This window comes from Mesobacillus sp. AQ2 (genome assembly GCF_030122805.1).
Taxonomy (GTDB): Bacteria; Bacillota; Bacilli; order Bacillales; family Cytobacillaceae; genus Mesobacillus; species Mesobacillus oceanisediminis_A.
Genome location: NZ_CP126080.1, coordinates 1406911 through 1464581, shown reverse-complemented (window position 1 = coordinate 1464581; position 57671 = coordinate 1406911). Strand labels below are relative to the sequence as shown.

The following is a 57671-nucleotide window of genomic DNA, read 5'->3' as shown; positions in this document are numbered from 1 at the left end:
TGCAGCGAGTTCCATCATTTTTCCTAGATACATGACACCAACCCTGTCACTAATATGTCTGACAACACTTAGGTCATGGGAGATAAAAATATAAGTAAGCCCAAATTCCTCCTGAAGGTCTTCCATCAGATTAATGATTTGTGCTTGAATGGAAACATCCAGGGCAGAAACAGCTTCATCGGCTATAATCAATTCCGGGTTCAATGCCAGTGTTCGGGCTATTCCAATTCTCTGGCGCTGCCCCCCGGAAAATTCATGGGGATAACGATTGATAAACGAAGCATTTAGTCCTACCTTTTCCAATAAGCTCTCAACATGAATGTCCCTCTCTTTGCTCTTATACAATTGATGGGTATCAAGAGGCTCCCTGATGATTGATCTCAATGTTTTTCTCGGATTAAGCGAAGCGAATGGATCCTGGAAGATCATTTGTATATTTTTGCGTACATCCCTTCTCAGGTCACTCTCCGAAAGATGGGAGATATCCTTGCCGTTGAAAATGATTTTTCCATTGGTAGGTTCATAGAGCCGTATAATCGTCCTGCCGACAGTAGATTTGCCACAGCCTGATTCTCCTACAATTCCAAGAGTCTCTCCTTTATTCACCTTCAAATTTATTCCGTCAACCGCTTTTATATGACCAACTGTCTTTTGCAATAGTCCTGCTTTAATAGGAAAGTGCTTTTTCAAATCTTGTAATTCAAGCAAGGTTTCGGAGCTATCTTGTTTTGATTTGTTTTCCAGTGATTCCTTGGCTGCAATCATTTCTCCACCTCCTTGCTTTCATGTAAAAAGCACCTTACAGACCGTGTGCTATATTTCCTCACAAGACTTGGCATTTCACTGAAACAGCGGTCAAAGGCACGTGGGCATCGAGGAGCAAAACGGCAGCCTTTTGGCAGATTCTCGGGTGAAGGTACATTTCCTTCTATTGACACAAGCCGGGCGTGGTCCTCGTCTACCGACGGGATGGAACCCATCAGGCCCTCAGTGTATGGATGCAGTGGATTTTCAAACAGGTCCTCCACGATTGCTTGCTCCACAACCTGGCCCGCGTACATGACGACAACCCGGTCTGCGACTTCGGAAACCACTCCAAGATCATGGGTAATGATCAGGATCGAGGTATCGAATTTTGTGCTCAAATCCTTCATCAGATCCAGGATCTGCGCCTGGATTGTCACGTCCAAAGCTGTAGTTGGCTCATCCGCAATCAAAAGCTTTGGGTTGCAGCTCATGGCCATCGCAATCATCACCCGCTGGCGCATTCCTCCCGAAAGCCGGTGGGGATAATCATTGATAATTTCCTTCGCCCGTGAAAATCCAACGAGTTCCAGCATCTCGATGGCTTTTTGCTTCGCCATTGCCTGATTCAATCCCTGATGGTATGTCAGGACTTCTGTTATTTGTTCACCGATGGTAAGCACAGGATTCAGTGAAGTCATCGGTTCCTGAAAAATCATCGAAATGTCATTGCCTCGGATTTTGCACATTTCGTCCTCTGTGGCCATCACAAGGTCCCGCCCATCAAAATGGATCTGCCCGTCCACAATTTCCCCGGGCGGGCTAGGAATCAATCGCATGATTGATAGAGATGTAATGCTTTTGCCGGATCCCGATTCTCCCACCAAAGCGACAGTTTCCCCTTTATTGATGACAAGGTCCACTCCGTCCACAGCAGGAATCACTGTCTTTTTTCTTTTAAAATAGGTTTTTAGGTTCTTTAGCTCCAATAAGGCTGTCACGTTTCTTGCACACCGCCCATCCCAAGAAATTAATAGTAAAAGAAGACACTATCGGCCTGAATAAAACATTCTGATAATTATTAATTATTAGGAACATGGTACTTTTATTACACTTTCATTACTTTTTTTGAAAGGATCTTTTGATAGCAATGCTGCTTTCTTCATGAAACTAAAGAGTATTGAGGCAAATTCTAGTATGAGGGGAAGAAGTTTTATAAGAGTGTAATTAGCCCCTAAATGGAATTCTCATGGGCATAGGAGGTACGGAAAGGATTTATCGACAAAAAAAGCAGAAACCCTGCCGAAAGGGTTCCTGCTTCTATTACGAAGGACTTTTACCGATATCATTAAGCTTCGTATTTTCTGAAAGCAATTGTCGCATTATGGCCGCCAAAACCGAGCGAATTGCTGATTGCTGCGTTTACTTGCTGGCTGCGTGCTTCGTTTGGAACATAATCAAGATCACATTCAGGATCTGGATTTTCAAGATTGATTGTTGGAGGCAAAATTCCTTCTTTCAATGCAAGTACGGTGAAGATTGCCTCAATTCCTCCTGCTGCTCCAAGCAAGTGGCCTGTCATCGATTTTGTTGAACTGACTGCCAGCTTGTATGCCTGTTCGCCAAAGACTGTCTTGATCGCCATTGTTTCATATTTATCGTTATACTCGGTGCTTGTTCCATGTGCATTGATATAACCAACTTCTTCTGGTGCAAGCCCTGCATCATCAAGGGCCATTTTCATCGCTCTTGCCCCGCCTTCACCTTCTGGAGCGGGTGCGGTGATATGGTGTGCGTCTCCAGTTGCGCCATAGCCGACGATTTCGGCATAGATTTTTGCTCCGCGGGCCAATGCGTGTTCTAATTCCTCAAGAACGACAATTCCAGCGCCTTCACCCATCACGAAGCCATCACGGTTTTTATCGAATGGTCTGCTTGCTTTCTCTGGGTCATGATTGGTCGATAAGGCAGTATTTGCACAGAATCCTGCAAAAGACATTTTTGTTATTGGTGCTTCTGCCCCGCCTGTTACCATAACATCAGCATCACCGCGCTGGATGACCTTAAAAGCATCACCGATTGAGTTTGTCCCCGTCGCACACGCTGTCACTGTACATGAGTTAAAGCCTCTTGCACCAAGAGTGATCGATACCTGTCCTGTTGCCATGTCAGGAATCATCATTGGCACGAAGAAGGGGCTGACCCTGCGGTACCCTCTATTCATGAATGTTTCATGTTGCTGCTCGAATGTCTCCATCCCGCCGATTCCCGATCCGATCCATACACCAACTCGCGGCGCATTCTCATCGGTAATTTCCAGCTCGGCATCTTTTACAGCCATCAGGGATGCGGCAACAGCATAATGTGTGAAGCGATCCATTTTCCTGGCATCTTTCCGGTCTATAAAGTTTTCAACATTGAATTCTTTTACTTCTGCTGCGACCTTTGCCGGAAAATCATCGGCATTTAGCCTTGTGACCGGGCCGATTCCCGATACACCTTCCACAATATTTTTCCAGGTAGTTTCTGCATCATTGCCGAGGGGCGTGACAGCCCCGATTCCAGTAACTACGACTCTGCGTTTCTCCATCATTTATTGCATCTCCTTTATCTGATCTCTTATTTTGATTGAAGTTATTTTAATTATCTACCCCATCGCATGGCAATCGCGCCCCAGGTCAATCCCCCGCCAAAGCCTACCATTACGACTACATCGCCATCCTTGATTTTTCCAGCTTCTAGTTCTTCAAAAAGCGAAATCGGGATTGAAGCGGCAGATGTATTTCCGTACTTATGGACTGTTTTTGACATTTTTTCAATAGGAAGCTCAAGACGCTGGCGTGCAGACTCCATGATCCTGATATTTGCCTGGTGGGGAATCAGGAAATCTACATCTTCTTTTGAAAGGCCGGCTTTTTCAAGTACATTGATGCTGCTCTCACCCATTTGCCTTACCGCAAACTTGAAAACTTCCCGGCCGTTCATCACAATATAGTCGTCCTGATACAGATACTTTCCGCCGGTTCCGTCAGAACCCAATTCAAACGAAAGTACTCCTTTACCGTCTGACACTGGCCCCATCACTACAGCACCGGCACCATCACCAAAAAGTACAGCTGTATTCCGATCATTCCAGTCAGTGATCTTGGATAGTTTCTCCACACCAACTATTAACACGTACTTATACGTACCTGCTTCGATAAACTGCTTTCCGGTTACCATCCCATACATGAATCCGGCGCATGCGGCACTCAAGTCCATTGCTGCAGCCTTTTTCGCACCAAGCTGTTCCTGGAGCATGCATGACACCGTTGGGAAAGGCTGATCCGGCGTAACTGTAGCTACCAGGATCAAGTCTAGTTCTTCAGCAGAAATACCAGCATTTTTGATGGCTTCTGCTGCAGCACGATAGGCTAAATGTGATGTATCCATATCATCATTTGCAATTCTTCTTTCTTCAATCCCCGTCCTTGTGCGGATCCACTCATCCGAAGTGTCCATTTTCTTTTCCAGATCAAGGTTCGTTACTATATTTTCAGGCAAGTACCGCCCAACCCCAATTATCCCTGCATTCATGGGATCCATCTCCTTTATCTTTTGGATTCTGTCTATTTAGCACAATTTATTGTTATCAATTATTATGACTTGGTACTAATTTTAGCAGATAATCCTCCCCTGCTGCAACTGAAAAATAAGAATTCCACTATTGACCCAGTCCATATGACCAGATTCTTCATAGACTGACAGTGAGGACATTACGTCTGAAAACTGCAAGTGCCAGCCGCCAGTTTGCACTATATTGATGTAAAAAGAGATAGAGAAAGGTGGGAATGAAAATGGAGGATGAAAGAGCTAGAGACCTGTTTGGTTTCAAGCTCAGGAGAAGTGAAGAAGAAGTCGGCGATGAGAAAGGACAGGAATTCGATCATTTCGACCACATCATGTTTGGAGGTCAGAGGAACATAGCCGAAAGCAATGACCAACCAGCAGAGCCTTCTTCCCCTTTAAGCAAGTACCTTGATCAAATTGATTTAGATGAAGTGATGTACCATGTTGATACATTGATCACATCAGCCAGGGAACTAAAGCCCCTTTTGGGCAAAGTAAAGCCTTTTTTTAACCAGATCATTGATAAAAATAAAAGCTGAGGCATGCCTCAGCTTTTATTTTTATCTATTCCTGTGCAGCGTCTGCTTTCCCCAGTTCATATGCTTCGTTCATTACTTTTGTGAACAGGGTGAAAAATGGCTGCAGATTGTCCATTGTCAGCTCGATGCCTGCTTCTTGCAGTTTTTGCTGGGCTTCTGGCAGGTACTTCATGGCGATTTGCATGAATTCCATTGTTTTGTCATTATTTTGCATGTTCTTTGCCTCCTATAGTGTCAAATCATTGATTAGGTAATTTGCCAGTGTTTTTATAAGTATTGATATAAGTATTTAACTTTTTGCGGTACTCTGAATCGACATCAGGGCTGAATTTGCCAAGGGTAATCACACCGTCTTGAAAGTCGAATGATAAATTGCCAGATTCAAGATTGCCGTTATTGTACTTCTCAGCCGTTAATTCATACAAGTCGTCAACATGCTGGACAGTACTCGTCAGAACCGTCGACTCGCCGAAATCGGACTGGTCAGAAATATAGCCAATCACATAAAAGCCGCTGTCCTTCACTTTTTCGATAACGGGAACATTATACCCATCTCCGGCAGGATAAATAACATCCGCTCCCTCGTCCAAAACTTCGTCAAGAACTTCCAGCGCTTTCTTTTGGTCATCCCAGTGGCCAACATAACGGATGTTGACCTTCATATTCTTATTTTCAAAAATGGCCCCATCATAAAATCCTTCGACTTCAGGCTGCCATTCATAAGCTGCAATGATACCGACCTTGCCAGTTTCAGACATATGGCTCGCGACCATACCTCCAAAGAATCCCATAGCATATCCCTCAAAGTTCAGACTTGTCGTGTTCTTCTTTCGGGCATCTCCATTAAAACTGATGAAATGGATATCTGGATATTCTTCAGATATCTTATTGAAAAAGGCAGCGTACTCATTGCCATGGCCATAGATCAGGTTCACACCTTTACGGTCGAACTCCTTGACAGCTTCCTCTACAGCTTCTTGGGAATCCATACCTTCCTTGAAAAAAACATCAACACCCAGACGGGTCTGGATTTGCAGAAGACCGCGATATCCCTTTGTCCCCCACACCTGATCATCAATAGTTTCAGGCACCAGCAGGCCGACTTTCTCTACCTTCCCGGATGCAATAGGTTGTCCGCATCCTCCAAGCAAAAGAAGGCTTAACAATATCAGCCCGAAACGTTTCAGCATCCGATGCATCTCCTTTATGCGCCACTGTTCTTATACTATATGATCCAGCAGTGTTCGCTTTATTAAAATGGAACCGAGTAAAAGAATCTTTTACCATTTTACTCTGTGGAGTATCGTTTGAAAAGTGATTTATGGAAAATCCCTTCAGACTCTGCTGTCGTGTATCCGGTAATATTGCTCCCTTTGTTTCCTCAACCCTTTGCTGACTTCTTCGTTTTTTTTCACTTTTTTGACCTTGACGGCCCCTTTTACCTTTGATTTTGCAAACCGGCTATCAGGAACTGCTGGGTCCTGTCCAAGCAGTTCCCTGGCACACTCTTCCCATCTGTCAGGTTGTCCGCTTGACAGTATAAACTGCCCTTGTTCGCCGGATTCAGCCATTTTCCTAATCAAGTTAACAGCATCATCAATATACAAACAATCCTCTGTCCACTCCCAAGGATCGATTTCGAGGATTTCTCCTCTTTGATTTGAGGCATGATTCATCGCTTTCTGGAAAAAACACTTCTCAGGCTGCCATGGCCCAAAAATAGTCGGCAGATAGATTATCAGGACTGAAGACTTTACACTGTTGATAAACAGGTCCAATCCTAAATCAGTCTTATTCAGCTTCACATTTTCATGCGCCAAATATGCAGGAAGGAGCAAAACTGTCCGCTGGTTATTATATTGCCGTGACTCAAGTTTAGGTAAAATTGTCTCCAGATAATCTGCTGTGCGCTCCTGTTGGAGGAATACTTCAAACAGAGTAACAAATAAGTAATCAAAAGCTTCATCCGTCTGCCACTCTAATGAACTGATTTCTGAGAAGTTTGCATTCCTGCCAATTTCCAAACATTTCTCTTCTGTATAATCGTTCTCTTTTTCACCGATAGGATGGATTCCCGCCACTTCAATGCCCATATCGAGCAAATGCCGACAAAGACTATAGCCTATAAAATCGTATACCCCAACAATAGTTGCCCTTTCCATGTAAATTCCTCCTTGCAATTACTCTCTTGTATCCTATGAATCTAATATTGAAAATATTTGCAAGGAGTTATAGGACCTGCTCATGTTTGGACAGAAATTGGACGATTTGGAATCCTATCTGCAGTTTTTTTTCGGGCAGCACGTAACTTATGGTAATCGGCAAACTGTCTTTTTCCCATTCAACTGATAAATGCTTAATGACATTCGATTGTTTATATGCTCTGTTCCCAGACAAAACATGAATGATTTTTACCGGTGTTTCTTTATTGAAGCTTTCGGAACCTGCATCCTCATCATGAAGTCGCTGATGAAGATTCTTGATACCGGTTTCGTACGCCGTTTCCAGTTCTCCTATAAGCTTTTTATAAAAAAACTTGTTCTCTTTTTCCTGTTCCAGATGGGCAGTTAATGAGAGGATTGGATTGATCAGAACCAGTGATCTGATTTTATTATCGCTGTCGGCTAATAGTTTCAATGCGACGAGTGCCCCCATCCCTTCAGCAACGATATGGAAGTATGGGTTCAAAATTTCATTACGGACAATATGAGTGCACAATCTTTTCGCCAGGTCGACAGCCTTCTCACTTCCCCAATGCCTGCCGTATAAATTTGAATAAAAAACAGTATATCCTTCATTTTTCCAAATGTTCAGCATTGAACGTTTACCTTCATTCTGTGTCCAAAAACTGCTTTTTCCATTTACAAAATGTCTTTCGTCTCCAATTGCCAGGATACCGAAACCATTTGGTCTTTCAGGATAATGTATCACGTTCCATTCGGTATCCAGTTTAAAGTTCCGGCTCTCCACCATACCAACCCCTTCCCTATAGATTATTCATATTACTGTATGTTATTTATCAGGAAATGAACGGGAGTTTGCCCATTTTTCTCATTAAACCTTAGAATCTTCATAAATGACTTTTTGATTTGCCAAACATATCAAATGGCCTGAAATTTTATCTACATCTCTATAATAATTCCTACAGACGGGAAAATCGATTGATTACATGAAAACGCTTTTCATTTTATTTAAATATTATTTATAATTTAGATGGCTTGTGGTAAGATGATAAAAGATTTAATAATGTAAGAGGTGAAAATCGTGAAATATTTCTGGACTTTATTCTGGACATTCCTTCTTGTTCTAATGCTGAATTATGTAGCCGGCGCAATGATTGGCGTTGGATTGGACCTGGCTCAAAGCACGATCCTGGCTGTTTTGGCAACCATAATCATCCTCGTGATTCCTGCAGTCCTTCCTGGCGGTTCCGAAGAGAAGCACGGTCATTAATTAAAGTACATAAAAAAGTCATCCAGCTGGATGACTTTTTTCTTTGTTATTCAACTCGCAACTCAATATCCCCATTTTCAATTCCAATTTCCACCTTACTTTTCTCTTTTATCCTGCCAGCGATAATTTCTTTTGCAAGTTTGGTTTCCACGCTTCTCTGGATGAATCGCTTCAACGGTCTGGCACCATAGACAGGATCGAAACCATGTTCTGCTAAAAACTCTTTGGCTTCATCCGTGATATCAAGCTGGATTTGCTGATCTGCCAGTCTTCCCTGCAGAGTTGAAACCAACTTTCCGACGATCATTTTGATTTCTTTCAATGCAAGCGGCTTGAACAAAATGATTTCATCGACACGATTCAGGAATTCAGGACGAAAATGGCTGCGCAGCTGGGACATGACCAGATCCCTTGTTTTAGAAGAGATTTCTTCGGCACCGTCCTGCCGCTCAAGCAGATGGTGTGAACCGATATTGGATGTCATGATGATTACCGTGTTCTTAAAGTCGACTGTTCTTCCCTGCGAATCGGTTACCCTGCCATCATCCAGCATTTGCAGGAGGATATTGAATACTTCTGGATGCGCCTTCTCCACTTCATCGAGAAGGATGACAGAATATGGATTCCTTCTGACAGCCTCTGTCAACTGCCCTCCCTCTTCATACCCGACATATCCTGGTGGAGCTCCGATCAACCTTGAAACAGCATGTTTTTCCATATACTCGGACATATCGATTCGGATGATATGCTCTTCACTGTCGAACAAGGATTGTGCCAGCGTCTTCGCCAACTCCGTTTTACCAACCCCTGTAGGGCCAAGGAAAATAAATGAACCAATCGGCCTGTTTGGATCCTTGATTCCTGCTCTTGCCCGCAGGACTGCATCGGCAACGAGAGATACCGCTTCATCCTGACCTACAACTCGTTCATGCAGGATGCTTTCAAGCTTGAGAAGCTTCTCCCGTTCCCCCTCAACCAGTTTCATGACAGGGATGCCCGTCCAGCGTGAAACGATACCGGCAATTTCTTCTTCGGTTACTTCCTCACGAAGAAGCCTGTCATCTTCATTTTTGCTAACTTCTAATTCAAACTTTTTCAGTTCTTTTTCGAGAGAAGGAATACGGCCATGCCTTAATTCAGCCGCCTTGTTCAAATCATAATCATTTTCTGCTTTTTCCAGTTCACGGCGCAGTTTTTCCAACATTTCACGTTTTTCCTGAACCTTTTGGATTCCCTCTTTTTCCTGCTGCCATCTTGCCTTCATTCCATTCGCTTTTTCCCGCAAATTCGCGAGTTCCTTACGAAGAATTTCAAGGCGTTCCCGGCTGGCATCATCTTTTTCCTTTGTCAATGCAGCTTCTTCGATTTCCAGCTGCATGACCCTTCTGGTTACCTCATCAAGTTCGGAGGGCATTGAATCAATTTCAGTACGGATCAGTGCACACGCCTCATCAACAAGGTCAATCGCCTTATCAGGCAGGAATCTGTCCGTGATATACCGATCGGATAAGGTGGCAGCGGCAACGAGGGCACGGTCATGGATATTCACTCCATGGTGGATTTCGAACCTTTCTTTCAATCCCCGTAAAATTGAAACTGTATCCTCGACGTCCGGTTCTTGTACCAGTACCTGCTGGAATCTGCGTTCCAATGCGGGGTCTTTTTCAATGTATTTACGATGCTCATCGAGAGTTGTCGCGCCGATGCAGTGTAGTTCCCCGCGGGCAAGCATAGGCTTCAGCATATTGCCTGCATCCATTGCACCTTCTGTCTTCCCAGCCCCTACGATGGTATGGAGTTCATCGATGAACAGCAGGATTTTCCCTTCACTTTTTTTCACTTCATTCAAAACGGCTTTCAATCTCTCTTCGAATTCGCCGCGGAACTTCGCACCAGCAATCAGCGCACTCATATCAAGTGCGAATACCGTCTTATCCTTCAAGCCCTCTGGAACATCTTTACGCACGATCCTTTGTGCTAAACCTTCCACTATAGCTGTCTTGCCGACCCCAGGTTCCCCTATCAGGACTGGATTGTTTTTCGTTTTTCTGGATAAGATCCGGATTACATTGCGTATTTCACCATCCCGGCCGATTACCGGGTCAACCTTACCTGAGCGGACTTCCTCAACTAGGTCACGTCCATATTTTTTTAAAACTTCGTAAGTCGCCTCTGGGTTTTGTGAAGTCACTCTCTGATTCCCCCTAACCTCTTTGATTCTTGCCAGCAGTTTTGCCCTCGTTATGCCTGAATTCCTCAAGGCAGATCCAGCCTCGGAACCTGCAGTTTCGAGTGCTGCCAGGATAACATGTTCTACCGACAGATATTCGTCCTCAAACTGTTTCATTTCCTTTTCGCCTTGTGCCAAAACCTTTTGCAGTGTCGAGGTAATATATAATTTCCCCTGTTCGACGCCGCTTCCTGAAACTTGTGGTTTTTTTGCAAGGGAATTATTTAAGACTTCTTTATAATTTTCCAGATTCATTCCTAAGCCCGTCAATAGGGTAGCGGCCAGGTTACCGTCTTGTCCAAGTATGGAGAGCAACAGATGGGTATCGTCCACTTCCTGGTGATTATGTTGAACAGCCAGGGTCTGGGCTGATACAAATGCCTGCTGTAAGCTTTCCGTCATTCTATTTAAATCCAACCCAATCACTCCTTTGACCTTTTTTGACCTTTATTTCATTATAATAAAATTTTCCATAAAGTAAAGCCATCCGCACTGGATGGCTTTACTGCTTTTATTTAAATTTTGGCATGTATGTCCAGTGGCGATTATGGTTGGAGTTTTCAGGAAAGCGATCCCCAGCTTTTAGCTTGATTTTTTGCGGGTTGTTGACATTGCTGCCTGTTTCGCCGATTTCAATGTAAATACCATTATTAGGTGCCTTTTGTCCGGCACGGAACTGATGACTCTGACCCATTTGCCTTCCTCCTTCATAAGTATTCCGGCTGTAATATTATTTACTTTCTCAACCAAAGTATTAATGCTTATTTTATCCTTTTAAAAAAAAGGGATATGCTGTACATTAGTTTGTATGGGTTAAAAAAACATGGAGGATTAGAAATCATTATGGAGAATTTCTTTGATTTGATCAAATACATACTTTTAGGTTTATTCCAGGGAATTACAGAGCCAATACCCGTGTCTTCAAGCGGCCACCTTGAAATTGCCGAGCATTTTTTCGGGCTTGAAATCAGGGGCATGAGCTTTGCCCTTTTGGTGAACACAGCTTCATTATTTGCGGTATTATTCATTTATCGGGAAGATATCTGGCGATTAATTGTCAATGGACTTGCATATCTTAAGGATAAAGATCCTGAAGCGAAGTCTGACTTTATGTTCATTATCTACCTGATTGTCGGAACGATTCCTGCAGGAGTCATCGGCATCCTTTTTGGCGACTTTATCGAGGGAAATTTAGCTTCAATAAAAACTGTCGGCATTACATTATTGGTGACTGGCTTTGCACTTTGGATGATTCGGAATTTGCGGGGGCGCAAAAGTGACGGTGATTTAAGTTTTAGGGATGCGATTATTGTTGGTCTTGCCCAGGCTGTAGCCCTCATACCAGGAATCAGCCGTTCGGGTGCTACGATTGTTGCCGCAATGGCGCTTGGCATGAAACAGGAAACAGCCTTAAGATATTCCTTCCTGTTATATATTCCTGTCAGTGTCGGCGGCATGATCCTTGGATTTTCGGACATTTTACAAGACCCATTTCTTAAGGATCTGGCATTACCGTATGTATTTGCATTTATTGCTTCACTAATCGCCTCTTACTTTTCATTAAAATGGTTCATGAATATCATGGCCCAGGGAAATCTGAAGTATTTTGCGATTTATTGCTTCATTGCTGGCACAGCAGTGATCCTTTTCTCTTAATTAAGGTAAAAAACCGGCTAACATTTAGCCGGTTTTATTTGTATCTAGTCCTTCAAAATCTTCACCAGCAAAGCTTTTTGGGCGTGAAGTCGATTTCCTGCCTGCTCAAAAATGACTGAGTGCTGACCATCAATGATATCTGCGGCTACTTCTTCTCCTCGATGTGCGGGAAGGCAGTGCATGAAAAGGTAATCATCATTTGCTGCCGTCAGCAATTCAGCATTAACCTGAAAATCTTGAAAGTCCTTCATTCTTTTTTCGTTTTCGCCTTCCTGTCCCATGCTCGTCCAGACATCTGTATAGATGACATCTGCTTCAGCAACAGCTTCTGATGGCGATTCAGTAATGACGAGTTTTGCACCACTCTTTGCTGCAAAGCTCTCACAAAGGGATATAATTTGCGAATCAGGGTAATATCCATTTGGACATGCAAGCGATATGTCGAGACCCACTTTTGTGCAGGCGATCATCAGGGAATGTGCGACATTGTTGCCATCCCCGATATATGCCAGCTTGAGTCCTTCCAGCTTACCCTTCTTTTCGTATATCGTCATCAGATCGGCCAGCGCCTGGCATGGGTGATATAAATCGGTCAATCCGTTAATGACCGGTATATCGGCATGCTGTGCCAGCTCCTCCACCGATTTATGTGAAAACGTCCTGATCATGATGCCATCCAGGTATTGTGAAAGAACCTGGGCTGTATCGCTTAGCGATTCGCCTCTCCCCAGCTGAAGATCATTGCCATTTAAATATAGAGTGCTGCCTCCAAGCTGAATCATGCCTACTTCGAATGAAACCCGGGTCCGAGTCGAGGATTTATCAAAAATCATTCCAAGGATTTTCCCTTTTAAAGGCTGGTCAAATTGTTTTTTGAGCGTTTTTTCTTTGAGGATCATTGCCTTTTCCAGCAATGCCAGAATCTCATGTTTTTCTATATGGGCAAGAGTTAATAAATCTTTGCCTTTTAGATTGGTATCAAGCTGTTGCAGTGCTGTCATCTTACAATCACTTCCTCATTTTTTTCTGTCAGCCATTCTCCTAGGGATTTTACATTCCAGGATTGCATGGATTGGCTTTCTAAAAAAGCATATAATGTTTCCTTTTGGGTCAAGACGATTTTTCTGTTCTTTACTGCCCACTCCCTTAGAGCGATATCCTCTTTCAAAGTCCCGGGGCAATACAAGGCAGCGATTAAGTTATCTTCAGTTACATGGTCAATATCCACAAGCTGTAAAGAAGGGAATTTGTTTTCCACTTCCGATAAAACCTTCTTATCAGCAATGGCAATGGTACCGTTGACACTCTTTCCATTTAAGGAATGAAAACTTTTATTTATGGCTTCTTGAAAAGAGGCTCCTACACTGATTCCTTCTCCTGTCGATATCATTTGAGGACCTGTTTTGCTGTCAAGCCCTTTTAGTGCAAAGTTCGAAAATACAGGGTGTTTGACACAGATGAAAGGTGCATCAGAATCGAGTTTGATTTCGTCTTTCGACAAAAAGTATTTCCCAAGCAATATTTTTGTCGCTTTTTTCACTAAATCCACTCCGGCTACCTTGCTAACGATCGGCATGGTCCTGCTTGAACGTGGATTGACTTCCAGTAAATACACGTCCTCACCTTTCACAATGAACTGAACATTCATTAACCCCTTATATTTCAAACTGCTCACAATCCTCTTGGCATAATCAGCCATTTTCCGTTTCATTTTTGGCGGGAAGCTCTGGGCAGGGATCATACAAAAACTGTCCCCTGAATGGACTCCTGTCTTCTCGATATGCTCGATGATCGCCGGAATCAGGATATGCTCACCATCCGCCGCAAGGTCAAGCTCTGCCTCACTTGCTTCAAGATACTGATCAACAAGAATCGGGTAATGTATATTTCCTTCTTCCAATACATTATTCAACTCCTGTTGGTTATGAATTATGACCATATTCAACCCGCCAATGACATAAGATGGCCTGATCAGTACTGGGTATCCGAGACGCTCGGCTGCATTCCGCAATTCTTCTTCGTCAGCAGCTGTCTCTCCTTTTACACGCGGAATCTCCAATTTATCAAGCAGTTTGTAAAATTCATCTCTGTCTTCAAATACATCAATTGTCCCGGAGGATGTTCCCAGGAGCTGTACTCCTTCTTCTTCAAGCCCTTTGGCAAGATTTAAAGCCGTCTGTCCGCCGAGCTGAACAATGACTTCATCAATTCCTTCAAGCTCAATCACATTCAAGATATCTTCCAATGCCAATGGCTCAAAATACAGCCTGTCGGAAATCGCAAAATCTGTGCTGACTGTTTCGGGATTGTTATTGATCATGATCGTTTCGATTTCTTCTTCCTTAAGGGCAAAGACGCCGTGAACTGAGCAATAATCAAACTCAATTCCCTGACCGATGCTGATTGGGCCGCTTCCGATGACGAGGACCTTCCGCTTTCCGCTTTTAGCCATCGCCTCATTTTCTCCAAAATAGCTCGAATAAAAATAATTGGATGCTGATTCAAATTCAGCAGCACATGTATCGACCATCTTATATGCAGGCACTATACCTTGCTCTCTTCGCAGTTCCCTGACAGCTTTCTCCGCAACCTTCCAAACTGTTGCCAGATAGGCATCGCTAAAACCTTTTTCTTTTAAAATTCTTAGTTCAGATGGTGTAATGATTTCGATATTGTATCCTTCAATTTCCTTCTCCATTTCAATCAATGATTTGAATTTAGATAGGAAGAACAGATCTATTTTGGTTCTTTCATGGAGAGCCATCATCCTCTCGCCTTTGCGCAGCAGTTCCAGCAAAGCAAATATCCGCTGGTCTGTCTGATTGTCTGCAAGGGTGTATAACTCTTCAACGGAAAGATCCGCAATAGCAGGCAGCTTCAAGTCCAAGGTTTTGATGTTAAGGGACCTGACGGCTTTGATGAATGCACGCTCAAAGTTTCTGTCAATCGCCATCGCTTCCCCGGTTGCCTTCATTTGCGTCCCCAGTGTCCGGTCAATGTGAGGGAATTGTTCGAACGGCCATTTCGGGATTTTCACTACTACATAATCGAGCGCCGGCTCATAGCTGGCGAATGTATTTCCCGTTACCGGGTTCTTGATCTCTGCCAGGTTATATCCAACGGCCAGCTTTGCTGCCATACGGGCAATCGGGTAACCTGTCGCTTTGGATGCGAGCGCTGAAGACCGGCTTACACGCGGATTCACTTCAATCAAGTAGTATTTCTTGCTTTCAGGATCGAGGGCAAACTGGATATTGCAGCCTCCGACAATTCCTAAAGCCGAAATAATTTTAACCGCCGAGATCCTGAGCATTTGATACTCACGGTCAGTCAGCGTTTGGGAAGGTGCAACGACGATCGAGTCACCTGTATGGATTCCCACTGGATCGATATTTTCCATATTACAAATGGCGATACAAGTTCCAGCTGAATCACGCATCATTTCATATTCAATTTCTTTGAAGCCGGCAATGCTTCTTTCCACCAGGCATTGGTTGATTGGGCTCTCATTCAATCCCCCGGAAACAAGCGCCAGTAATTCATCCATATCATCGGCAATTCCGCCTCCTGTGCCGCCAAGTGTATAGGCTGGACGGACAATCAGCGGAAAACCGATTCTTTCTGCAAAAGCAGCCGCTTCTTCCACCATTTGTACGATTTCGCTTTCCGGCACAGGCTCATTCAGCTTATGCATCAGGCTTCGGAATGCTTCCCTGTCCTCCCCCTGCTTGATGCTCGACACTGAAGTACCAAGTACTTTCACACGGTATTTTTCGAGGATTCCTTGTTCACTCAGCTTAAAAACCAGATTTAGTCCTGCCTGGCCGCCCAGTGTGCCGAGAATGCCATCTGGCCTTTCTTTTTTGATGATATTTTCTACACTTTCCACTGTCATCGGCTCAAAATAGACTGCGTCGGCAAACACATGATCCGTCATGACGGTGGCAGGGTTATTGTTGACAAGTATGACACGGTAGCCTTCCTCTTTCAGAGCGATGCAGGCCTGTGTTCCTGCATAATCAAATTCTGCTGCCTGGCCGATGATAATGGGGCCAGATCCAATGACCAATATTGATTTAATACTTGTATCCTTAGGCATAGCTGACTTCTCTCCGCTTTCTGTATTTGACTGTATTGATGAATTCTTCGAATATGAAGATGCTATCTTCAGGTCCCGGACTTGCTTCTGGATGAAATTGAACGGTAATCAGCGGCAGTTTTTCATGGTAAAGCCCCTCGATGGACTGGTCATTTTTATTAAGGAACCGTATTTTCAAACCTGTATGCTCGATACTATCTTGATCAACCGCATAGCTATGATTTTGTGATGACATGAATACACGGTTTCCCGTCACATCGAATACAGGCTGGTTTGCTCCCCGGTGTCCAAACAGCATTTTTCTCGTATCCCCTCCGAAAGCAAGGGCCGCCAGCTGATGGCCGAGACAGATTCCCAATACCGGATAATATTCAGCCACTTTCCTGATTTCCGGCAGCTGATCAATCAACTCTTTTGGATCTCCTGGTCCATTTGATAAAAGCACCCCATCAGGCTTCAGTGCCGAAATTTGTTCCGCACTATAATCATAGGGAACGATTGTAACAAGGCAGCTTTGTTTAACGAGATAGTCGGCAATCGATTTTTTGAATCCGTAATCGACCAATACGATGTGGGTATTGCCCCTTCCAATCGTCACCGGTGACTGGACTGAAACCTCTTTTACCTTCAGGCTGTCGCTGGTGTCGCAGCATACAGTACTTTCACGGCCAGCTGCCAGAACTGCCGGCATCGTGCCATTTTGCCGGATGCTTTTTACAAGCTCACGGGTATCAATATGTTCAAGGACCGGAATATTCCATTTTTCAAGATACTCGGTAAAAGAATGCTGTGCTTCATAATGGTAGGCCTCTTTGGCAGCTTCACAGACAATTACCGCTGCAACATGCGGCTTCTTGCTTTCAAAATCCTCATTATTTATACCGTAATTGCCAATCAGCGGATAAGTGAACACAATGATTTGATTCTTATAGGAAGGATCGGTCAGTACCTCCTGATATCCTGTCATTCCTGTGAAAAACACAATTTCACCGGCGATTCCCTCTTCAGGAAGCGAACCAAGCAGGGATCCCTGATATGTCTTTCCGTCAGCCAGATGCAAATATCCTTTCATTTGTCACCTCTCCAGTTGAATATTTATTTATATTAATAAATTTTTATTCATTTATTTTTAAAAAATATACAGCTCTTAAGCTGTTACGGTTTGCTTTATTAATATTTCTCTTAATACAGATACTGCCTTTTGCAGCTCTTCAACAGTTACAATCAGCGGCGGAAGAAGCCTTATCACCTTTTCTCCTGCCGGCAAAGTGATCAATCCCGCCTTCCTCAGCTGGGAGAGATAAGGCTGGGCTGCAACAGTCAATTCTATACCGGCCATCAAGCCAATGCCCCTGATTTCATTTACCACTTCCAAATCGCCAAGTTCCTGGTCAAGCAACTGAAACAAAGTCTCCCCTTTGGCAGATACTTCTTTAAGGAATTCATGCTCGAAGATAATATCCATTACAGCGGAAGCAGCAGCGGTACTGATTGGATTCCCTCCGAATGTTGATCCATGGCTACCCGGGCCAAAATGTTCTGCAAGTATCGCTTTACCGACGGCTGCACCAATTGGCAATCCATTACCAAGCCCTTTTGCAACCGTTATGATATCGGGTGAGATCCCAAAGTGCTGAAAGGCGAAGGGCTTTCCTGTACGCCCGATTCCCGTTTGGATTTCATCGACAATAAGCAGCACCCCGTTTTCTGTGCAGAGTTTGTCTGCCTCTTTAATAAACTCTTCATTAACGACATGAATTCCGCCTTCACCCTGAACAATTTCAATCATGACGGCTGCTGTATCGGAATCAATTTCATTTTTTAGAGCTTCCAGGTCATTGAATGGCAAGTGAACAAAGGTTTCGAGCATACTCCCGAATCCATGCTTGATTTTTTCCTGCCCTGTCGCTGCCATGCCAGCAAACGTACGCCCATGGAAGGATTGCAGGAACGTAATGATCTTCTTCCTGCCGGTTGCTTTTCTCGCCAGTTTTATTGCTGCTTCATTCGCCTCTGCACCACTGTTGGCAAAAAACACACAATCCAAACCAGACGCTTTCGCAAGTTTTCCGGCCGCTTCCTCCTGGATGCTTTGCGGAAAAAGATTTGATACATGCCAGAATAATTCCAGCTGATCTTTGACAGCCTGTTCTACCCCTTCAGGACGATGGCCCAGATTACATACACCTATACCTGAAGTAAAATCAAGATATTCACGTCCATCTTTCCCATGGATGACCGATCCGCTTGCTTTCTCAGGCTCAATCTCCCATCTCTGGTAAGTAGGGAATAAATGACTCATTTTAGCACTCCTTCCTTTGCGGCAATCGCGGTTCCATGCCAGCAGTCATTTTTATAGAATGGCTTTTTGCCAGAAATGATCATCGCTTTCTCTACACCGGCGGCTGTTGCAGATAATGCTGAATTTACCTTGGGTACCATTCCGCCATAAATGCTTCCATCAGAAATATAGTTTTCTATCTCATGATCCGTTATTTCGGCGATTAACTCACCGTTGATCAGGATGCCATCGACATTGGTCACAAAAGCACAGCGCTCGGCATTCAAAGCTTTCGCGATCGATGCAGCAGCGTAATCTCCATTGATATTCAGCTTGCAGCCATCCTCCGAAATTCCGATAGGAGTAATGACCGGAATATAACCCGACTCAACTGCCATCATAATAAGGTCAGTATTTACGTTGTTGACCTTCCCTACATACCCTAGCCCTTGTTTATCGATATAGTCTGCCTGCAAGCAGGATCCGTCGCTCCCATTAATACCAAGAACCTTGAATCCTTGTTTCATCAATATCCCGCACAGCTGCCTGTTCGTCTGGCCTGACAGGACCATTTCAACGATTTCCATCGTTTTATCGCACGTTACCCTAAGCCCTTCCTTGAAGTCCGCAGGGATGTTATATAAATCAAGCATTGAATTGATTGCTGGCCCGCCACCATGGACGATGACAGGATAATATCCGTTTTTCATCAATTCTCTAAGACTCATAAAGAATGGGTCATCAAGTTCCCCCAGCACACTTCCGCCGCATTTAATGACTACAGTTTCCAAAGAATCCGCCCCTTTAAGTCCGATAGCTTGCGTTAATTTTCACATAATCATATGAAAGGTCACAGCCCCATGCCATTCCTTTGCCTTCACTTAGATGGAGATCCACGAAAATTTCCACCTTGTCATTCATCAAATAGTTTCTTGCGATTTCTTCGTCGAAAGCTATCGGTGTACTATCCTTCAGCATGATGATGTCACCAAGCGAAATGTCCACGGTATTCGAATTTACGGTTGCCTGGCTCTGGCCGATCGCCCCAATAATCCTTCCCCAGTTGGCATCTGCACCGTATACCGCGGTCTTGACAAGGTTTGAACCGGCTATTTGCTTGCCAATTATCCGTGCCTCTTCATCAGACAATGCACCGGATACGGATATTTCAATCAGTTTTGTCGCTCCTTCCCCATCCCTGGCAATTTGTTTTGCAAGGCTGGCACAGCTTTCTTTTAACAGTTCAATAAAAACCGGCCATTCAGGATGCTCAGGATTCAGCAGTTTATTTCCGGCAGCTCCGTTTGCCATTACAAGGACCATGTCATTTGTCGAGGTATCGCCATCGACAGTGATCTGATTAAATGTTGTATTGGTTACTTCTTTTAGTGCGTATGTCAGGTCTGCACTTGATATATTCGCATCAGTCGTTAAAAACCCGAGCATCGTGGCCATATTCGGATGAATCATGCCTGAACCTTTTGCTGCTCCTCCCACCGAAACGGTTTTTCCATCGATCAAAGCACAATGACAAGAGTGCTTCTGTACAAGATCGGTTGTCAGAATCGCCGTCTGGAAGTCCTTAATATCTTCGGAAGCATTCCCGACTGCGAGCTTTGCGATTCCCGCTTCAATTTTTTCCATTTGCAAGAATTCACCTATGACTCCCGTGGAGGCTACAGCTACATGATGTTCAGGAATCCCTAATTTTTCCGCTGTCAGCGCCCTCATCTTCAGTGCATCCTTATATCCCTGTTCGCCTGTACAAGCATTCGCGCATGCACTGTTGACGACGACGGCCTGAAGAACTCCATCACTGGCAATGCTCTCCTGTGTAACAACCAGCGGAGCAGCCTGAAAATGGCTTGTTGTATAAACCGCAGCACAGCTTGCTGGTGCCTCACTAACAATCATTCCTAAATCAAGCTTGTTATAGCGCAATCCAGCATGAACTCCGCCGCACTTGAATCCCTTTGGAGTCAAGATCCCGCCCTCCGGGATTTCTTTGATCAACTTCTGGTCTGTCAAAGCCTGGTACATATAATCCTCCTTTATGGATACAGGGGCATCATTTCAAGACCCGCTGTTTCATCTAATCCAAACATTATATTGGCGTTCTGGACAGCCTGCCCTGCAGCGCCTTTCATTAAATTATCAATGACCGAAACAATCGTCAGCCTTCCAGTCCGGCTGTCCGCATGCAATCCGATATCGCAGTAATTAGAACCTTTAACTTCTTTCACGGCCGGAAAGATTCCTTCCTTCCTGACTCTTACAAAAGGGTGCCGAGAATAAGTTTCCTCATACAAATCCAGCAATCTCGAAGTATCCCAATCTTCCTTAAGGTTCACATACATGGTCGTCATGATCCCTCTCGTTACCGGAATGAGGTGGGTGCTGAAGGTTATTTTCACCCCATCACCATTCCAAAAACTTACCTGTTGTTCAATTTCCGGAATATGCTGATGCTCGTTCACTTTATAAATTTTGAAATTTTCATTCAACTCAGCATACAAGGTGCCCAGGGAAGGCGACCTTCCTGCCCCCGATACGCCAGACTTTGCATCAATGATTATACTATTTGGATCAATTACTTTTTCCTTCAAGACCGGCGCGAGGCCGAGAAGCGCTGCTGTTGGATAGCAGCCTGGATTGGCAAGAATGCTTGCATGCACAATTTCCTCTCTGTTCCATTCGCTTAGGCCATACACTGCTTCGGCCAGAATCGAATTGTCTACTGGTTTATGCTTATACCAGTTTCTATAAGTATTGGATTCTTTTAATCTCAGGTCTCCGGACAGGTCGATGACTTTGATGTTTTTATTAAAAAAGTTTTCGACAAGTTCTCCGGAAACTTTCGATGGTGTTGCCAGGAAGACAATGTCTGATTCATCAACGATTTTTTCTGGATCAATGCTGGTGAGGACTTTATCAAAGATGCCTGTCAAATGGGGATACTCTGCAGAAACAGGCTTTTCATCCCGTGTTGTATGTACTGAATGAATAGTGAAAGATGGATGATTGTTGAGTATACGGATCAGCTCCCCGCCCCCATAACCTGTCGTTCCGATAATAGCTGCCTTCACGTTTTTCCTCCTTTCACGATATGCATAAATAAACATATTTTTTTATAATTATTAGTAAAGTTCTTTTTATTATAAAAACTAAACTATAAAAAGGCAACTAAATTATTAAAAATATGTGAACATTTCACAATTAGATTGATGATTTTGTATGCTTTACAATATAATTATATTAATATCAGATACGGACGGGTGTATAAACTCCCTTAATAAGGTGGTAATCACATGTTGACGGCTGCAACCTTGTCACCAAATATGAATAAGCTGTTTGAAAAAGTTCATAGAATCAAAAATATCGATAAAGGAAGCTTCCTTTTTGAAGAGGGAAATACTGCGAATGAGTTATACATTATCCAGAGCGGGAAATTCCAGGTCAGCAAAATGATCCCAGATGGGCGCGAGCTTACGATCAGAATGTGCTCTGCCGGTGAGTTGGTTGGAGAATTGACATTGTTCAGTCCGGAATCGCAGCATATATTGAACGCCAGGGCTTCTGAAAGCGGGAGTGTTGCGGTTATTCAAAAGGACCGGCTCGAGGACGAAATCTCAAAAGATAGCGGATTGGCACTGGAACTCGTTAAATGGCTTTCCCTGCAGCACCGCAAATCGCAAACCAGGTTCAGGGATTTGGTCCTTCACGGAAAGAAAGGTGCATTGTACTCTACCCTGATCCGTTTGGTGAACAGTTTCGGTGTAAAAACCGAAGACGGCATGAAAATTGATGTATCCTTGACAAATCAGGAACTCGCAAACTTCTGCGGCACATCGCGTGAAGTTGTAAACCGGTTATTGAGCGAGCTCAGGAAACAGGATATCATCTCTATCGACAAAGGATATATAACCATACATGCACTTCATCGCCTGAAACGGGAAATCGACTGCGAGAATTGCCCGATTGAAATATGCAATATTGAATAAGAAAAGCGCAAGCGCCTATCCTATCAGGACCGACAAGCGCTGGAAGGCCTGACAGGCTAGGCGATAGATCTGGACATTTAGCGAGTTTTCGATTTATATAGAGAAATTTTCAATTTAAATAGTGAGTGTTTTCAATTTTTATAGCGACTTTCAATTTTATATAGCGAGTTTTCAATTTATATAGCGACTTTCAATTTTATATAGCGACTTTCAATTTTATATAGCGACTTTCAATTTTATATAGCGACTTTTCGATTTATATAGCGACTTTCAATTTTATATAGCGACTTTTCGATTTATATAGCGACTTTCCAATTTTATAGCTTGAAATGAAATTTATATATTCTCTTATCTCTTAAAGAAAAGCCGCCAGATTTCTGGCGGCTTTCTTTATTTTTTATTGAATTGCGAAAAGCATGATGATGAAAAACAATGCTGCGTTTATGATTTCATATATTCCAACCTTCATGACGCTAAGTGGCTTGCCGTAAAATGCGACGGCTCTGATCAGGCTTGGTACTGCAGCAACGGCGACAATGACTTCTCCGGCTGCCAGCCACAAAACCGGGACCAGCAAATGATAAGTCCAGGATATCCACTTGAATTGACTGTTTTTCTTTTCCCGGATCATCGTTTTCACATAGAAAGTACTTCCTGTGAAAAATAGTATACTTGAAGCAAAAACGAGAACACCGTGCTGATTGATTTCTGCAGCAGGCAGATAACTGCTTGCAAGGCCAGCGATGGAAAAAACAATGATCGCGCTTAGATCATTCATCAGTGCCCTGTCTTTATTTTTGGCCGAGAAATAGGCATTAAGGACGAAAAATGGAATCATCGCAAACCCAAAGAACACAATGGATGGTGTCGTGAATAACGGGACCATTAAGAATACTAAGGATGGGATGATATAGATTAGCGCCCATTTGCGATAAAACGGGATTTTCTTTTTTTTGAACATCAACAGAAGCGGATATGTTCCCAAATATAGTAATAGCCACCCAATAAAAAACGGGATATGCTGCCAGACGATTTCACTTGCCGCTGCTCCAAGCCAGAAAGGGATGATCAACATCGCCCAGGCTCCATGCTGTTTTGGCATAAATAATTTCATGAATGAACACTCCCTTTTGGTTCCTGCTTTAACTATAAAACAGCCGGAGGATTACATAAGTGAAACTCATCACATTTTGCCACCCCTGTTTGCAACTGACACCGAACTGTCAAAAAAGAGCCACTAAAATAAAATAAGCTGCACACAATTGGTTGTATTCGATAACCAATTGTGTGCAGTCAAGAGTTCATCCTCTTTTCTCAACCTGAAGCTTGAGATAGATTTTCTTCAAATATTGATGCGGCTTCAAAAGATAATAAATTTCCTTTGTGAATGCCAGACTTAACAGGAACAAGAACACAACGACAAAATGGATCTTTGAGAGAATGGAAATCTCCAGGATTAAGCTTATGTCTGGCTGCAGCTGTGCGAGACTGATCAGCCATCGGAACAATAGGAGCGGTTCATCAGCCATGCTGCTCGAAAGCACTATGGCAATCCCGGTCGCTGTACTCGCAGCCATCATTACTTTTACCACCATCAGCAGAAGCTTCCCTGCAGTTGAGCGTGCCTCCTCATCCCTTGATGAATCATATCGCCAGACCAGGCCCATCCCAACTATGGCAACTACCGTATAAGGGTAGACAATCCATAAAAACATCTGCAGCATTTCCACTGCTTTCACCTCACAAAAATTACACAATCATCGGACTCCATTTAACATTCTAACCGTGCAAGTGTGAAGTGACAGTGATAAAAGTCGCCCATCCAGCTAAATTCGACATAAAAATAGGTGGAAAGACGAACTTTCCACCTAAACTTGCTCGAGAATATAATCAAGAACCCAATTCACTCCCCTGTCATCTTCCATTTGAAAGACAGGGCAGGCACAATCTTTCAATAGATTGGCCAGATTCGGGTCACGATAAAAAACCACCTTGATATTTGCAAGAACTTTCAATAATTCTAAATCTGCTTCGTTCCTTAGAATGACCGCTTTTGGATAGGCCTCGCGTTTATAGCCTTCTATCAGGATGACATCTGTCTCGAAGCAGGATAAAACCTCTATTTCTTCAGCCAGGGACCATTGCCGATTCTCCGCGTGAAGGACGAGCCTGCCTCCACCTTCGACAAGGGAGACAACTGCTCCTGCGCCCATATGGCGGCCTGAATCCTTTTCCTCCGCGATATCCGGCTTTCCACCGTGGCCATGGTGTTTGATCGTAGCAACCTCCAGGCCAGCTGCAGAAAGCTGCTGAATCAGGTTAAGGCTCAGTGTCGTCTTCCCGCTGTTCTGATATCCTGCCACCTGGAACAGTACCGGTTTTACCAAGGCCAGTCACTGCCAACATGGTCCTCTAGCATCAGGACCTCGACCTCAGTTCCTTCTTCGAAACCTCTTGTTCCTCCCGGAAGAATCATAAGTGAATTAGCACCCGCTAAGCTCATGATAATATTCGACTTATCAAGACCGCTCGGTGTAACTGCCAGCTTTCCGTTTTCGATTGTCAGGGCACTCCTGACAAATCTTGTGAATGGATTTGCCTTAGGGAAATTGGCATTCAAAATCGCCTTTTCCTTCCTTAGATGCGGCTTATCGGTAAACAGCATTGTTCTGATGATCGGCCGGGCGAATAGCTCAAATCCTACATAGCAGGCAGATGGGTTTCCAGACAGGCCAAACAGCAGCTTGCCATCCAGCTGGGCAACCGTCGTCACGCTTCCCGGACGCATCGCTACTTTATTGAACAGGACTTCCGCTCCAAGCTTTGCATAAATTTCCGGCAGGTAGTCATAGTCCCCTACGGAAACTCCCCCGGTTGTAATGAATAAATCCACTTCCTCAATCGCTTTGCTTACTGCATCAAAGCAGGTGTCAAAGTCATCAGGCAGCTGACCGAAATATTTAACTTCAGCTCCCGCCCGGAGAATCTGAGCGGAAATCATATATGAATTGCTGTTGCGGATTTTTCCCGGTTCAAGCGGCTCATGGACATCAAGCAGTTCAGTGCCGGTTGCATAAAGGCCTATCACCGGTTTTTTCGCAACAGGGACCTGAGCATAGCCAAAAGTCGCCAGCATCGCCTGGATACCAGGATTGATGAACGTGCCTTTTTTGACAAGCACTTCCCCTTCCTTTGCATCCTCGCCGCGATAGGAAACATTGTCTCCTTTATTATGCTTGCGTTTCGTTTCCATATATTTCTTTCCATCACGCTCGATTTCCTTTACTAATTCAAGCATGACCACAGCATCGGCGCCAACTGGCATTTGGGCCCCAGTCATGATCCTTACAGCCTGGAAAGGTCCCAGTTCCTTATCCGTAAGCATTCCTGCCCCAATATGGTCCACCACTTCAAATTCGACTGACTGGTTTTGGGAAGCTTCCGCTGAATCGACTGACCTTATTGCATAGCCATCGTAGGGTGCTCTGTCAAAATGCGGAACATCACTTGTGGCTTTCAGATCCTCTGATAAATAGCGCCCATAACTCTCATTGATTGAAACATATTCGATAGAGCCACTCTTTTTGTGCTCCATTACTCTCTTAACTGCCTCTCCGATTGGGATAGGATTCCTTCGCTCTAACATATAATCAGCTCCTATTGCAGGCTTCTCTTGATTGATTACACTTTTCATTATAAGAGTAATGTAAAAATGAATACATAACAAACCTCACAGTATTCTCTCATAAAAACTTTTAAAAATATGTAGATTTTTTGTGAAGTGTGATACACATCACCAAGTAGTAATTACATTTGCTTTATGCTGAGTATGTAAACAGTATACATTTTTTATTGGAGGTTTTTTTAATGAAAATGCCTTTTGAACAACATTCACTAGTTAAAGATATTGTCAATATATTCCCTCAATCCAGTGATTTATTCAAGAGAAACAGACTCGACTTTTGCTGTGGCGGCAACCGTCCGCTATCAGAAGCCGCGTTGGAGCAGAACCTTGACGTTCCTGAATTGATGAATCAGCTGGAAGAACTTTACAAAAAACATAATGGCACAGCCGAAAACATGGAGGTATGGACCGATACAGATTCTGAAGAATTGATCGAGCATATCAAGAATAAATACCACCGTGAGCTTGAGGAAGAACTGAAAATGCTAAGCCCATATGTAACCAAAGTAGCGAAAGTCCATGGTGAACGCCACGATGAACTGTTAAAAGTAAATGAACTTTTTTATGAATTAAAAAAGGAGCTCTTAGAGCATACAGCCAAAGAGGAAGCCACAGTGTTCCCGCTGCTTCTGGAACTTGAAAGTGCTGATGTTGAAAAGCGGGCTGGAATCATTGCCGAAATCGAAGAATTAGAGAAAGAACATGATCATGCAGGCTCAATATTGAAACAATTACGCGAGATTACTGAAGATTTCAATCCGCCAATCGATGCATGCGGAACATACCGTTTAGTTTACAAGCGGCTTGAAGCCCTGGAGTCACACACATTCATGCATGTACATCTTGAGAATAATATTCTATTCCCGAGATTTATTGCATAAAAGGAAAATCGCAGGCCTCAGTAAAAAAATGACCCCTTTTTCTCAAGATGGGGTCATTTTTTGGTTGGTCTATAATGCACCTGAAAACAGTCTGGCGAAGGATTCCTTCGTTCTTTCCCAGAGTCCTCGTTTATGATATTGGACAGCACTGATTTTCTCTGAATCTTCGAGGTCCGCTTCATAATGTGCTACAAGATCTCTGATTGAACTCGTTCCAAGCAGGAAGACGTTCACTTCAAAATTAAGATGGAAACTCCTCATGTCCATATTGGCCGTCCCAATCGAAGCGATATTCCCATCGACAATGATGACCTTTTGGTGCAGGAACCCCTTTTTATAGGAGTAAATCTCTGCCCCATTCCGCAGCAGTTCAGAAAAGTATGATCGGCTGGCATATTGTGTCAGATAGCTGTCATTGATTTCCGGAACCATGATCCTTACTTCTATTCCTTTGGCTGCAGCCACTCTCAATGCTGTCCTTATCGCTTCATCAGGAACAAAATAAGGAGTGGCAATCCAAATCGACTTAGTTGCGCAGGACATCATCGTGTAGTAAAAATCACTCATGATTCCTTGCTGTGTGTCCGGCCCGCTTGGCACTACCTGAATCGCACCATCCAGCTCATCGCTCTCATGCGGCTTTTTTTCGGCTATATAGTTCCCAAGTGCCCTTTCACCGCTCACATATTCCCAATCAAGCAGGAAGACATTGTGGAGGGTATAGACAGCCTCTCCTGTCAGCACCATATGGGTATCGCGCCAAAAACCGATTTTCTCATCTTCACCGAGGTATTCTACGCCTACATTCAATCCGCCGACAAATCCGATTTCCCCGTCAATGATGACAATCTTCCTGTGATTCCGAAAATTGAATTTCTGATTGAAGAACCCGTATTTGAGCGGAGAGAACGGCGCAGCTTTAACGCCTGCCTCCTGCATGTCCTTAAGGTCCGTGGCGGCAATCTTCATGCTGCCGGCAGCATCGAACATGAATAAAACCTCAACACCCTGCCTGGCTTTTTCTATCAGGATGTCAATTATTTCCCTGCCAAGCCGGTCAGACCTGAAAATATAGTATTCCATATGGATGAACTTTTCTGCTTCCTTCAATTTCTTTTTTAATTCAGAAAAAGTCTCTTCCCCATTTTTAAGGATTTTTGCCCTTGAGTCGGTCGTAATCGGAGTCAACGCTGAATTCTTTGCATATTTTGCGAAGCAAAACTGATTTTCAATCAAGAAAGAAAGATCCCTCGACTCTTCATTCCTCATCAGCTTTTCCCATTGGTCACGATCCCTGGTACGCTTGCTTTTATACAGATACCCTTTTAAATACAGCTGTCCTGAAAATAGGTAAAAGAAATACCCGGCGACAGGAAATAACAGCATTACATACATCCACATCAGCGTATGCTGTGCGGAACGGTTCTCGAGCATCAACGAAAAGATGCTGACAAACAGGATAAGGGAGTAAACGGTGATCGCTGCAATCTTAATTGCCTGGCTGTACCCAGTAAAAAAGACAATATAAAAACACACCATTAAAATAAATACAAATAAAAATTCAATTCTTCTTTTTAGCATTCGGCAGTCTCCAACAAATTTTATCGTAGATTCATGTATACCCATAAACCTTTTGGTTGGAAACATAGTATGCCCAAAATCCAGAAGCCTCTGTTTTCCTTTGGATAAAAAACTCCAGAGGAACAGAAAAAGACCCCCGAAGGAGTCTTTAGCCGCCAATATAGGACATTTCGATTTTCTTTCTGTTCGCGACGGTTTCAGCTGTACGTTCATCTGAATAACGGTCCGTTCTGTGATTCCAGATATTTGTGATTCGTTCACGAAGCTCGTCATCGGTTGCACCGGCACGCATGAAGTCACGGATATCATGACCATTGCCATTGAAAAGGCAGGTGAACACCTGGCCATTCGCTGATAAACGTGATCTTGTACAGCTGGAGCAGAAGGACTCAGAAACTGAGGAAATAAAGCCGACGTTGATATCCGTACCTTTGTATCGGTATTTTTTAGCGACCTCGCCAAAGTAATCAGGATCTACGGGTTCCAATTCATAGTGCTGACTCAGCATGTCATGGATTTGCTTTTTCGTGATGACGTCGTCCATCTTCCAGCCATTAGTGCTGCCCACATCCATGAATTCAATATATCGGAGCTCCAGTCCTTCCTTTTTACAGAATTCTGCCATCGGAAGAATTTCGGAATCATTCAGGCCTTTCTTGACGACCATGTTGATTTTAACGCCCAACCCGGCCTTTTTTGCCGATTCGATTCCCTTGAGTACTGGCCCTACCCCTACATTGCGGCCATTGATTTCGCCGAACAGCTCATCCTTTAAGCTATCCAGACTGATATTCACGCGCTTCAACCCTGCTGCATACAGCTCTTCGGCATATTTAGGGAGCATCACGCCATTGGTAGTCAATGCGATATCCTTAAGCCCTTCAATCTGGTTGAGCTTCTTGACAAGGATCGGCAAGTCTTTCCGCATCAATGGCTCGCCGCCTGTGAGCCTGATTTTTTCAACACCCAGATCTATGAACAATTTGGCCACACGTTCGATTTCTTCATATGACAAAAGCTCACTTTTAGGCAAGAATGCAAAGTCTGGTCCAAAAATCTCGGCAGGCATGCAATACTGACACCGGAAATTACAGCGATCTATAACAGAAATACGCAAATCGCGGAGCGGTCTATTTAATTGGTCTTTAATTATGCTTTTTACCATCTGTGTCAACTCCAATTATAGAAGTTTTGATTATTGACATTGTAACAGCTATAGTAATGGTTCACTGTTAATATTCTCACAGTAACATCAATAGTCCTCTATTTAAAATAGTAGCTTTTACCCTTATGTCTATATTACAACATAAAAACTGGCAGGATAGTGTTTTTATCAGAAAATGTCATTATGTTGTCATATTATCTAAAATAGAAGGCTGCATCAAGGATTTGATGCAGCCTTCTTAAGGTTATTTCTTTTTTATAGGTAGCTCACTGAATATGCCGACATAGTTCTTGATTTCTCCGGCTTCATTTTTTAAAGGACTTATTGTAAGCCATTCAGGATAGATGTTTCCGTTCTTCTTTTTGTTCCAGATTTCTCCCTGCCAGAATCCATTCTCCTCAATGGATTTCCACATCTCCTTGTAAAAAGCCTCCCCATGCTTTCCTGACCTCAGGACTCTTGGGTTTCTCCCAATGACTTCCTCAGCTTTATATCCCGTTACATTCGTGAAAGATTGGTTAACCTTTTCAATCATGCCTTTCACATCCGTGATCATGATTCCCTCTGCAGTATGGTCGATGATATTTTTAGCAAGGCTCAATTTATCCTGATAGTACATCCAGATGACGATGATCAGGCTCGCAAGTGCAACCTGCGACAAAGCCATGAAACCAATGGCATAATGCCCTGTCAGGTTGAACAGGAAGGCCAGCATAAGCGGCGGGAAGAAGCCTCCCAATCCACCCATCGCTGATACTATACCATTCACGATCCCCGCCTGTTTTGAAAAATAAAGCGGCACTAGTTTGAAGACGGTACCATTGCCAATCCCCGCACTGATTGCTACCGTAAGACAGCCAATCGTATAAAGGGTCAGGGAAGGTGTGAAAGACAGCAGTATTCCTGAAATGGTCATGCCTGCAAAGACAATCATCAAGATGATGAATGAGTTGAATTTATCACCAAGCCAGCCGCCAATCGGCCTGAAGAATGTAGCAAGGGCAATGAATCCTGCTGTCCTGATTCCGGCATCTACCTTATCGAGCTCAAAATGTGACACAAGGAAATTCGGCAGGTAGATCGTAAAAGCTACAAATGATCCAAATGTTAAGAAGTAAAACAGACTCAATGCCCAGAGTTTCTGGTTCTTGTATACACTTTTAATTTGATCCCCCAGTGGTGTAGGAACTTTGGGTTCATTTTTGTCACCAAGGAAAAAGTTAAGCAATGCAAATGCCAGTAAAAGCACCAGGTAAAGCTGGACTGTTGACTGCCAGCCAATCTGCGATGCAATGACCGGTGCCGAAAAAGTCGTGACCGCAGTTCCGAGATTGCCTACCCCATAAATTCCGTTCACAAATCCATGGCGTTCTTTTGGATAGTATTTCGGGAGGGATGTCACACCGACAGAAAAAATTGCACCACCTATACCGACCAGCAAGCCGCCGATCAGCAGGTCAATAAAAGAATCTGCCAGACTGATGAAATACACCGGAAACAACAGGAATGCGAAGCTGACAAAGAACAGTTTTCGTGCTCCATATTTGTTTGTCCAGTATCCAATCGGTATCCTCATAACGGAACCCAGGACAACAGGAATGGCAGTCGCCATCGCGATTTGATTTGCTGTAAGCTTTATATCCTCTTTAATGAACGGCATTAATGCGGATAAAATAACCCACACCATAAAACCTGCAACCAGACTGAGCGTTTGAAGCGGCAGCTGATTTTTTTGTGTTCGCATGATTCTTCCCCCTCCTAGTTTTCAGGCGATTTTTGCTTGATAAATAAATCGTAGAAAAATACATGGCCTTATGATGTGAAGAACTTCACTCCTATTTCTTTGTTCAATAAACTGTCACAGTTGACTTCTAACATCGGAATCAACTTACTTTTTTTATCGATATAATATACCTATAGCAACTTTGTTTCGAAAATGTGAACAAAACGAAGAGAGAATGTGACGGGATTTTGACAATTCCCCATGCGTTATTTAGTTAACACTATCCAGATGTTATTATTGTCTCAATAACGAAAAGCCACGGAAACTTATATTCTAAAAAAGGGTGATGACCATGCCAAACACAACGAAAGTGACTCATTCAATAGAAATTAAAGAATTGCTCCAGTTTGCAGACAGGACATTCAAGGTTAAGAAGGGCACATACTTGTTCCAGGAAGGCATGGAGGCAGAGGAGCTTTATTTGATTCTTGGCGGAAAGGTGCAGATTAGCAAGGTAACCCAGGATGGACGTGAACTTGCGTTAAGGATTTGCGGGGAAAATGATCTATGCGGTGAATTGACCCTGTTTACCGAGGCACCAAAATATTTGCTTAGCGCATTGATCCTTGAGGATGCAACCATCTCCGCAATCAGGAAAGATGTCATCGAGAAGGAGATTTTTCAAAATCCATCGCTGGCATTCGAATTCATGAAATGGATGAGCGACCATTTCCGCAAAACACAGACTAAATTCCGTGATTTAGTACTTAACGGAAAAAAGGGAGCGCTATTCTCTACATTGATCAGGATGACGAACAGCTATGGTATCCATAAAGATACCGGCATTCTGATTGACCTTCCATTAACAAATCAGGAACTGGCCAATTTCTGCGGCACATCACGTGAAAGTACAAACAGGATCCTGAATGACTTGAAACGCGAAGGTATCATCTCCATTAAAAAAGGGAAAATCCTGATTCATGATGTAGATTACTTACGCAAGGAAATCGGCTGTGAAAATTGTCCGGCGGTTTTCTGTTCAATCGACTAATATAAAAAGCGAGTGAAGCCCAGCTTCACTCGCTTTTCTATTATGAGGCACCCCTTTTAGAAGCAGAGCTGCTTTTTTTCTTTCCTTTTCCCTGGTTTGTTAGCTTTCCTGCTTTTGTTTTCTCAGCGCTTTAGGAATATACACGCAGAACGGTTCGCTCTCCAGGTAATCTCCTGTCATGGCATATGCCCGAGAACGCGAACCTCCGCATACATGCCTGAACTCGCAAACACCACATTTCCCTTTGTATTCATCAGGATTCCTCAGTGACTTGAATACGGGAGATTCCCTGTAAATTTCAGCAAGAGGCTGTTCCCGGACATTCCCTGCTTTAACCGGTAGCAATCCGCTCGGGTACACATCTCCAATATGGGATATGAATACAAACCCATTTCCATCGTTAACACCTTTTGGAGCCCGGCCGAGACCATCGATGGATCCCGTCAACCCCTCATTTGTCAGGGCCGTCAAGTAGTTGATTTCGTCTGTATGATCCCTGGCTTCACGCATTTTTTGCTGAATGACAACCCGGCGGTAGTGCTGGGCAGCTGTAGTTTTTATGTCGAACTTCACCCGTTTGCTTAAATTATAAAGCCATTGGAACACTTTTTCATGCTCCACAGGTGAAATCATGTCCTTTTCCTGGCCGCGTCCTGTCGGGACAAGGAAAAATACACTCCACAGGACACAATCCAGATCTTCAACCATTTTTGCCATTTCATCTAAATACTCTATATTATATCGGGAAATGACGGTATTGATCTGTATCGGAATTTCGAGCTCGTGCAGATATTTTATTCTTTCCATCGTTAAATCAAAGGAACCGGCTGTTCCCCTGAAGTGGTCGTGAACTTCTGCTGTTGGTCCGTCGATACTGAAGGCCCATCGCGATAGACCGACCGCCTTTGCCTTTTCAATCGCTTCCTTGGTTACATTCGGTGTCGCACTTGGTGTCATTGATACACGTACACCTTTTTTCACAGCGTACTCGGCGATATCAAAGACGTCCTCCCTCATTAAAGGGTCTCCGCCTGTGAACACGAGCATCGGATTATTCATTTCGTATATTTGGTCAATCAGCGCTTTTCCCTCTTCGAAAGACAGTTCACGAGGATCTCTTCTATATTGTGCCTCCGCACGGCAGTGCAGGCATTTCAACTGGCAGGCTCTTGTAAGTTCCCAAATCACAATGAATGGGTCTTTGTTAAAATCTCTATCAAACATATTGGCGCCTCCTTAAGTACTTCTCTATACAAGAAGTATATAAGTGTTTCCAACATGTTTAAGTGAACTAACTCACATAAATTATGGCCAATCGTTCTTTTTCTATGACAATTTTGTGACCTTTGTCTTCAAAACAAATAAAAAACAGCAGGAGATTTCCTGCTGTCAGATGAAAGAAAAATCAAGGGCTGCTTTTATCTTGCGGACTAAATGGTCTGATGAACCAGCTGGTCTAATGCAACCATTTCTAACTTTTGATCACGAGGGATTGGATTGTTCTTGGAATGTATCTTTATCACATTTAGCGTTATATGTATCTATTTTAAAAGAGACTTACGGTTAGTTCCACACTAAGTTGAGGAATCCTGTTGATTGGAGTGGAAGGCGCGTAGACTCCTGTGGGATCAGACGGACAGGTGAGACCCCGCAGACGCCAACGGCGGCGAGAGGCTCAGCGCCGGCCCCGCGGAAAGCGAAGCGCCTGGAACGGAAATCAAAAGCCCCATTCCAGCACAAACAAAAAAACTGTAGACAAGCTCGAATTCCATCGAGTTTGTCTACAGTCTGACAGCAAGAAATTTTCCTGCTGTTTCAAAAGGCTGATTAATCCCTTACCCCAAGGGCAATTTTCGCGTAACGTGACATCATGTCTTTTGACCATGGCGGATTGAAAACAATGTTCACTTCTGTATCCTTGATTTCTGGAAGGTCGGCAAGTGCTAATTTAACCTGCTCGACGATTGTGCCGGCTAGCGGGCAGCCCATTGACGTCAGGGTCATCGTTACAGTTGCAAGCCCTTCTTCATTCAAATCAACATCATATACAAGCCCTAAATTCACGATATCTACGCCAAGTTCAGGGTCAACGACCATCTCAAGCGCACCCATAATGCTCTCTTTTAATTCTTCATCCATCGGTGAACACTCCTTTATTAATGCTGTACCTGTTTCTATCATAACAATGATTCATTCCCATTAAAAGCGGAAGGTATTAGATATGCTTTGCAAACCACTCTGCTGAAGCCTCTACACCAGCGTTTGACACATTGTGCCCAGCATGTTCATCCGTAATGAACTCCAACATTCCTTTTGTTCCCACATAGTTTTTCCTAGTTTGCTCATAAAAATGATAGGCCGATTCATATGGTACTACTGGATCCATCCTGCCATGCCAGAACAACAGAGGACGTTTGTTCAGTTTTTCCGGCTGCTGGCTGAGGTCATACTGCTTCAGCTGATTGAGCAGTTCTGAAATTTCTTCTTTCGATAAATTGATATTTACATTCCGTTTTTCCATTTCATTCAGCTGCCACAGAGCAAACTGCTCAAATGACGGATTGCCCATTAAACTCACGCCGGCCTTGATCCAGTCATACTTAGCCATCGCGCCTAGCGTGGTGATGCCGCCCATCGATGTTCCGGCTACGCCAATCCTCGAAGGATCAACTAGTCCTTCATCGACCAATTCTGTTCTGATTGATGGAAGCTCTTCGATAGAAGTTATGACGATTTCCCAGAAACGGAAGCCAAGTTCTGTCTCTGACAATCCCTCACTGCGGGTTCCATGGTATTTTGCTTCTGGCATGATCACCCTGAAACCTTTTTCGGCATAGAGATAGGCATAATGCATGTTTCGTTCCTTTGTGCTTGTAAAACCATGCAGAAAAACAATCAATGGCATTCTATCTGAAAATTGACTTTGTTTTGCGATATGAAGAACGGGAATATCTTGAATGCGTTTCTTTTCGACTAAAATCACTGTTAAACCCTCCAAATTATGCGAACAGACAATAAATTTTACCGCGCTTTAAAGTATGTTATATGATTTTTTTACAATTTAAATGTAAAATGGTTACCATAGTGGTTATAAGAAGAAATTCACTACCATCCAAATATGTATTGTAGAACTCTTATGAAGAAAGAGCCAATCATACGCATAGGATTTAAAAAACAGAGATAAGAAGGAGTATTTATGGCTGAAAAACATTTAATCGCTTTAGACCTGGACGGTACATTACTTACAGATGATAAAAAGATTTCTGAACGGAACAAACGAGTCATCAAAAAAGCACGTGAAGAAGGACATGTAGTTATGATCGCTACAGGTAGACCATTCCGTTCGAGTGAAATGTATTACCATGAACTGCAGCTGGACACACCAATCGTCAATTTCAATGGAGCTTTCATTCACCATCCGCTTGACAACAGCTGGGGTGTACATCATTCCCCTTTATCGATTGATGTTGCCAAGGACATTGTCGAAGCACTCGATGACTTTAAATTTTATAACATCATCGCCGAAGTAATCGATGATGTATATGTCCATTATCATGATGAAAAATTGATGGATATCTTCAATTTAGGCAACCCAAATATAACAACCGGTGATTTAAGACGGTTCCTAAAGGCATCTCCGACAAGTATGCTGATCCATTCTGACGAGGAGGATGTCCGCAAGATCCGTGCTCACCTTTCTGAGGTCCATGCAGAAGTGATTGATCACAGAAGCTGGGCAGCACCATTCCATGTCGTGGAAATTGTCAAAAATGGCTTGAATAAAGCTGTCGGGTTAAAAAAGGCCTCTGATTATTTCCAAATTCCTGCTGAGCGGATCATTGCATTCGGCGATGAAGACAATGATTTAGAGATGCTGGAATATGCAGGACGGGGAATCGCGATGGGCAATGCCGTGGCCGATGTAAAAAATATCGCCAACGATATGACCCTGACAAATGAGGAAGACGGAATTGGTGTGTATTTGAACGATCTGCTTAATCTGAAAGCACTATAAAATAACAAGAAGTGATTTGTCCGATAGGAATGAGTTCTATCGGACTTTTTGCATGTTTTCCTGTTGCGTATGTCCAATTGGAGGCCTCTATCGGACACTTTTCCTTTCCTCACGCTTCTGTTTGTCCGATAGAAGGGCTCTATCGGTCACTTTTTCTTTCCTTACACTCCTGTTTGTCCGATAGGAGGGCTCTATCGGTCACTTTCCCTTTCCTCACGCTTCGGTTTATCCGATAGATAGGCTGTATCGGTCACTTTTCCTTTCCTTCCGTTTCTGTTTGTCCGACAAAGTTGCTGTACAGAAAAAATTCAATCATAAATGTCTGAACCTGCCAAATCGAACCTGGTTCGTTCCCGATTGTTTTTCCCCTAAAAGAGCATACTATGACTGAAGCAGCCAGATTGGCTGTTTCAAAATTCGCTCGTAGATGGAGGGGTAAAACGATGGGTAAAGGCAATAAATCCAAGCGTTTTGTACAGCAAGGGGTAGATTCTGTCTCCAAGCATTCTCAAAGAATCCCTTACCACACCACGTATGCCGAAGCTGAAGCTCAAAAGATGGCGAATGTCAGAGAGTCCTCTTTAGGGGGAATTTAGATGGGAAACAGGCTTTTTCAGGAAGCTAGGAAGGCTGTCCAATTAGCTCAGACTGCGGAGCCTGCGGAACAATCTGCAGCCATCAGCAAGGCGAAAAATGCTCTTTCTTCCGCATATGCCAATACAACGATGGCGGAAAAAGAGCAGCTAAGGTCATTCCAGGACGAGCTGAATTCAATTGAAAACCAGTAACAGCAAAGCTGGCGGGATTCCCGCCAGCTTTTGCTTTGATTTATTTATTTTGGTTGAATCTTTCGAGCAGGACTGGATAAGTGTGGATAATTTCACCTTCCTTACTGCGTTCGTAAAGATTGAGGATGAGCGATCCGTTTTGGGGCAGCTTATTTTCAGGAATTGTTACATCAAGCGAAAAAGGGTGCCATTTAGGGTATTTTGATTGTGGGACAACTTCTGTTTCAGCAATTAACTGGTTGTGACCATCCTCGACAGTATAGAAGAATTTCCCGCCGATTGGCCTCGCTTCCCCTGATATTTTATACGAGCCCCTTTCTCCTTCAGCCTGTATACCTTTAAAGACAGGATTTTCGCCTGGAATGTACATTTGCTTTTGATCGGTCAACTGCTGTTTGTCTGGGACAGGTTTTCCGTTGACGCTTACTGCTTTCAACTGTGCATTAACTGTATATTCTCCTTCTTTGACCCTTGTTCCCGCCTTTTTATAATCCCAGCTTTCCCGCCATTTCATTGTCTCGTGCGGTTTTAGCGCCAGTTTTTCAAACGCCTGGGCAAATGCCTTGTCCTCAGAAAATTGATAGATTTTATTCCTTTGGCCATCCCTTACGATGATTTCATATTTCTGGGAGGTAGGAAATTCAAATACCAAATCTCCATCTCCATGGTTTTGCAGAGTCAGTTCAAATACAGCATGTTCGGCCCCGGCGATTGGGTCAATGTAAAAACTGAACTCCGATTTTTCTGGTGTCTGCTTTTCCTGCCCGATCGCCAGTGCCGGTGCAGCGGCCATCAAAAGCAAAATGATCAACAAACTGCTTTTCTTCATTTCAAACCCCCGTTCAACTTTTATTCGCGCCTGAAAAATCCAAAGATCCCGGCTGTCTCCACAATATTGGTGAAAGCATGAGGATCGACTTCCTTGATGATATGTTCAAGGTCATACAATTCATACCTTGTAACAACAATGATCAGCATTTCTTTCTGTTCGCCGGAGAAAGCCCCTTTCGCAGGAAGCAAAGTGATACCGCGGACAAGCTTGTCATGGATGGCTTTCTTTAATTCATCCGATTTCTTGGTGACGATCATCGCTGTCAATTTTTCATGGCGGGTATGGATCGCATCGATCACTCGGGTCGACACATAGAGAGCCACAAGAGTGTAGAGCGCATTTTCCCAGCCGAAGATGTAACCAGCAGTCATTATAATGATGCCATTCAATGTAAAGAAATATGTACCAACCGGGCGATCATTCATGCGGGATAGTACCATTGCAATAATGTCCATGCCGCCAGTCGAAGCGCCCCATTTTAATGTCAGCCCAACGCCCAGCGCAGCAATGACTCCTCCAAAAACTGCATTCAGCAGGATATCACCTGATACTTCTTTAACCGGAAGGATTTCAAGAAAGATTGATGAAAGCAATACTGAAATGAAGCTATAGAAGGTAAATGATTTCCCTACCTTTTTCCATCCAAGGATGGTCACCGGAATATTTAGCAGTAAAAGAAGGATTCCTGTAGAAATATTAAATGGCGCAAATTCACCAAGTATGCTTGAAACGAGCTGGGCAATACCGGTAAAGCCGCTTGCGTAGACATTTGCCGGGATTAAGAAGAAATTCAGTGACAATGCATTTAAGAATGCACCGATCACCACGATGAAGATTTTTTTCGTTTCCAACCAGACCATGTAAATCCCCCTTATTCTTTTCTATTCTTCCTCTACCCCTATTTTGCCGAAAATCACTACATTTAATTGTCTTTTTCCCATATTCCCGATAAACTATTAACATATAAAGGTTGAAAGCAGGTGAAAGTCATGTCAGTAAAAATCTTGGCTGACAGTGCATGTGATTTGCCATTGGATTTTTATGAAGAAAATGGCGCTATTTTATTCCCGTTAAAAGTCCATATTGATGGGACAGAATATGAAGATTTAAGAACAATCCAGCCAAAACAGGTATATGATGCAATACGTGCTGGCAATCTTCCTAAAACCTCACAGGCTTCCCCTGCTGGTTTTAAAGAAGTTTTTACAGAAATGGCCGAAAATAAACAAGAAGGTATATACATAGCGTTCTCCTCTGAGTTATCTGGTACATACCAAACAGCGGTAATGATTTCCGAACAGGTCAAAGAAGAATATCCTGATTTCAACTTGTCGGTGATTGATACAAAATGTGCTTCCCTTGGACAAGGCCTAGTTGTCATGGAGGCAGTCCGCATGGCAAAGGAAAACTACTCTAAGGAGGAAATTGTTAAAGCGGTGCAATTCCATAGCGAGCATATGGAACATCTATTTTCCGTTGATGACCTCGACCACCTTGCAAAGGGCGGGCGTGTGTCCAAAGCATCTGCGTTTGTCGGCGGGCTTTTGAATATTAAACCATTGCTTAATGTTGAAGACGGCAAATTAGTTCCGCTGGAAAAAATCCGCGGCAAGAAGAAGCTTTTGCGCAGGATTATCGAAGTGATGAAGGAGCGCGGAGTGGCTTTTGAGGAACAGGTAGTTGGCATCAGCCATGCCGATGACCTCGAAACAGCGACTGAGATGAAGAATATGATCATTGAGGAACTTCATGCAAAAGATGTCTATATTACTTCGATTGGTGCCGCCGTTGGCTCCCATACAGGTCCAGGCACAATCGCCATTTTCTTTTTAAATAAACAGCCATCTTAACTACATACTCCTTTCAGGTTTTAGGAAAAATAAAATGTACCTAACCTGAAAGGAGTTTTTATTATGCCGCATACATCCGATAACGATAAAAAAGCAAAGGACAATAATGCCCTTCGCCATGAAAAAAATATGATGCGTGAAAAGAATAGGAAGGCTGGCAAAAACGAATATTCCAAGAAGACAGATCACTTGTAAAAAAAATAGAGCCAGCCGGCTCTATTTTTCTTTTTTATATGTCCAATTTTCTTCCTGGTACACCTTGTCTTCTTTCATTAGTCTGCCAAGTGCGCGTTTGAAGGAGCCTTTGCTCATGCCGAAGCGTTCCTGGATATCCTCAGCCATGCTCTTGTCATGGTAAGGCATTGCTCCATTCCGCAGATCAAGGTACGCCATTATTTTCTCGGCATCCTCATCAAGTGCCTCCTGCTTGCGTGGCAGCAGGGAGATATTGACGGAACCGTCCGGCTTCACATCGATGATCCGGCCTTCGACTTTCTCGCCAATCCGCGGCTCTGTCCGGCGCTGTGATTCATGGATAAAGCCTTTATATCCTTCAGCAGTGATCATCCAGCTGCCGACCCTTGCCGTACGGTATACATAGCCATGTACATTTTTATTGAAAGCACTTCTGTTCGCTGCAACAGAGATTTCCTGGATGACAGGGTCTGTAGCCATCCGCGCGTAAATCATATTATTGCGATTTACACGGAGCGTAATATAAAGAAGATCCCCTTTTTGAGGCCAAACCGATTTAACAACTGGCAAGTCCTCCTCACCCAGCAAAATATCCTTCCTGATGCCAATGTCCAGGAATACTCCGATTCCTTCCTTCACATCGACAACGGATACCCACTCATATTGTCCCACTTGCACTTTCGGAATGGTGGTCGTCGCAGCCAGCCTGCCTCTTGATTCTACAAACAGGAAAACCTCGACCTTGTCCCCTTCTTCAAAGGTCCGGTCGGTATCATTGGAGTGGAGCAAGACATCTTCTTCTCCATCTGTTAAAAAATAACCGTAATCCACGATTCTTGCTACGGTCAATTCCTGAGTCTGACCTGTATATTCATTCAAGGACATAAAAATTCCCTCCTGCCTTGTTATTAACATCTTTCCTAAAATTACGCAAAGTTGTTTGAACTGCTATATTTTACTATAATGTAAGCAAAAGCGAAAGCGCCTGGACAATCATTGTCTCCAGCGCTGCATAAATTACATAACCCGGAGGTAACCATGTCCAAAGAGAGCTCATTTGATATTGTGTCCAAAGTAGATATGTCTGAAGTCACCAATGCGATTAGCATTGCGATGAAGGAAATCCAAAACCGTTACGACTTTAAAGGAAGCAAAAGTGATATTTCACTTGATAAGGAAGAACTCGTCCTAATTTCTGATGATGAATTTAAGCTTGACCAGTTGAAGGACGTTCTATTCAGCAAAATGATCAAACGCGGGATCCCTATAAAAAATCTGGATTACGGAAAAGTAGAACGTGCTGCAGGCGGTACTGTCCGCCAAAGGGCAAAGCTCGTGCAGGGCATTGACAAAGAAAACGCCAAAAAAATCAACACAATCATTAAAAACAGCGGTGTGAAGGTCAAGAGCCAAGTCCAGGACGATCAGGTGCGCGTGACAGGGAAGAATCGCGATGACCTGCAAAAGATCATTGCTGCCGTCAAGGAAGCCGATTTGACTGTTGATGTGCAATTCGTGAATTATCGCTAATAGCAAGGCAACACTAAATATGGGGAGAAAACGGACCTTGGAAATCAGGGTCCGTTTTTGTTTTATATCGATTATTTTAGCCAGTTATATAGCGCCTAAAAAGGTCCCTAATTGTCCTTAATTTTCAATTGTTCATGAATGGTTCACAAACCACCTACGGTATTATCCTATTTACACGTTAAAATTAATGTATTATTCCTTGGTGTGATATTTATCTGTTTGGAATAGGGAATTCGAAATAACTTTCACAAATCCTTCACAAAGTTCTATTGGATTCCCTCTATTTTCGAGTTAATATACCAGTAGGGGTATAAAAAATTAATTTTTTTCGACCGAAAGGATGATCATACAATGGGTAAAAAAATCGTAATCGTAGGCGGCGTTGCAGGTGGAGCAACTACTGCAACCAAACTTAGAAGACTTGATGAAAAAGCTGAAATCGTACTTTTTGAAAGAGGAGAATTTATTTCTTTTGCAAACTGCGGATTGCCATATCATATCAGCGGGGTAATCGAAGACCGCAAAAAATTGCTTCTTCAAACTGTTGAAGGCATGAATGCACGCTACAACCTGGATATTCGCAACTTCTCAGAAGTGACTGCAATCAACCGTGAAGAAAAAACAGTTTCAATCAAACATGTCCAGACTGGTGAAGAATACAATGAAAGCTATGATGTACTTGTTTTATCACCGGGAGCAAAACCAATCGTCCCGCCAATCGAAGGATTGAAGAGCGCAAATGTATTCACACTTAGAAATATTCCTGATATGGATAAGATCAAAGCCTATCTTGAAGACAACAAGCCAAAGAATGCAGTTGTGATCGGCGGCGGCTTTATCGGCCTTGAAATGGCAGAAAACCTTGTTCACGCCGGCGTGAATGTCACTCTTGTAGAAAAGTTGCCCCAGGTAATGGGTCCAGTTGACCCAGAAATGGCGGCAATCGTTGAAGATGAGTTAAGAAAGAATGGCGTGGAGCTGATTCTTGGAGATGGCATTACAGATGTACAGGAAAATGGCACAAAGGTTGTCCTTGAAAGCGGAAAGGTCCTTGATGCTGAATTGATCATCCTGTCAATCGGTGTACGTCCGGAAAACAAACTTGCAGCAGATGCTGGCCTTGACCTTGGAGAACGCGGCGGTATCAAGGTAAATGAATATCTGCAAACCTCTGATGAATCCATCTATGGAATGGGAGATGCAATCGAAGTGACTGACTACATCAATGGTCAGCCAACGATGATTCCGCTCGCATGGCCTGCGAACCGCCAGGCACATATTGTTGGACATCATATCAATGGACGTAAAATTGCGTACCCTGGAACACTCGGTACTTCTATCGTTAAGGTATTCGAATTGACAGCAGCTACTACTGGCAACAGTGAAAAGCTATTGCGCAGACTTGGAATTCCATATGAAGTGGTCCATATTCACCCGCTGTCACATGCCGGCTATTACCCTGGTGCAGAGCAAATCTCGCTAAAAGTCATCTTTGACAGAGAAACAGGCAAGATTTTCGGTGCACAGGCAGTTGGTAAAGATGGTGTCGATAAGCGAATCGATGTCATTGCAACAGCGATCAAAGGGGGATTGAATGTCTATGACCTTCAGGAACTAGAACTTGCGTACGCACCACCATTCTCTTCTGCTAAAGACCCAGTAAACATGGCTGGTTACGTAGCATCCAATATTGTTGACGGTACAATTGAAACTGTCCAGCACTATGAAGTGGATGACCTGATTAAGGAAGGTATGTTCATGATCGACGTCCGTACCGAGAAAGAACACGCACAAGGCAAAATCGAAGGTACAAAGAACATCCCGCTTGATGAGCTTCGCAGCCGCCTTGATGAGCTTCCACAAGACGAAACAATCCTGATCACTTGCCAGGTTGGCCTAAGAGGATACCTTGCTTCCCGAATCCTTCAACAGAACGGATTCAAAGTCAAGAACCTGACTGGCGGGTACAAGACATACTTTATCTTTAAAAATAAACTACAGTAATGAATTGAAGCGGCTCCTTTTTGAGGGCCGCTTTTTTGATGGACAAAACTCTTTACCTCTTCCGTCTTTTTGTCCGTCATTGCTTTCATGATGGACAGAAATTCGTCTTGGATTTCCTTTTCTGTCGGTCATCGGTTCCATGATGGACAGAAATCCGACTTGGATCTCCTATTTTGGTCATCGCCTTAATGATGGACAGAAAACTTCCAATTCCTTATTTTTCTGTCCGTCATCGGCTCCATGACGGACAGAATATCACTTCCTTTACTCCTGTTTTGTCCGTCATTTTCAATCACACAATTTTTAAAGAAGTAATTTCCATGTTTTTTCTCTGGATTTTAAAGGAATTTAATAAGTGTTGAATCAAATCGAAGGAGTGACGTGTTCTATGGCTAACGAGAAGAATAAGCAGGGATTTCCGCCTCAGCATCAGGATCATCAGCCTGGTACGGAGCCGGAGATGAATCCTGAACCGAAATCGGTAGATGAAAATTTTAAAGGGTCCGGGAAATTATCTGGCAAGGTTGCTTTGATCACTGGAGGAGATAGCGGCATTGGCAAATCAGTGGCAATCTATTATGCAAAAGAGGGTGCTGATGTAGCGATTGTCTATCTTGAGGAAAGCAATGATGCCAAAACGACGAAGGAGCTTGTTGAGGCTGAAGGCAGAAAATGCCTGCTCCTGGCCGGGGACGTTGGCAGCGAGCAGTTCTGTGAGGAAGCTGCCAAGAAAACACTTGATGAGTTCGGCAAAATTGACATCCTTGTCAATAACGCGGCTGAGCAGCATCCGCAAAAGAGCTTGCTTGATATCTCTGCACAACAGCTGGAGAAGACGTTCCGTACGAATGTATTCTCGATTTTCCATTTGACCAAGTCGGTGCTTCCTCACCTTGAAAAAGGAAGCACCATCATTAACACTTCATCTATAACAGCCTATAAGGGCAATGAGAAGCTGATTGATTACTCTTCAACAAAAGGTGCGATCGTTTCTTTCACACGTTCCCTTGCCATGTCTCTTGCGTCGCAGGGCATCCGTGTCAATAGCGTGGCGCCAGGCCCGATCTGGACACCTCTTATCCCATCGACATTCACAGCTGAGGAAGTTGCGAAATTTGGCACGAATGCGCCAATGGGACGAGCTGGCCAGCCGTATGAACTAGCGCCGGCATATGTTTACCTCGCTAGCGATGACTCTACTTATGTAAGTGGGCAGACGATCCATGTCAACGGCGGAACGATTGTAAATGGGTAAAAGAAAGAGGCAAAGCAGTGCTTTGCCTCTTTCCATTATACAAGCGACTCTTTAGGACGATCGCATGAATATCTTGTAACAATTTTGAATGGAACAATGATCCGCTTGATCGGCTCATCCGGGTTCTCAATTCTTTGTATCAGGCTTTTAGCTGCCTGATATCCAAGATCAAAGATGTTGATATCGACGGATGTCAGTGGCGGTCTTGCCATCTCGGCAATCAATACATTATTAAAACTCACAATGGAGATGTCTTTAGGTACTGCTAGTCCTATTTCATCAAGCTTATTTAAAACACCTAATGCCATCAGATCATCGGCAACCACCATCGCTGTAGGCGGTTTTTCCAATGACAACAGCACTTCTACGGCATCCTGGCCGCTCTCACGCAGGAATTCATCATTGATGATGTAATCGTCTACTAACTGGATTCCTGAGTTTCTCAAAGCCTTTTCATAGCCGAGCAGGCGCTCCACTGTCACAACGAGATCGAGATTCCCGCCAATGAAGGCGATTCGATCATGGCCAAGCTGAATCAAATGCTCGGTCACTTCTTTACCTGCTTTGAAATTATCATTATCAACATAACTAGTATTTTCATCATCTTTAAACGGCTTGCCGATTACCACAAATGGAAAATCCCGTTCCTTCAGGTAGGAGATTACCCTGTCTTCTACCTTTGAGTATAAAAGAACCACACCATCGACTCTGCCACCCTGGACCATCGCGACAACACCGTCGAAGATTTCATCATCTGTCTTCCCTGTTGTCATGTGGAGAGCATATTGTTTGGCATGTGCTCCCTCACTCAATCCAGTCAGGACAGTGGGAAAGAATGGGTTCTGAAAGACCACATCAGTTGAGCTTGGCATGACAAGCCCTATTGCCCTGGTCGATTGGCTTGCAAGGCTTCTGGCGATAAAGTTTGGGTGATACCCAAGCTGGTCCATAACCTCCCTGACTCTTTCCTTCGTTTTTTCGCTGATCCTGGGACTATTGGCGATAACACGAGAGACAGTTGAAGGTGCGACATTTGCTACCTTCGCAACATCTTTTATAGTAACAGCCATTAAGTTCCCCTCCCTTTTGCCAGAAAAAATCCTTATCTTTATTATAAATGAATTGTCCAGCTTTGTTCCTTATTTTTTTCAAGAGCCGGTGCTAACAATAGTGGTAAGTATTGGACCCGCCTTATTCTTTGTTTCTCTTTCTTGCTTTTCTGACAAGAAGGATAATGAAGCCGAAGAAGGCAGCATACACAGCACCCATTGCTGCAATATAAGGTATGTTCAACCCTGTTTTCTCGGCGAGTACATAGATTTCTGCTTTCTCCCGTTCGAGCGCCAGGTTATACTCACCATCCTTGCTCCTGACAAGGTCATTCGCAAGCAAACCCCGCAGTTCCTTGTCATCCTCAAGCTGATCGGCAGTCAAAGTGACTTGCTGAGTATTTGATGTATTATTAATGGCAATGACTGCTGTTTCATCCTGATAGGTCCGCTTGAAGACAGCCATTCCTTTCTTTTCATAAAGGACCTCAAGATCCCCTCTTCTTAAAGATGGAAGGTCGTTTCGAAGCTCACCGATTTTTGTTACGTAATCAATCAATTCTTTATCTGCCCTGAAGCTCATTTGCCTGCGGTTATCAGGATCTTCACTGCCATCAAGCGCTATTTCGCTTCCATAATAAACAATTGGAATTCCTGGAGCCGTATACATATAAGTCAGCGCCATTTTCCATCTCGTTCCCGGATGCTGCCTGTTCTGGACCGCTTTTCTAGTGAATCTGACCATATCATGATTATCGATGAAGTTCCCCATCAGCTCTGGATTTTCATAGATTGCCTTATTTCTTTTCGCCGTAGTCAGCAGCCAGTCCAAAGTCTGGTCTGGTTTTTCAAAAGCCGTCCGCAGCTGTTCATTCAATGGAAAATCAACAAAGCCATCGATCCCGGCTTTATCATACTTGGCAATATAATTAGGATCCTCTGACCAAACCTCGCCAATCAGGTAAAAATCATCTTTTACGCTCTTCACTTCTTTTGAAAAGTCTTCCCAGAAATCAACTGGTACATGGCGGACAGTATCAAGTCTGTACCCATCGATATCTGTTTCTTCAATCCACCATTTAGCGGCATCCAGCAGATACTTTCTTGTCTCTGGATTTTCCTGTGCTAAGTCTGGGAGCCCATACAGCCAGTTTTTCTCCAGCTCATCCTGGTTGTTCCAGTCGATGATATCCTGCTTTTCATGGAACCATTCCTGCTTGGCCGGATCGTTCACCCACTCATGATCAGGAGCGACATGATTAACGACAAAATCAAGGATGATTTTAATATCCCGTTTATGTGCCTCTTTAACAAGTTCTTTGAATTTGTCAACGCTTCCAAAGTGCTCTTCTGTATTATAAAAATCCTTGATCCAGTACCCATGGTAGCCTTTATCAACATTATCAAATACAGGCGTCAGCCAGATAGCAGTGAATCCCATGTCCTTGATATAGTCCAATTCGTCGATGACTCCCTGGAAGTCTCCGCCATGATAGGCCTTGGGATCTTTCGCATCGACCTTGAAATCGTTGCTATTGTCACCGTTATTAAAACGGTCCACCATTAAGAAATAAATTGTTTCATCCTGCCATTTGCGTCCTTCTTTTTCAACTGCGCCTACTGGTAGGGCGTAAAAAAGAAGAAACGGAATCAAGATGAAGATGAACTTTTTTTTCATCTCCGCTCCTCCTCATAATTTAAGCAAAGACCGTACACGGCCTTTGCTTAAAATTTATCTGCCCTAATAGATTATCCTTTTGTTCCGCCAGCCGTCAATCCTGATACGAAGTATTTCTGGAACGACAGGAACAGGATAGCGATTGGAACGGCAATCAGAACAGCACCAGCCGCGAAGGTGGTGAATTCTGCGCCGAACTGTTTGGCTACCAAATCATATAATCCTACAGCAAGTGTATATTTACTTTCTGTCCTAAGCAGTACAGTCGCTAAGATAAAATCTCCAAATGGTGCAATGAATGAGAACAATGCGATGACCGCAATGATCGGTGTGGCCAATGGCATGACGATCTGGAAGAAGATCCTCAGGTGGCCTGCACCGTCCATTTTGGCAGATTCATCAAGCTCTTTCGGAATTGTATCAAGATACCCCTTCATCAGCCATGTATTCATCGGGATTGCCCCCCCGACGTATACAAGGATCAAGCCAAAGTGTGTGTCAAGTAACCCAGTCAATAATGCCAGGATGAAAATCGCGATCAATGCTGCAAAGTTCGGAATCATTTGCAGGATCAGGAATGTCATCAAGCTATTTTTCCGTCCAATAAAACGGTACCTCGAGAAGGAATACGCTGTCAGGCTTACAAGGATGACTGTAAACACCATTGTCAGCACACTTACCTTCAATGAATTCCAGTACCAGTACAGATAGTTGCTGCGGTCAAGATCAAACAGTTCCTTATAGTGGGCAAGAGTGGCATTTTTAGGGATAATATTAGACCCAGATAGACTCTGTCCAGGATTGAAGGAAGAACCGACAATCCAAAGGAGTGGATAAATAATGATCGCAAACATAGCCAAAATCACAAGATACGTTAGTGTCAGTCTGATATATTTCTGTCGTTTAATACTCATATTACATCATATCCTCTTCCTGGAATGATTTAGTTCTCTTAAACTGCCATAGAGCTACACCGATAACGATCAAGGAAAGCAGCATGGTGATGGCAGCAGCTTTGGAATATTGTGCAGATGTCATTGTCAGGCTGTAAATCCACGAAATCAGGATATCTGTTCCGCCGGCATTCGCTCCTGGCACTGCAGGTCCACCGCCGTTAAAGAGATAAATGATATTAAAGTTATTAAAGTTGAAAGTATACTGTGTAATCAAAATTGGCGCTGTTGCGAAAAGCACTAACGGCAATGTGATGTTTTTGAACTTCTGGAAATTCGTTGCACCGTCCACTGTAGCTGCCTCATACAATTCTTCAGGAATGGATTGAAGTACTCCGGTTGTCATCGCAAAAATGAACGGGAATCCAAGCCAAGTCTGGATCAGAATCAACGCAATTTTTGTATACATTGCTTCAGTCATCCATGGAATCGGATCAATTCCGAAGAAACCAAGGATGTCACGGTTAATGGCACCAAAAGATTCATTGAACATACCTGCAAAAACAAGAATTGAAACGAAAGCTGGTACTGCCCAAGGAAGGATGAACACAGTACGGATGACCGCCTTCCCTTTTACATCCTTTTGATTGACGAGAATGGCCAGGAACATTCCCAAAGCCACCTGGAAAGTTGTTGCAACAAATGTCCAGATGATTGTCCATGAAAGAACGGAGAAGAATGTCTGACGCCAAGATTCTAATTGGAACAAATCAAAGAAGTTTTTCAGACCCACCCAATCAACCAGCTTTGCAGGAGGCGAATGGTATAAATCGTAGTTTGTAAATGCGAGTAAAACAACGAAAATGATAGGAAATACAACAACAAAAATCAGGAGCAGGAATCCAGGTGACATGATCAGATATGGGAAACCATTATCAATTAAGTTGTTGTATTGCTCCTTAACTGTACTTAGACGCTCACCCATGTCTCTTTTTAAACCTGTCTTATGAGCATCTTTCAAATTGAATAGATAGAAACCGATTCCAAAGATCAGGACAATAAGCGCCAAAATCCCTTCTACCAGCAAGAAGATGGAATGGTCACGAGGTGTCTGCTCTCCCAGTGTAAACAGACCCCATAATCCCATGTTAAGCAGATCTGAGAACACTCCGAAGAATGCACCAGTCAGGATCAGGAAAGTGATTCCCTTTAAGTATTGTTTGTTGTATAGCTGTCCTAGCCCAGGAATGATCGAAAGGGCTGTTGCTATTCTGCGGTGGTTGGTTTGATAGGACTTCTCTTTCATCCTATATTCCCCTTTCTCTTTCTATAATTGATAAGGCTATTTCGAAAACATTGCTGGTTCACATATAAGCTAGGTTTTATTTGACTAACCATGGCTGCAGTGACAACAAATCTTGCGATAATCCGCCTTGTTAAAAGCATCAGATGCTTTATGAGAACGAATACATTGTCTTTCATACAGAAGATCGTTTCATTCCTGTATTATACTGAAATCTCTTGTTTTCACTCTCATGAAGCACCTGATTGACTTATCTCTATTCTAGCGCAACCGTTTGCCCAATGAAAGACTTTTTTACTGCGGTTTTTCGTAAACTTTGTGACTTTTCACAATGCATTACAGAATACACAGAAACTGGAATATACCTTTGGAAAATATAACAGTACCCCCCATGGGAGGTACTGCTATATCTATTGATGCTATTATTTTGAATGGTTTTGCTTGATGTTCTGTTCGATTTGCTTCACAGCTGAATCAAGTGCTGCCTTTGGCTCTGCTTTGCCTGTTACAACTGTTTGCAATGCGCTAGCCATTGGTGCCCAAACTTCACCCATTTCAGGGATGTTTGGCATTGGAACTGCGTCTTGAGTCTGAAGTGCAACAGCTTTAGCACCTTCGTTTTCAGCGATTGCTGGATCGTCAACAAGTGCTACGTTTGTTGGAACTTCAGCAGTTTGCTCGAAACGGTACTTAGCGTTCTCGTCGTTTGTGATGAACTCAAGGAACTTAGTAGCCCATTCCTGGTTCTTAGAGTAAGAAGAAATGTGCCATCCTTTAACACCCATGAAAGTCTTCATTGGAGTGCCATCAGCGAATTTAGGGAATGGAGCAACACCGAAATCGATGCCAGCATCTTTCATGCCGCCGAATGCCCATGGTCCGTTCATGACAGAAGCAACATTACCTTCGTTGAAAAGTCCGTCCATAGCAGATCCGCCGTTTTCGCCGACGATTCCGTTAGGGAATAGCTTTTCAGCGTACCACTTCTGGATGTACTCAGTACCTTTTACAGCACCTTCATTGTTCAAGCCAAGATCTTGAGGGTTAAGAGCTCCGTCTTTTTCCCCGAATACATATCCGCCGTTTCCAGCGATTGGAGCATGTGCAAAGTAGAAGTTATCCCAAAGTGCAAGGAAACCATATTTGCCGTCTTTAGTGTTAGCTTTTGCGAATTCATATAAATCTTCCATAGTAGCAGGAACTTCAGTCATAAGAGCTTTGTTGTAGATGAAAACTGGAGTTTCAGCAGACTTTGGAAGTCCGTATAATTTACCATCGAAAGTTTGTGCAGCGATTGAAGACTCAGAGAAAGTCTTTTTTACATCGTCGCTTACATTAAGTTCAGCGATGTGCCCTTGAACTGCAAGCTCACCGATTTGGTCATGCGGCAAAGTGATGATGTCCGGGCCAGTTCCAGCAGGACCATCAAGACGTAATTGTTCTTTCATTTTTGTAGCCATTTCTACTTCTTTGAACTCAATTTTGATACCGTTTTCTTTTTCAAAGTCAGCTGCTACCTTTTCAAGCCAGCCAGACTTTTCTTTATCTTCCCAAACTACCAGCTTCTCTGGTTTTGAAGCATCTTCTGTTTTCTCGCCGTTGTCTTTTGAACCTGTGTTTTCTTCTTCTTTAGGTCCACAAGCAGCAAGAGCACCGACCATTAAGATCAGCATCATGAAAATCGACAATGCCTTTTTCATGTGTATACCCCTCCTAAAAATGTGTAATTACTTTTTTATTGTGCAGATATTCTCTCAATCTGTGCAAACGTTTGTAATGTTGTTTGCAAGTCTATGAAAACGATTGCACAACCTAACTCTTATTATAAAGACTTAAATCATTTTGACAACTAGTTTTTTTATTTTTTTTACCAAAATACTAAATTCATTAATTTTTTGTGAATCGAACTTTTTATAATTGACATTTTAAAATAGGTGGTCTAACCTTGTTTTAATCTTGAATTGATAATGAAAGGAATGGTTTCTCCTTGTTAAAAGAAGCGATCTATCACCGTCCTAAAGATAATTATGCATACGCTTGCACCAATGAAGAACTGCATATCCGCATCAGAACGAAAAAGGATGACATGAAAGAAGTTTCCCTATTAAATGGTGATCCGTATGATTGGGCGGATGGAAAATGGAATTTCTCTTCCGTTCCAATGATTAAAAGTGGGTCCGATCTGTTATTCGATTATTGGTTTGTTTCGATAAAGCCGCCATACAGAAGGATGCGTTATGGCTTTGAATTGAATGATGGAACTGAAACCGCTTATCTGACCGAAAAGGGTTTCTATCCTGAACCTCCTGAGGATACTGGCTTCTATTATGCTTTTCCATACTTGAATAATATTGATGTTTTCCGTGCTCCTGGCTGGGTGAAAGATACAGTCTGGTATCAAATTTTCCCGGAGCGATTTGGAAATGGTGACCCTTCGAATGATCCGGAAGGTGCACTGCCGTGGGGAAGCGCCCCTCCGGAAAGGGATAATTTCTTTGGCGGCGATTTGAAAGGTGTTATCCAGAACATCAGCTACCTTGAGGACCTGGGCATAAGCGGTATTTATTTTACACCGATTTTCAAGGCTTATTCCAACCATAAATACGATACGATCGATTATATGGAAATTGACCCTCAATTCGGTGACAAGGAAACTTTGAAAGAGTTGGTCCAGGTATGCCATGAACATGGAATCAAAGTCATGCTTGATGCGGTGTTCAACCATAGCGGTTTCTATTTCCCGCAATTCCAGGATGTTTTAGAAAATGGCGAAGCATCTCCATATAAGGATTGGTTCCACACAAAAGAATTCCCTCTTGTAATGGAGCCAAGGCCCAACTACGATACATTCGCCTTTGAAAAATCAATGCCAAAGCTCAATACAGAAAATCCAGAAGTGATCGAATATCTGCTCGAAGTCGGGCGCTACTGGGTACGTGAATTCGATATTGATGGCTGGAGACTCGATGTTGCGAATGAAGTCGACCACTCATTCTGGAGAAAATTCCGTACAGAAGTGAAAGCCATCAAACCTGACCTCTACATCCTTGGTGAGATCTGGCATGACTCGATGCCGTGGCTGCGAGGCGACCAGTTTGACGCGGTCATGAACTATCCTTTCACGACCAATATCCTGAACCTGTTTGCCCGGGGTTCGATTACTGTAAAAGAATTCATTGAAAACATGACAACAGTCAACCATATGTATCCGAAGAACGTCAATGAAGTCGCCTTCAATCTGATTGGGAGTCATGATACACCAAGAATCTTGACAGAATGCGGCGGCGACGAAGACAAGGTAAAACAAATCTTCACTGTATTACTATCTTATATTGGAACTCCGTGCATCTATTATGGAGATGAAATCGGCATGAGCGGGGAGCAGGATCCTGGCTGCCGTGAGTGCATGAAGTGGAATGTTGAAGATCAGAACAAGATTATGTTTGAACACGTCCAGAAGATGATTCGCCTCCGTAAAGAATATCCGCTTCTGGCGAATGAAGGCGAACTCCACTTCATTCCGTCCGATTACCATGAAAGCTGCTTTGCTTATACAAAATCCAATGGTGAGACAACAATCCTTGTCGTCGTGAATATGAGCAATGAAGAAGCAAATTATCATCTGCCTTTCAATTTAAATGGCAAAAAGATCACCAATATTTATACGGGCGAAGAATATGCTGCTGAGAGCGATGAGCTGTCAGCCAAGATTGCCGCAAACGGATTTGCATTGTTCCAGTTTTAAATAGTGGGGACCCCTTTCCTGTTTTTGGAAGGGGTTTGTTTTTTTATGGTGGGATATTATTTACACTTTTAGAATAGAATTACCCTGTTCGCGGAATCAAAGGGGTTTTTCGCGGGATTTATGCAGGTTTTCGCGAGATTAATACGGATGTTCGCGGAATAATTGCGTTTTTCCCGGGATTAACACGGATGTTCGCGGAATAATTGCGTTTTTCCCGGGATTAACACGGATGTTCGCGGAATAATTGCGTTTTTCGCGGAATTACCAAGGTTCTGCAGAATTTCATATATCGCTTAAGCGGAATGAACGCAGAATCCCAGCTAAATATTGCCAAATTGTGATGTTCTAGCCCAACAATCTATTATCCTCGTTTTATTTTCGAAAAATGAAGGTTTTTACTTCAATTCCCTTCCAGAGTCTGTATAATAAAAGAATTACAACTTGGAGATATAAAAACATGAAGAAAAAAACTGCTAAACTATCGTTATTTGCCATTACATGGCCTCTATTTATTGAAATCATGCTATATATGCTGATGGGGAATGCGGATACGCTGATGCTGTCCCAGTATTCGGATAACTCTGTGGCAGCTGTCGGGGTATCCAATCAAATCCTTTCCATGGTCATTGTCATGTTCGGCTTTGTAGCGACCGGCACAGCTATTCTTGTGGCGCAGAACCTGGGTGCTGAACGCGATGATGAGGCGCGGGAGGTTTCTTCTGTCTCAATCGGGGCTAACCTTGTATTTGGTATTCTCCTGAGCGCTGCTGTCTTCATTTTTAGCGAACAATTGCTAAAGCTGATGGACCTTCCACCCGAATTGTTTGATGAAGCCAATTCCTACTTGAAGATTGTCGGCGGATTTTCATTCATTCAGTCGCTGATCATGACAGTCAGCAGCATTATCCGCAGCTATGGATTTACGCGTGATATCATGTATGTCACCATCGGCATGAACGTGCTGAATGTCATCGGCAACTATTTCTTCATCTTCGGTCCCTTCGGCTTTCCAATACTTGGGGTTGAAGGTGTAGCAATATCAACAACTGTCAGCCGGATCTTCGGGTTGCTCGCGGCCATTTTTGTCATGACAAAGCGGATCCCTGGATCGCTGCCCCTGTCGATGCTATTCAGTTTTCCGAAAAGGCATCTAAAGAACCTGCTCAATATCGGGATTCCTTCTGCAGGCGAGCACCTTAGCTATAATGGATCGCAAATGGTGATCACTTATTTTATTGCTTCCCTTGGAACCCAGGCACTGACCGCAAAGGTTTACACGCAAAATGTCATGATGTTCATCTTCCTTTTCAGTATCGCAATCAGTCAGGGAACACAGATTTTGATTGGCCATATGGTCGGAGCAAAAGAAGTTGAGAACGCATATAAACGAGCATTAAAAAGTTTAAAACTTGCGATATTGATCTCAATCGCAGCTGCAGTGATCGTTTCTTTCTTTTCAAAAAACCTGCTGGGAATCTTCACTGACAACCTCAGCATCATCGAACTCGGCACCATCTTAATCCTGCTTACCATCATCCTTGAACCAGGCAGATCTTTCAATCTGGTGCTGATCAGTTCATTGAGAGCTGCAGGCGATGTGAAATTTCCGGTTTATATGGGAATCCTGTCCATGTGGGGAGTCAGCGTAACGCTTTCCTATTTCCTCGGAATCTACCTGGAGATGGGACTCGTCGGCATCTGGATCGCCTTCATCGCAGACGAATGGCTGCGGGGGCTGCTGATGCTGTGGCGCTGGAGATCCAGAGTTTGGGTGAAAAAGTCGTTTGTAACCGCGGAATAAATGAAAATTACCGTATTAAAGTAAAAATGCACTTATTTTGCAGAAGAAATGGTCACTCAGAAAACTAATTTATATATTTATAGCTAAAAAAATATTTATATAGCGAAAATCATGATTTTATAGCGACTTTTTTATTTATATAGCGAAAATTTCTTTTTTATAGCGACTTTATAATTTATATAGCGAAAATCGAATTTTTATAGCGAATTGGTAATTATCAATGTTTTTTCCATTTCTATGAAAAACTGCAGGCAAATTGGAATCGCCTGCAGTCTGCTGCAAGCCCTCTCCCAGGGCTTGCTTTTTTAATCTGCAATATTAATATTATAGTCCCTGAACCAGATATGAATCTGGGCAAGCTGTGCCAGCAGCTGTGGGCCGGTCATCAATTGGCCGAACCAGGGCACTTTGAAGGAGGCTCCTTCGGTTTCAATCATTTTTTGCAGTGTGGCTCTGTCGAAGAATTCATGCAGTGCACTGTTTGAATCGGCCATGAAATCTGACAGCATCCCCTGTACTGCCTGAGTATATGCCGGATGGTGGGTCTTCGGATAAGGACTCTTTTTTCGGTATAATACTTCATCAGGTAAAGTGCCTTCCAATGCCTTGCGCAAGATTCCTTTTTCCCTGTTGCCGTGCATCTTCATCTCCCATGGGATATTCCAGACATATTCCACAAGGCGATGGTCGGCAAACGGCACCCTAACTTCAAGGCTCGCGCCCATGCTCATCCGGTCTTTCCTGTCGAGCAAGGTGGTCATGAACCAAACGATATTTAAATAGAATAATTGTCTTCGCCTTGCATCGATATGATTCTCTCCTTCAAGTACCGGCACCTCTGCTATCGTCTCATTGAATTTCGCCATCATATACTCTTCTAGACTCAATTTTTTCCGCCAGTGGTCTCTCAGCATATTTTGCCGTTCATTAATGGACCGCATCCACGGGAATCCTTGCCGGTTCAGGTCATCCTCCCTGTGGAACCAAGGATATCCTCCAAAGATTTCATCAGCACATTCACCTGAAAGGCCTACGGTAAAATCCTGTTTGATTTCACGGCAGAACCAGAGAAGTGATGAATCGATGTCAGCCATCCCCGGCAGGTCACGAACATGCACGGCTTCTGTCAGATAGTCTGCCAGATCGTTCTGTGAGATGACGCTGTTATGGTGAACGGTCCCGAATGTTTCCGTCATTTTATTGATCCAGAAGGCATCCGCATTAGGCTGGAACTCATTTTCCTTGAAAAACTGATCGTTACCTTCATAATCGATCGAGTAAGTATGCAGGCTCCCCTTGCCCTCAGTCTTATAATGATTCGCGGCAATCGCGGTGATGGCGCTTGAATCCAATCCCCCGGAAAGGAATGTGCAAAGCGGAACATCGGAAACGAGCTGCCTTGTTACAGCGTCTGTGAACAACTCACGCACCTTCTCGGAAGTTTCTTCAAGACTGTCTTTGTGTTCTACGCTTTTCACATTCCAGTATCTCCACACCTTCAGCCCATTTTTTGAAAAAATGAGTCCATGACCTGGACGGAGCTCCTTCATATTCTTAAAAATACCAGCTCCTGGCGAACGGGATGGCCCGAGCCCAAAAACTTCGCAAAGCCCTTCCCTGTCTACCTCCGGCTTCACATCAGGATGTGCCAGCAGAGCCTTTTGTTCAGAAGCAAACATAAAACCTGACGCTGTTTCAATAAAGAAGAGCGGCTTTACACCAAGGCGATCACGCCCGATGAACAGCTTTTCCTCCTGATGATCCCAAACGGCAAAGGCAAAAATCCCATTTAAATGATCGAGGCAATTTTCCTTCCATTCCATGAAAGAATTGAGCAAAACCTCTGTATCAGAATGACCGTTAAAAGAATATCCTTTTAATAGCAGTGCTTTTCTGAGGTCTTCAGTATTATATAATTCTCCGTTATAACAAATGGTATAACGGCTGTCTCGCTGTGCTCTGGTCATTGGCTGCTTGCCTCCCTCGGGATCGACAACCACCAGCCTTTTATGGCCCAGTGCAGCGTGTTGTGAAG

General features: G+C 43.4%; 52 protein-coding genes (2 of these 52 only partly in view). 16 read left to right on the top strand and 36 right to left on the bottom strand.

Features of this window, described 5'->3' with window-relative positions; all coding sequences use genetic code 11:
* The 4 genes from QNH36_RS07220 to QNH36_RS07205 form a co-directional block, all read right to left on the bottom strand.
* A protein-coding gene (locus QNH36_RS07220) for an ABC transporter ATP-binding protein (RefSeq protein ID WP_283905005.1) crosses the window boundary here: on the bottom strand, window positions 1-765 show its 5' portion. The gene continues 258 nt to the left of window position 1, outside the view; the window shows 765 of its 1023 coding nt (coding positions 1-765); its start codon is at window positions 763-765; its stop codon lies off the left edge, out of view.
* Complete coding sequence (locus QNH36_RS07215; RefSeq protein ID WP_283905004.1) at window positions 762-1745, bottom strand: ABC transporter ATP-binding protein; 984 nt, start codon at window positions 1743-1745, stop codon at window positions 762-764. Before QNH36_RS07215 ends, QNH36_RS07220 begins: the two co-directional genes overlap by 4 nt.
* Before the next feature lie 347 nt (window positions 1746-2092).
* Window positions 2093-3334, bottom strand: coding sequence for a beta-ketoacyl-ACP synthase II (fabF, locus tag QNH36_RS07210; protein ID WP_283905383.1), 1242 nt, complete (start codon window positions 3332-3334; stop codon window positions 2093-2095).
* 53 nt (window positions 3335-3387) lie between these two features.
* The gene (locus QNH36_RS07205) at window positions 3388-4320 is read right to left on the bottom strand and encodes a beta-ketoacyl-ACP synthase III (protein WP_144474544.1); all 933 of its coding nucleotides are present in this window, start codon (window positions 4318-4320) and stop codon (window positions 3388-3390) included.
* 260 nt (window positions 4321-4580) lie between these two features.
* Between QNH36_RS07205 and QNH36_RS07200 the strand changes: the two genes are divergently transcribed.
* A complete protein-coding gene (locus tag QNH36_RS07200) occupies window positions 4581-4892 on the top strand; it encodes a hypothetical protein (protein ID WP_144474543.1) in 312 nt (103 codons plus the stop codon).
* Between the two features lie 25 nt (window positions 4893-4917).
* On the opposite strand, the gene QNH36_RS07195 is transcribed toward QNH36_RS07200, so the two are convergent.
* From QNH36_RS07195 to QNH36_RS07180, 4 genes are all read right to left on the bottom strand, one after another.
* Window positions 4918-5106: a ComZ family protein gene (locus QNH36_RS07195; RefSeq protein WP_144474542.1), complete on the bottom strand. Its 189-nt coding sequence runs from the start codon at window positions 5104-5106 to the stop codon at window positions 4918-4920.
* Between the two features lie 25 nt (window positions 5107-5131).
* On the bottom strand, window positions 5132-6082 hold the full coding sequence (locus tag QNH36_RS07190; RefSeq protein ID WP_144474541.1) for a BMP family ABC transporter substrate-binding protein: 951 nt from the start codon (window positions 6080-6082) through the stop codon (window positions 5132-5134).
* Window positions 6083-6226: 144 nt separating this feature from the next.
* Window positions 6227-7054: an NAD-dependent epimerase/dehydratase family protein gene (locus QNH36_RS07185; RefSeq protein ID WP_144474540.1), complete on the bottom strand. Its 828-nt coding sequence runs from the start codon at window positions 7052-7054 to the stop codon at window positions 6227-6229.
* 67 nt (window positions 7055-7121) lie between these two features.
* A complete protein-coding gene (locus tag QNH36_RS07180) occupies window positions 7122-7865 on the bottom strand; it encodes a lipase family protein (RefSeq protein WP_313959695.1) in 744 nt (247 codons plus the stop codon).
* A 291-nt stretch (window positions 7866-8156) separates the two neighbouring features.
* Between QNH36_RS07180 and QNH36_RS07175 the strand changes: the two genes are divergently transcribed.
* On the top strand, window positions 8157-8345 hold the full coding sequence (locus tag QNH36_RS07175; protein ID WP_144474539.1) for a YjzD family protein: 189 nt from the start codon (window positions 8157-8159) through the stop codon (window positions 8343-8345).
* Between the two features lie 46 nt (window positions 8346-8391).
* Here QNH36_RS07175 and clpB read toward each other — a convergent pair whose 3' ends face one another.
* Together clpB and QNH36_RS07165 are read right to left on the bottom strand one after the other, a co-directional pair.
* Window positions 8392-10992 (bottom strand): ATP-dependent chaperone ClpB, encoded by a 2601-nt coding sequence (clpB, locus tag QNH36_RS07170; protein ID WP_283905003.1) that lies wholly within the window; start codon window positions 10990-10992, stop codon window positions 8392-8394.
* 94 nt (window positions 10993-11086) lie between these two features.
* The gene (locus QNH36_RS07165) at window positions 11087-11269 is read right to left on the bottom strand and encodes a YjzC family protein (RefSeq protein ID WP_079508079.1); all 183 of its coding nucleotides are present in this window, start codon (window positions 11267-11269) and stop codon (window positions 11087-11089) included.
* A 149-nt stretch (window positions 11270-11418) separates the two neighbouring features.
* Here QNH36_RS07165 and QNH36_RS07160 point away from each other — a divergent pair, with 149 nt between their 5' ends.
* On the top strand, window positions 11419-12231 hold the full coding sequence (locus QNH36_RS07160; protein WP_144474537.1) for an undecaprenyl-diphosphate phosphatase: 813 nt from the start codon (window positions 11419-11421) through the stop codon (window positions 12229-12231).
* A gap of 44 nt (window positions 12232-12275) precedes the next feature.
* On the opposite strand, the gene argF is transcribed toward QNH36_RS07160, so the two are convergent.
* The 7 genes from argF to argC form a co-directional block, all read right to left on the bottom strand.
* Window positions 12276-13232: an ornithine carbamoyltransferase gene (argF, locus tag QNH36_RS07155; protein WP_283905002.1), complete on the bottom strand. Its 957-nt coding sequence runs from the start codon at window positions 13230-13232 to the stop codon at window positions 12276-12278.
* Window positions 13229-16330, bottom strand: a complete 3102-nt coding sequence (locus tag QNH36_RS07150; RefSeq protein WP_283905001.1) for a carbamoyl-phosphate synthase (glutamine-hydrolyzing) large subunit — start codon at window positions 16328-16330, stop codon at window positions 13229-13231. The genes argF and QNH36_RS07150 overlap by 4 nt, the downstream gene beginning before the upstream one ends.
* The gene (locus tag QNH36_RS07145; protein WP_283905000.1) at window positions 16323-17402 is read right to left on the bottom strand and encodes a carbamoyl phosphate synthase small subunit; all 1080 of its coding nucleotides are present in this window, start codon (window positions 17400-17402) and stop codon (window positions 16323-16325) included. Before QNH36_RS07145 ends, QNH36_RS07150 begins: the two co-directional genes overlap by 8 nt.
* A gap of 75 nt (window positions 17403-17477) precedes the next feature.
* Window positions 17478-18632, bottom strand: a complete 1155-nt coding sequence (locus QNH36_RS07140) for an acetylornithine transaminase (protein ID WP_283904999.1) — start codon at window positions 18630-18632, stop codon at window positions 17478-17480.
* On the bottom strand, window positions 18629-19402 hold the full coding sequence (gene argB, locus QNH36_RS07135) for an acetylglutamate kinase (protein WP_283904998.1): 774 nt from the start codon (window positions 19400-19402) through the stop codon (window positions 18629-18631). The genes QNH36_RS07140 and argB overlap by 4 nt, the downstream gene beginning before the upstream one ends.
* Before the next feature lie 13 nt (window positions 19403-19415).
* Window positions 19416-20651 carry a bifunctional ornithine acetyltransferase/N-acetylglutamate synthase gene (gene argJ, locus QNH36_RS07130; protein WP_144474531.1) on the bottom strand — a complete coding sequence of 412 codons (1236 nt, stop codon included), beginning with the start codon at window positions 20649-20651 and terminating at the stop codon, window positions 19416-19418.
* Between the two features lie 11 nt (window positions 20652-20662).
* Entirely contained in the window at window positions 20663-21697 is a 1035-nt protein-coding gene (gene argC / locus QNH36_RS07125) for an N-acetyl-gamma-glutamyl-phosphate reductase (protein ID WP_144474530.1), read from the bottom strand.
* Window positions 21698-21919: 222 nt separating this feature from the next.
* Here argC and QNH36_RS07120 point away from each other — a divergent pair, with 222 nt between their 5' ends.
* Window positions 21920-22612 (top strand): Crp/Fnr family transcriptional regulator, encoded by a 693-nt coding sequence (locus QNH36_RS07120; protein ID WP_283904997.1) that lies wholly within the window; start codon window positions 21920-21922, stop codon window positions 22610-22612.
* A 397-nt stretch (window positions 22613-23009) separates the two neighbouring features.
* On the opposite strand, the gene QNH36_RS07115 is transcribed toward QNH36_RS07120, so the two are convergent.
* The 4 genes from QNH36_RS07115 to QNH36_RS07100 all read right to left on the bottom strand — a co-directional run bounded on the left by QNH36_RS07115 (window position 23010) and on the right by QNH36_RS07100 (window position 26258).
* Window positions 23010-23726 carry a YwiC-like family protein gene (locus QNH36_RS07115; RefSeq protein ID WP_144474529.1) on the bottom strand — a complete coding sequence of 239 codons (717 nt, stop codon included), beginning with the start codon at window positions 23724-23726 and terminating at the stop codon, window positions 23010-23012.
* Between the two features lie 187 nt (window positions 23727-23913).
* Complete coding sequence (locus QNH36_RS07110; RefSeq protein ID WP_283904996.1) at window positions 23914-24369, bottom strand: respiratory nitrate reductase subunit gamma; 456 nt, start codon at window positions 24367-24369, stop codon at window positions 23914-23916.
* 111 nt (window positions 24370-24480) lie between these two features.
* Window positions 24481-24999: a molybdopterin-guanine dinucleotide biosynthesis protein B gene (mobB, locus tag QNH36_RS07105; protein WP_283904995.1), complete on the bottom strand. Its 519-nt coding sequence runs from the start codon at window positions 24997-24999 to the stop codon at window positions 24481-24483.
* Window positions 24993-26258, bottom strand: coding sequence for a molybdopterin molybdotransferase MoeA (locus QNH36_RS07100; RefSeq protein ID WP_283904994.1), 1266 nt, complete (start codon window positions 26256-26258; stop codon window positions 24993-24995). The genes mobB and QNH36_RS07100 overlap by 7 nt, the downstream gene beginning before the upstream one ends.
* A 221-nt stretch (window positions 26259-26479) precedes the next feature.
* On the opposite strand from QNH36_RS07100, the gene ric reads away from it, so the two are divergent.
* Window positions 26480-27178: an iron-sulfur cluster repair di-iron protein gene (gene ric, locus QNH36_RS07095; RefSeq protein WP_144474525.1), complete on the top strand. Its 699-nt coding sequence runs from the start codon at window positions 26480-26482 to the stop codon at window positions 27176-27178.
* Between the two features lie 69 nt (window positions 27179-27247).
* Here ric and cls read toward each other — a convergent pair whose 3' ends face one another.
* From cls to QNH36_RS07080, 3 genes are all read right to left on the bottom strand, one after another.
* Window positions 27248-28759, bottom strand: a complete 1512-nt coding sequence (cls, locus tag QNH36_RS07090) for a cardiolipin synthase (RefSeq protein WP_283904993.1) — start codon at window positions 28757-28759, stop codon at window positions 27248-27250.
* Window positions 28760-28907: 148 nt separating this feature from the next.
* Window positions 28908-29924, bottom strand: a complete 1017-nt coding sequence (gene moaA, locus QNH36_RS07085; protein ID WP_251544143.1) for a GTP 3',8-cyclase MoaA — start codon at window positions 29922-29924, stop codon at window positions 28908-28910.
* Between the two features lie 244 nt (window positions 29925-30168).
* Entirely contained in the window at window positions 30169-31668 is a 1500-nt protein-coding gene (locus QNH36_RS07080) for a nitrate/nitrite transporter (RefSeq protein ID WP_144474522.1), read from the bottom strand.
* A 331-nt stretch (window positions 31669-31999) separates the two neighbouring features.
* On the opposite strand from QNH36_RS07080, the gene QNH36_RS07075 reads away from it, so the two are divergent.
* Window positions 32000-32698, top strand: coding sequence for a Crp/Fnr family transcriptional regulator (locus QNH36_RS07075; RefSeq protein WP_144474521.1), 699 nt, complete (start codon window positions 32000-32002; stop codon window positions 32696-32698).
* Window positions 32699-32797: 99 nt separating this feature from the next.
* Here QNH36_RS07075 and QNH36_RS07070 read toward each other — a convergent pair whose 3' ends face one another.
* The 3 genes from QNH36_RS07070 to yjfP form a co-directional block, all read right to left on the bottom strand.
* On the bottom strand, window positions 32798-33922 hold the full coding sequence (locus tag QNH36_RS07070) for a TIGR04053 family radical SAM/SPASM domain-containing protein (RefSeq protein WP_283904992.1): 1125 nt from the start codon (window positions 33920-33922) through the stop codon (window positions 32798-32800).
* Window positions 33923-34525: 603 nt separating this feature from the next.
* Entirely contained in the window at window positions 34526-34837 is a 312-nt protein-coding gene (locus tag QNH36_RS07065) for a metal-sulfur cluster assembly factor (RefSeq protein ID WP_214704922.1), read from the bottom strand.
* Window positions 34838-34913: 76 nt separating this feature from the next.
* The gene (gene yjfP / locus QNH36_RS07060; RefSeq protein WP_283904991.1) at window positions 34914-35681 is read right to left on the bottom strand and encodes an esterase; all 768 of its coding nucleotides are present in this window, start codon (window positions 35679-35681) and stop codon (window positions 34914-34916) included.
* Window positions 35682-35894: 213 nt separating this feature from the next.
* On the opposite strand from yjfP, the gene QNH36_RS07055 reads away from it, so the two are divergent.
* From QNH36_RS07055 to QNH36_RS07045, 3 genes are all read left to right on the top strand, one after another.
* The gene (locus QNH36_RS07055; RefSeq protein WP_283904990.1) at window positions 35895-36713 is read left to right on the top strand and encodes a Cof-type HAD-IIB family hydrolase; all 819 of its coding nucleotides are present in this window, start codon (window positions 35895-35897) and stop codon (window positions 36711-36713) included.
* Between the two features lie 443 nt (window positions 36714-37156).
* Window positions 37157-37309 (top strand): hypothetical protein, encoded by a 153-nt coding sequence (locus tag QNH36_RS07050; protein ID WP_186326628.1) that lies wholly within the window; start codon window positions 37157-37159, stop codon window positions 37307-37309.
* Complete coding sequence (locus QNH36_RS07045) at window positions 37310-37501, top strand: DUF3813 domain-containing protein (protein WP_144474517.1); 192 nt, start codon at window positions 37310-37312, stop codon at window positions 37499-37501.
* Window positions 37502-37541: 40 nt separating this feature from the next.
* Here the strand turns inward: QNH36_RS07045 and QNH36_RS07040 are convergent, their stop codons facing one another.
* Window positions 37542-38330: a BsuPI-related putative proteinase inhibitor gene (locus QNH36_RS07040; RefSeq protein ID WP_283904989.1), complete on the bottom strand. Its 789-nt coding sequence runs from the start codon at window positions 38328-38330 to the stop codon at window positions 37542-37544.
* Between the two features lie 20 nt (window positions 38331-38350).
* Entirely contained in the window at window positions 38351-39193 is an 843-nt protein-coding gene (locus QNH36_RS07035; protein ID WP_144474515.1) for a YitT family protein, read from the bottom strand.
* A gap of 129 nt (window positions 39194-39322) precedes the next feature.
* Between QNH36_RS07035 and QNH36_RS07030 the strand changes: the two genes are divergently transcribed.
* On the top strand, window positions 39323-40183 hold the full coding sequence (locus QNH36_RS07030) for a DegV family protein (RefSeq protein ID WP_144474514.1): 861 nt from the start codon (window positions 39323-39325) through the stop codon (window positions 40181-40183).
* A gap of 63 nt (window positions 40184-40246) precedes the next feature.
* Window positions 40247-40378 carry a DUF3941 domain-containing protein gene (locus QNH36_RS07025; protein WP_125478228.1) on the top strand — a complete coding sequence of 44 codons (132 nt, stop codon included), beginning with the start codon at window positions 40247-40249 and terminating at the stop codon, window positions 40376-40378.
* 21 nt (window positions 40379-40399) lie between these two features.
* Here QNH36_RS07025 and QNH36_RS07020 read toward each other — a convergent pair whose 3' ends face one another.
* Window positions 40400-41263, bottom strand: coding sequence for a CvfB family protein (locus QNH36_RS07020; RefSeq protein WP_144474513.1), 864 nt, complete (start codon window positions 41261-41263; stop codon window positions 40400-40402).
* A gap of 153 nt (window positions 41264-41416) precedes the next feature.
* Here QNH36_RS07020 and QNH36_RS07015 point away from each other — a divergent pair, with 153 nt between their 5' ends.
* The 3 genes from QNH36_RS07015 (at window position 41417) to QNH36_RS07005 (ending at window position 45167) form a co-directional block, all read left to right on the top strand.
* Window positions 41417-41908 carry a YajQ family cyclic di-GMP-binding protein gene (locus QNH36_RS07015; RefSeq protein ID WP_283904988.1) on the top strand — a complete coding sequence of 164 codons (492 nt, stop codon included), beginning with the start codon at window positions 41417-41419 and terminating at the stop codon, window positions 41906-41908.
* Between the two features lie 351 nt (window positions 41909-42259).
* Window positions 42260-43912, top strand: a complete 1653-nt coding sequence (locus tag QNH36_RS07010; RefSeq protein ID WP_283904987.1) for a CoA-disulfide reductase — start codon at window positions 42260-42262, stop codon at window positions 43910-43912.
* A 388-nt stretch (window positions 43913-44300) separates the two neighbouring features.
* Window positions 44301-45167, top strand: a complete 867-nt coding sequence (locus tag QNH36_RS07005; RefSeq protein ID WP_283904986.1) for an SDR family oxidoreductase — start codon at window positions 44301-44303, stop codon at window positions 45165-45167.
* Window positions 45168-45202: 35 nt separating this feature from the next.
* Here the strand turns inward: QNH36_RS07005 and QNH36_RS07000 are convergent, their stop codons facing one another.
* The 5 genes from QNH36_RS07000 to QNH36_RS06980 form a co-directional block, all read right to left on the bottom strand.
* Window positions 45203-46237, bottom strand: coding sequence for a LacI family DNA-binding transcriptional regulator (locus QNH36_RS07000; RefSeq protein WP_144474509.1), 1035 nt, complete (start codon window positions 46235-46237; stop codon window positions 45203-45205).
* A gap of 121 nt (window positions 46238-46358) precedes the next feature.
* Window positions 46359-47894 (bottom strand): alpha-amylase family glycosyl hydrolase, encoded by a 1536-nt coding sequence (locus QNH36_RS06995; protein WP_283904985.1) that lies wholly within the window; start codon window positions 47892-47894, stop codon window positions 46359-46361.
* Between the two features lie 71 nt (window positions 47895-47965).
* Window positions 47966-48808: a sugar ABC transporter permease gene (locus QNH36_RS06990; protein WP_144474507.1), complete on the bottom strand. Its 843-nt coding sequence runs from the start codon at window positions 48806-48808 to the stop codon at window positions 47966-47968.
* 1 nt (window position 48809) lies between these two features.
* Window positions 48810-50093, bottom strand: a complete 1284-nt coding sequence (locus QNH36_RS06985; protein ID WP_144474506.1) for a carbohydrate ABC transporter permease — start codon at window positions 50091-50093, stop codon at window positions 48810-48812.
* A 419-nt stretch (window positions 50094-50512) separates the two neighbouring features.
* Window positions 50513-51790 carry a sugar ABC transporter substrate-binding protein gene (locus tag QNH36_RS06980; RefSeq protein WP_144474505.1) on the bottom strand — a complete coding sequence of 426 codons (1278 nt, stop codon included), beginning with the start codon at window positions 51788-51790 and terminating at the stop codon, window positions 50513-50515.
* Between the two features lie 287 nt (window positions 51791-52077).
* Here QNH36_RS06980 and QNH36_RS06975 point away from each other — a divergent pair, with 287 nt between their 5' ends.
* Together QNH36_RS06975 and QNH36_RS06970 are read left to right on the top strand one after the other, a co-directional pair.
* Complete coding sequence (locus tag QNH36_RS06975) at window positions 52078-53835, top strand: alpha-glycosidase (protein WP_283904984.1); 1758 nt, start codon at window positions 52078-52080, stop codon at window positions 53833-53835.
* Window positions 53836-54292: 457 nt separating this feature from the next.
* Window positions 54293-55636, top strand: coding sequence for an MATE family efflux transporter (locus QNH36_RS06970; RefSeq protein ID WP_144474503.1), 1344 nt, complete (start codon window positions 54293-54295; stop codon window positions 55634-55636).
* A gap of 305 nt (window positions 55637-55941) precedes the next feature.
* Here the strand turns inward: QNH36_RS06970 and asnB are convergent, their stop codons facing one another.
* Window positions 55942-57671 carry the 3' portion of an asparagine synthase (glutamine-hydrolyzing) gene (gene asnB / locus QNH36_RS06965; protein ID WP_251544159.1) on the bottom strand. It continues 118 nt past the right edge of the window, so the window shows 1730 of its 1848 coding nt (coding positions 119-1848); its start codon lies beyond the right edge, outside the window; its stop codon occupies window positions 55942-55944.

What these genes read in the sequence shown, in the direction of transcription:
- QNH36_RS07070 (WP_283904992.1), bottom strand. Translation starts at nt 33,922, where the DNA reads ATGTTTGATAGAGATTTTAACAAAGACCCATTCATTGTGATTTGGGAA.
- QNH36_RS07185 (WP_144474540.1), bottom strand. Translation starts at nt 7,054, where the DNA reads ATGGAAAGGGCAACTATTGTTGGGGTATACGATTTTATAGGCTATAGT.
- QNH36_RS07195 (WP_144474542.1), bottom strand. Translation starts at nt 5,106, where the DNA reads ATGCAAAATAATGACAAAACAATGGAATTCATGCAAATCGCCATGAAG.
- QNH36_RS07190 (WP_144474541.1), bottom strand. Translation starts at nt 6,082, where the DNA reads ATGCTGAAACGTTTCGGGCTGATATTGTTAAGCCTTCTTTTGCTTGGA.
- QNH36_RS07000 (WP_144474509.1), bottom strand. Translation starts at nt 46,237, where the DNA reads ATGGCTGTTACTATAAAAGATGTTGCGAAGGTAGCAAATGTCGCACCT.
- QNH36_RS07005 (WP_283904986.1), top strand. Translation starts at nt 44,301, where the DNA reads ATGGCTAACGAGAAGAATAAGCAGGGATTTCCGCCTCAGCATCAGGAT.
- QNH36_RS06995 (WP_283904985.1), bottom strand. Translation starts at nt 47,894, where the DNA reads ATGAAAAAAAAGTTCATCTTCATCTTGATTCCGTTTCTTCTTTTTTAC.
- QNH36_RS07050 (WP_186326628.1), top strand. Translation starts at nt 37,157, where the DNA reads ATGGGTAAAGGCAATAAATCCAAGCGTTTTGTACAGCAAGGGGTAGAT.
- argJ (WP_144474531.1), bottom strand. Translation starts at nt 20,651, where the DNA reads ATGTACCAGGCTTTGACAGACCAGAAGTTGATCAAAGAAATCCCGGAG.
- QNH36_RS07180 (WP_313959695.1), bottom strand. Translation starts at nt 7,865, where the DNA reads ATGGTGGAGAGCCGGAACTTTAAACTGGATACCGAATGGAACGTGATA.
- QNH36_RS07040 (WP_283904989.1), bottom strand. Translation starts at nt 38,330, where the DNA reads ATGAAGAAAAGCAGTTTGTTGATCATTTTGCTTTTGATGGCCGCTGCA.
- cls (WP_283904993.1), bottom strand. Translation starts at nt 28,759, where the DNA reads ATGCTAAAAAGAAGAATTGAATTTTTATTTGTATTTATTTTAATGGTG.
- moaA (WP_251544143.1), bottom strand. Translation starts at nt 29,924, where the DNA reads ATGGTAAAAAGCATAATTAAAGACCAATTAAATAGACCGCTCCGCGAT.
- ric (WP_144474525.1), top strand. Translation starts at nt 26,480, where the DNA reads ATGAAAATGCCTTTTGAACAACATTCACTAGTTAAAGATATTGTCAAT.
- QNH36_RS07020 (WP_144474513.1), bottom strand. Translation starts at nt 41,263, where the DNA reads ATGTCCTTGAATGAATATACAGGTCAGACTCAGGAATTGACCGTAGCA.
- QNH36_RS07160 (WP_144474537.1), top strand. Translation starts at nt 11,419, where the DNA reads ATGGAGAATTTCTTTGATTTGATCAAATACATACTTTTAGGTTTATTC.
- QNH36_RS07030 (WP_144474514.1), top strand. Translation starts at nt 39,323, where the DNA reads ATGTCAGTAAAAATCTTGGCTGACAGTGCATGTGATTTGCCATTGGAT.
- QNH36_RS07080 (WP_144474522.1), bottom strand. Translation starts at nt 31,668, where the DNA reads ATGCGAACACAAAAAAATCAGCTGCCGCTTCAAACGCTCAGTCTGGTT.
- QNH36_RS06970 (WP_144474503.1), top strand. Translation starts at nt 54,293, where the DNA reads ATGAAGAAAAAAACTGCTAAACTATCGTTATTTGCCATTACATGGCCT.
- QNH36_RS07015 (WP_283904988.1), top strand. Translation starts at nt 41,417, where the DNA reads ATGTCCAAAGAGAGCTCATTTGATATTGTGTCCAAAGTAGATATGTCT.
- QNH36_RS07165 (WP_079508079.1), bottom strand. Translation starts at nt 11,269, where the DNA reads ATGGGTCAGAGTCATCAGTTCCGTGCCGGACAAAAGGCACCTAATAAT.
- QNH36_RS07035 (WP_144474515.1), bottom strand. Translation starts at nt 39,193, where the DNA reads ATGGTCTGGTTGGAAACGAAAAAAATCTTCATCGTGGTGATCGGTGCA.
- fabF (WP_283905383.1), bottom strand. Translation starts at nt 3,334, where the DNA reads ATGGAGAAACGCAGAGTCGTAGTTACTGGAATCGGGGCTGTCACGCCC.
- QNH36_RS07045 (WP_144474517.1), top strand. Translation starts at nt 37,310, where the DNA reads ATGGGAAACAGGCTTTTTCAGGAAGCTAGGAAGGCTGTCCAATTAGCT.
- QNH36_RS07010 (WP_283904987.1), top strand. Translation starts at nt 42,260, where the DNA reads ATGGGTAAAAAAATCGTAATCGTAGGCGGCGTTGCAGGTGGAGCAACT.
- QNH36_RS07140 (WP_283904999.1), bottom strand. Translation starts at nt 18,632, where the DNA reads ATGAGTCATTTATTCCCTACTTACCAGAGATGGGAGATTGAGCCTGAG.
- QNH36_RS07055 (WP_283904990.1), top strand. Translation starts at nt 35,895, where the DNA reads ATGGCTGAAAAACATTTAATCGCTTTAGACCTGGACGGTACATTACTT.
- QNH36_RS07065 (WP_214704922.1), bottom strand. Translation starts at nt 34,837, where the DNA reads ATGGATGAAGAATTAAAAGAGAGCATTATGGGTGCGCTTGAGATGGTC.
- QNH36_RS07075 (WP_144474521.1), top strand. Translation starts at nt 32,000, where the DNA reads ATGCCAAACACAACGAAAGTGACTCATTCAATAGAAATTAAAGAATTG.
- argF (WP_283905002.1), bottom strand. Translation starts at nt 13,232, where the DNA reads ATGACAGCACTGCAACAGCTTGATACCAATCTAAAAGGCAAAGATTTA.
- QNH36_RS07025 (WP_125478228.1), top strand. Translation starts at nt 40,247, where the DNA reads ATGCCGCATACATCCGATAACGATAAAAAAGCAAAGGACAATAATGCC.
- QNH36_RS07100 (WP_283904994.1), bottom strand. Translation starts at nt 26,258, where the DNA reads ATGTTAGAGCGAAGGAATCCTATCCCAATCGGAGAGGCAGTTAAGAGA.
- QNH36_RS07205 (WP_144474544.1), bottom strand. Translation starts at nt 4,320, where the DNA reads ATGAATGCAGGGATAATTGGGGTTGGGCGGTACTTGCCTGAAAATATA.
- QNH36_RS06980 (WP_144474505.1), bottom strand. Translation starts at nt 51,790, where the DNA reads ATGAAAAAGGCATTGTCGATTTTCATGATGCTGATCTTAATGGTCGGT.
- QNH36_RS07150 (WP_283905001.1), bottom strand. Translation starts at nt 16,330, where the DNA reads ATGCCTAAGGATACAAGTATTAAATCAATATTGGTCATTGGATCTGGC.
- QNH36_RS06990 (WP_144474507.1), bottom strand. Translation starts at nt 48,808, where the DNA reads ATGAGTATTAAACGACAGAAATATATCAGACTGACACTAACGTATCTT.
- QNH36_RS07200 (WP_144474543.1), top strand. Translation starts at nt 4,581, where the DNA reads ATGGAGGATGAAAGAGCTAGAGACCTGTTTGGTTTCAAGCTCAGGAGA.
- QNH36_RS06985 (WP_144474506.1), bottom strand. Translation starts at nt 50,093, where the DNA reads ATGAAAGAGAAGTCCTATCAAACCAACCACCGCAGAATAGCAACAGCC.
- QNH36_RS07145 (WP_283905000.1), bottom strand. Translation starts at nt 17,402, where the DNA reads ATGAAAGGATATTTGCATCTGGCTGACGGAAAGACATATCAGGGATCC.
- QNH36_RS07115 (WP_144474529.1), bottom strand. Translation starts at nt 23,726, where the DNA reads ATGAAATTATTTATGCCAAAACAGCATGGAGCCTGGGCGATGTTGATC.
- QNH36_RS07120 (WP_283904997.1), top strand. Translation starts at nt 21,920, where the DNA reads ATGTTGACGGCTGCAACCTTGTCACCAAATATGAATAAGCTGTTTGAA.